Source organism: Clostridium saudiense (assembly GCF_000577815.1).
GTDB classification, from domain to species: Bacteria; Bacillota; Clostridia; order Clostridiales; family Clostridiaceae; genus Clostridium; species Clostridium saudiense.
This window is the reverse complement of the sequence record NZ_CBYM010000007.1, coordinates 57,672-115,342: the sequence shown is the minus strand read 5'-3', so window position 1 is coordinate 115,342 and position 57,671 is coordinate 57,672. Positions and strand designations below refer to the sequence as shown.

General features: G+C 28.4%; 60 protein-coding genes, 1 tRNA gene and 1 pseudogene (2 of these 62 cut by a window edge). 50 read left to right on the top strand and 12 right to left on the bottom strand.

Annotation, left to right across the window (positions count from 1 at the left end; genetic code table 11):
* Positions 1-786, top strand: the final stretch of a protein-coding gene (locus TY07_RS05660) for a cache domain-containing sensor histidine kinase (protein WP_042396502.1). The gene continues 1,005 nt to the left of window position 1, outside the view; only the last 786 of its 1,791 coding nucleotides appear in the window; its start codon lies off the left edge, out of view; it ends in the stop codon at positions 784-786.
* On the top strand, positions 780-2,327 hold the full coding sequence (locus tag TY07_RS05655) for a response regulator transcription factor (RefSeq protein WP_042396501.1): 1,548 nt from the start codon (positions 780-782) through the stop codon (positions 2,325-2,327). Before TY07_RS05660 ends, TY07_RS05655 begins: the two co-directional genes overlap by 7 nt.
* A 110-nt stretch (positions 2,328-2,437) precedes the next feature.
* Here TY07_RS05655 and TY07_RS05650 read toward each other — a convergent pair whose 3' ends face one another.
* The 5 genes from TY07_RS05650 to TY07_RS05635 all read right to left on the bottom strand — a co-directional run bounded on the left by TY07_RS05650 (position 2,438) and on the right by TY07_RS05635 (position 5,581).
* A complete protein-coding gene (locus tag TY07_RS05650) occupies positions 2,438-3,073 on the bottom strand; it encodes an ABC-2 transporter permease (protein WP_042396499.1) in 636 nt (211 codons plus the stop codon).
* Positions 3,074-3,076: 3 nt separating this feature from the next.
* Positions 3,077-3,928 carry an ABC transporter ATP-binding protein gene (locus TY07_RS05645; RefSeq protein WP_042396497.1) on the bottom strand — a complete coding sequence of 284 codons (852 nt, stop codon included), beginning with the start codon at positions 3,926-3,928 and terminating at the stop codon, positions 3,077-3,079.
* Between the two features lie 2 nt (positions 3,929-3,930).
* Entirely contained in the window at positions 3,931-4,305 is a 375-nt protein-coding gene (locus TY07_RS05640; protein WP_042396495.1) for a GntR family transcriptional regulator, read from the bottom strand.
* Between the two features lie 189 nt (positions 4,306-4,494).
* The gene (locus TY07_RS18335; RefSeq protein ID WP_172676194.1) at positions 4,495-4,659 is read right to left on the bottom strand and encodes a hypothetical protein; all 165 of its coding nucleotides are present in this window, start codon (positions 4,657-4,659) and stop codon (positions 4,495-4,497) included.
* Positions 4,660-4,705: 46 nt separating this feature from the next.
* Positions 4,706-5,581 carry a S66 family peptidase gene (locus tag TY07_RS05635; RefSeq protein WP_042396493.1) on the bottom strand — a complete coding sequence of 292 codons (876 nt, stop codon included), beginning with the start codon at positions 5,579-5,581 and terminating at the stop codon, positions 4,706-4,708.
* 231 nt (positions 5,582-5,812) lie between these two features.
* Here TY07_RS05635 and TY07_RS05630 point away from each other — a divergent pair, with 231 nt between their 5' ends.
* Positions 5,813-6,511 carry an MgtC/SapB family protein gene (locus TY07_RS05630; protein ID WP_311776481.1) on the top strand — a complete coding sequence of 233 codons (699 nt, stop codon included), beginning with the start codon at positions 5,813-5,815 and terminating at the stop codon, positions 6,509-6,511.
* A 145-nt stretch (positions 6,512-6,656) separates the two neighbouring features.
* The gene (locus TY07_RS05625) at positions 6,657-7,643 is read left to right on the top strand and encodes a Gfo/Idh/MocA family protein (RefSeq protein WP_042396491.1); all 987 of its coding nucleotides are present in this window, start codon (positions 6,657-6,659) and stop codon (positions 7,641-7,643) included.
* Positions 7,644-7,692: 49 nt separating this feature from the next.
* Here the strand turns inward: TY07_RS05625 and TY07_RS05620 are convergent, their stop codons facing one another.
* Entirely contained in the window at positions 7,693-7,953 is a 261-nt protein-coding gene (locus TY07_RS05620; RefSeq protein ID WP_042396490.1) for a hypothetical protein, read from the bottom strand.
* A gap of 117 nt (positions 7,954-8,070) precedes the next feature.
* Between TY07_RS05620 and TY07_RS05615 the strand changes: the two genes are divergently transcribed.
* Positions 8,071-8,610 carry a methylated-DNA--[protein]-cysteine S-methyltransferase gene (locus tag TY07_RS05615; protein ID WP_042396487.1) on the top strand — a complete coding sequence of 180 codons (540 nt, stop codon included), beginning with the start codon at positions 8,071-8,073 and terminating at the stop codon, positions 8,608-8,610.
* 98 nt (positions 8,611-8,708) lie between these two features.
* Here the strand turns inward: TY07_RS05615 and TY07_RS05610 are convergent.
* Positions 8,709-8,792, bottom strand: a tRNA-Leu gene (locus TY07_RS05610).
* Between the two features lie 198 nt (positions 8,793-8,990).
* On the opposite strand from TY07_RS05610, the gene TY07_RS05605 reads away from it, so the two are divergent.
* Positions 8,991-9,809 (top strand): ZIP family metal transporter, encoded by an 819-nt coding sequence (locus TY07_RS05605; RefSeq protein ID WP_042396485.1) that lies wholly within the window; start codon positions 8,991-8,993, stop codon positions 9,807-9,809.
* Between the two features lie 111 nt (positions 9,810-9,920).
* On the opposite strand, the gene eno is transcribed toward TY07_RS05605, so the two are convergent.
* Positions 9,921-11,213 (bottom strand): phosphopyruvate hydratase, encoded by a 1,293-nt coding sequence (gene eno / locus TY07_RS05600; protein ID WP_042396483.1) that lies wholly within the window; start codon positions 11,211-11,213, stop codon positions 9,921-9,923.
* A gap of 451 nt (positions 11,214-11,664) precedes the next feature.
* Here eno and TY07_RS05595 point away from each other — a divergent pair, with 451 nt between their 5' ends.
* The 3 genes from TY07_RS05595 (at position 11,665) to TY07_RS05585 (ending at position 13,889) form a co-directional block, all read left to right on the top strand.
* Positions 11,665-12,357 (top strand): iron-sulfur cluster assembly scaffold protein, encoded by a 693-nt coding sequence (locus tag TY07_RS05595; protein ID WP_042396479.1) that lies wholly within the window; start codon positions 11,665-11,667, stop codon positions 12,355-12,357.
* 21 nt (positions 12,358-12,378) lie between these two features.
* Positions 12,379-13,377 carry a GGGtGRT protein gene (locus TY07_RS05590; protein WP_042396477.1) on the top strand — a complete coding sequence of 333 codons (999 nt, stop codon included), beginning with the start codon at positions 12,379-12,381 and terminating at the stop codon, positions 13,375-13,377.
* Positions 13,378-13,541: 164 nt separating this feature from the next.
* Positions 13,542-13,889 carry an arsenate reductase family protein gene (locus TY07_RS05585; protein WP_042396475.1) on the top strand — a complete coding sequence of 116 codons (348 nt, stop codon included), beginning with the start codon at positions 13,542-13,544 and terminating at the stop codon, positions 13,887-13,889.
* Between the two features lie 146 nt (positions 13,890-14,035).
* On the opposite strand, the gene TY07_RS05580 is transcribed toward TY07_RS05585, so the two are convergent.
* Positions 14,036-15,343, bottom strand: coding sequence for an aspartate kinase (locus TY07_RS05580; RefSeq protein ID WP_042396472.1), 1,308 nt, complete (start codon positions 15,341-15,343; stop codon positions 14,036-14,038).
* A gap of 273 nt (positions 15,344-15,616) precedes the next feature.
* On the opposite strand from TY07_RS05580, the gene TY07_RS05575 reads away from it, so the two are divergent.
* From TY07_RS05575 to holA, 21 genes are all read left to right on the top strand, one after another.
* On the top strand, positions 15,617-16,570 hold the full coding sequence (locus TY07_RS05575; protein ID WP_042396470.1) for a DUF4003 family protein: 954 nt from the start codon (positions 15,617-15,619) through the stop codon (positions 16,568-16,570).
* A gap of 7 nt (positions 16,571-16,577) precedes the next feature.
* Positions 16,578-17,624, top strand: coding sequence for a DNA polymerase IV (locus TY07_RS05570; protein ID WP_042396465.1), 1,047 nt, complete (start codon positions 16,578-16,580; stop codon positions 17,622-17,624).
* 136 nt (positions 17,625-17,760) lie between these two features.
* A complete protein-coding gene (gene deoC / locus TY07_RS05565; RefSeq protein WP_042396463.1) occupies positions 17,761-18,435 on the top strand; it encodes a deoxyribose-phosphate aldolase in 675 nt (224 codons plus the stop codon).
* 179 nt (positions 18,436-18,614) lie between these two features.
* Positions 18,615-20,924, top strand: a complete 2,310-nt coding sequence (locus TY07_RS05560; RefSeq protein ID WP_042396461.1) for an AAA family ATPase — start codon at positions 18,615-18,617, stop codon at positions 20,922-20,924.
* Between the two features lie 198 nt (positions 20,925-21,122).
* Positions 21,123-21,458 (top strand): anti-sigma F factor antagonist, encoded by a 336-nt coding sequence (gene spoIIAA / locus TY07_RS05555; protein ID WP_042396521.1) that lies wholly within the window; start codon positions 21,123-21,125, stop codon positions 21,456-21,458.
* Between the two features lie 16 nt (positions 21,459-21,474).
* Positions 21,475-21,897, top strand: a complete 423-nt coding sequence (spoIIAB, locus tag TY07_RS05550) for an anti-sigma F factor (RefSeq protein ID WP_042396459.1) — start codon at positions 21,475-21,477, stop codon at positions 21,895-21,897.
* A gap of 17 nt (positions 21,898-21,914) precedes the next feature.
* Positions 21,915-22,673, top strand: coding sequence for an RNA polymerase sporulation sigma factor SigF (sigF, locus tag TY07_RS05545; protein ID WP_042396457.1), 759 nt, complete (start codon positions 21,915-21,917; stop codon positions 22,671-22,673).
* Positions 22,674-22,826: 153 nt separating this feature from the next.
* Positions 22,827-23,303: a stage V sporulation protein AC gene (gene spoVAC, locus TY07_RS05540; RefSeq protein ID WP_042396454.1), complete on the top strand. Its 477-nt coding sequence runs from the start codon at positions 22,827-22,829 to the stop codon at positions 23,301-23,303.
* Positions 23,304-23,319: 16 nt separating this feature from the next.
* Complete coding sequence (spoVAD, locus tag TY07_RS05535) at positions 23,320-24,336, top strand: stage V sporulation protein AD (protein WP_042396452.1); 1,017 nt, start codon at positions 23,320-23,322, stop codon at positions 24,334-24,336.
* Between the two features lie 23 nt (positions 24,337-24,359).
* Positions 24,360-24,716, top strand: a complete 357-nt coding sequence (spoVAE, locus tag TY07_RS05530; RefSeq protein ID WP_042396451.1) for a stage V sporulation protein AE — start codon at positions 24,360-24,362, stop codon at positions 24,714-24,716.
* A gap of 120 nt (positions 24,717-24,836) precedes the next feature.
* A complete protein-coding gene (locus TY07_RS17585) occupies positions 24,837-24,995 on the top strand; it encodes a DUF1540 domain-containing protein (protein ID WP_070098841.1) in 159 nt (52 codons plus the stop codon).
* A gap of 140 nt (positions 24,996-25,135) precedes the next feature.
* On the top strand, positions 25,136-25,552 hold the full coding sequence (locus tag TY07_RS05525) for a flavodoxin (RefSeq protein WP_042396450.1): 417 nt from the start codon (positions 25,136-25,138) through the stop codon (positions 25,550-25,552).
* Positions 25,553-25,560: 8 nt separating this feature from the next.
* Entirely contained in the window at positions 25,561-26,199 is a 639-nt protein-coding gene (locus TY07_RS18330; RefSeq protein ID WP_154820580.1) for a DUF3793 family protein, read from the top strand.
* 18 nt (positions 26,200-26,217) lie between these two features.
* Positions 26,218-26,502, top strand: coding sequence for a DUF2325 domain-containing protein (locus TY07_RS18325; protein WP_042396448.1), 285 nt, complete (start codon positions 26,218-26,220; stop codon positions 26,500-26,502).
* 196 nt (positions 26,503-26,698) lie between these two features.
* Complete coding sequence (locus TY07_RS05510) at positions 26,699-28,498, top strand: ABC transporter ATP-binding protein/permease (RefSeq protein WP_042396446.1); 1,800 nt, start codon at positions 26,699-26,701, stop codon at positions 28,496-28,498.
* A gap of 1 nt (position 28,499) precedes the next feature.
* Positions 28,500-30,170 carry an amino acid ABC transporter ATP-binding/permease protein gene (locus TY07_RS05505; protein ID WP_042396444.1) on the top strand — a complete coding sequence of 557 codons (1,671 nt, stop codon included), beginning with the start codon at positions 28,500-28,502 and terminating at the stop codon, positions 30,168-30,170.
* A 137-nt stretch (positions 30,171-30,307) separates the two neighbouring features.
* Positions 30,308-30,607: a nitrous oxide-stimulated promoter family protein gene (locus tag TY07_RS05500; RefSeq protein WP_042396442.1), complete on the top strand. Its 300-nt coding sequence runs from the start codon at positions 30,308-30,310 to the stop codon at positions 30,605-30,607.
* 62 nt (positions 30,608-30,669) lie between these two features.
* Positions 30,670-31,086 (top strand): YbaN family protein, encoded by a 417-nt coding sequence (locus TY07_RS05495; RefSeq protein ID WP_042396439.1) that lies wholly within the window; start codon positions 30,670-30,672, stop codon positions 31,084-31,086.
* 42 nt (positions 31,087-31,128) lie between these two features.
* Positions 31,129-31,449, top strand: coding sequence for a hypothetical protein (locus TY07_RS05490; protein ID WP_042396437.1), 321 nt, complete (start codon positions 31,129-31,131; stop codon positions 31,447-31,449).
* Positions 31,450-31,569: 120 nt separating this feature from the next.
* Positions 31,570-33,267, top strand: coding sequence for a ComEC/Rec2 family competence protein (locus tag TY07_RS05485; RefSeq protein WP_042396435.1), 1,698 nt, complete (start codon positions 31,570-31,572; stop codon positions 33,265-33,267).
* 19 nt (positions 33,268-33,286) lie between these two features.
* On the top strand, positions 33,287-34,318 hold the full coding sequence (gene holA / locus TY07_RS05480) for a DNA polymerase III subunit delta (RefSeq protein WP_042396433.1): 1,032 nt from the start codon (positions 33,287-33,289) through the stop codon (positions 34,316-34,318).
* Between the two features lie 70 nt (positions 34,319-34,388).
* Here the strand turns inward: holA and rpsT are convergent, their stop codons facing one another.
* Positions 34,389-34,652, bottom strand: a complete 264-nt coding sequence (gene rpsT, locus TY07_RS05475; protein ID WP_042396431.1) for a 30S ribosomal protein S20 — start codon at positions 34,650-34,652, stop codon at positions 34,389-34,391.
* Between the two features lie 175 nt (positions 34,653-34,827).
* Between rpsT and gpr the strand changes: the two genes are divergently transcribed.
* From gpr to dnaJ, 9 genes are all read left to right on the top strand, one after another.
* Complete coding sequence (gpr, locus tag TY07_RS05470) at positions 34,828-35,802, top strand: GPR endopeptidase (RefSeq protein WP_042396429.1); 975 nt, start codon at positions 34,828-34,830, stop codon at positions 35,800-35,802.
* A 168-nt stretch (positions 35,803-35,970) separates the two neighbouring features.
* The gene (locus TY07_RS05465; RefSeq protein ID WP_042396427.1) at positions 35,971-37,068 is read left to right on the top strand and encodes a stage II sporulation protein P; all 1,098 of its coding nucleotides are present in this window, start codon (positions 35,971-35,973) and stop codon (positions 37,066-37,068) included.
* A 65-nt stretch (positions 37,069-37,133) separates the two neighbouring features.
* Positions 37,134-37,583, top strand: a complete 450-nt coding sequence (locus TY07_RS05460; protein WP_042396425.1) for a hypothetical protein — start codon at positions 37,134-37,136, stop codon at positions 37,581-37,583.
* Between the two features lie 133 nt (positions 37,584-37,716).
* Positions 37,717-39,522, top strand: a complete 1,806-nt coding sequence (gene lepA / locus TY07_RS05455; protein ID WP_042396423.1) for a translation elongation factor 4 — start codon at positions 37,717-37,719, stop codon at positions 39,520-39,522.
* Between the two features lie 193 nt (positions 39,523-39,715).
* The gene (gene hemW, locus TY07_RS05450) at positions 39,716-40,846 is read left to right on the top strand and encodes a radical SAM family heme chaperone HemW (RefSeq protein WP_042396418.1); all 1,131 of its coding nucleotides are present in this window, start codon (positions 39,716-39,718) and stop codon (positions 40,844-40,846) included.
* Between the two features lie 191 nt (positions 40,847-41,037).
* On the top strand, positions 41,038-42,066 hold the full coding sequence (hrcA, locus tag TY07_RS05445; protein ID WP_042396416.1) for a heat-inducible transcriptional repressor HrcA: 1,029 nt from the start codon (positions 41,038-41,040) through the stop codon (positions 42,064-42,066).
* A 23-nt stretch (positions 42,067-42,089) separates the two neighbouring features.
* A complete protein-coding gene (gene grpE / locus TY07_RS05440) occupies positions 42,090-42,686 on the top strand; it encodes a nucleotide exchange factor GrpE (RefSeq protein ID WP_042396414.1) in 597 nt (198 codons plus the stop codon).
* Positions 42,687-42,739: 53 nt separating this feature from the next.
* The gene (gene dnaK / locus TY07_RS05435; RefSeq protein ID WP_042396412.1) at positions 42,740-44,602 is read left to right on the top strand and encodes a molecular chaperone DnaK; all 1,863 of its coding nucleotides are present in this window, start codon (positions 42,740-42,742) and stop codon (positions 44,600-44,602) included.
* A gap of 129 nt (positions 44,603-44,731) precedes the next feature.
* A complete protein-coding gene (gene dnaJ, locus TY07_RS05430; RefSeq protein WP_042396410.1) occupies positions 44,732-45,868 on the top strand; it encodes a molecular chaperone DnaJ in 1,137 nt (378 codons plus the stop codon).
* A gap of 29 nt (positions 45,869-45,897) precedes the next feature.
* On the opposite strand, the gene TY07_RS05425 is transcribed toward dnaJ, so the two are convergent.
* Positions 45,898-46,572: a hypothetical protein gene (locus TY07_RS05425; RefSeq protein ID WP_042396409.1), complete on the bottom strand. Its 675-nt coding sequence runs from the start codon at positions 46,570-46,572 to the stop codon at positions 45,898-45,900.
* A 236-nt stretch (positions 46,573-46,808) separates the two neighbouring features.
* Between TY07_RS05425 and TY07_RS05420 the strand changes: the two genes are divergently transcribed.
* The gene (locus tag TY07_RS05420; protein ID WP_042396407.1) at positions 46,809-48,359 is read left to right on the top strand and encodes a nitrite/sulfite reductase; all 1,551 of its coding nucleotides are present in this window, start codon (positions 46,809-46,811) and stop codon (positions 48,357-48,359) included.
* Between the two features lie 328 nt (positions 48,360-48,687).
* On the top strand, positions 48,688-49,344 hold the full coding sequence (gene trmB, locus TY07_RS05415) for a tRNA (guanosine(46)-N7)-methyltransferase TrmB (RefSeq protein WP_042396405.1): 657 nt from the start codon (positions 48,688-48,690) through the stop codon (positions 49,342-49,344).
* A 117-nt stretch (positions 49,345-49,461) separates the two neighbouring features.
* On the opposite strand, the gene TY07_RS05410 is transcribed toward trmB, so the two are convergent.
* Positions 49,462-50,739 carry a 4Fe-4S dicluster domain-containing protein gene (locus TY07_RS05410; RefSeq protein ID WP_042396403.1) on the bottom strand — a complete coding sequence of 426 codons (1,278 nt, stop codon included), beginning with the start codon at positions 50,737-50,739 and terminating at the stop codon, positions 49,462-49,464.
* Between the two features lie 344 nt (positions 50,740-51,083).
* Between TY07_RS05410 and TY07_RS05405 the strand changes: the two genes are divergently transcribed.
* The 9 genes and pseudogenes from TY07_RS05405 to yqfD form a co-directional block, all read left to right on the top strand.
* Positions 51,084-52,262: an O-antigen ligase family protein gene (locus tag TY07_RS05405; protein WP_042396401.1), complete on the top strand. Its 1,179-nt coding sequence runs from the start codon at positions 51,084-51,086 to the stop codon at positions 52,260-52,262.
* A 144-nt stretch (positions 52,263-52,406) separates the two neighbouring features.
* Positions 52,407-53,348 (top strand): 50S ribosomal protein L11 methyltransferase, encoded by a 942-nt coding sequence (gene prmA, locus TY07_RS05400; protein WP_042396398.1) that lies wholly within the window; start codon positions 52,407-52,409, stop codon positions 53,346-53,348.
* 21 nt (positions 53,349-53,369) lie between these two features.
* A complete protein-coding gene (locus tag TY07_RS05395) occupies positions 53,370-54,131 on the top strand; it encodes an RsmE family RNA methyltransferase (protein ID WP_042396396.1) in 762 nt (253 codons plus the stop codon).
* The gene (gene mtaB, locus TY07_RS05390) at positions 54,131-55,435 is read left to right on the top strand and encodes a tRNA (N(6)-L-threonylcarbamoyladenosine(37)-C(2))-methylthiotransferase MtaB (protein ID WP_042396395.1); all 1,305 of its coding nucleotides are present in this window, start codon (positions 54,131-54,133) and stop codon (positions 55,433-55,435) included. The genes TY07_RS05395 and mtaB overlap by 1 nt, the downstream gene beginning before the upstream one ends.
* Before the next feature lie 159 nt (positions 55,436-55,594).
* Complete coding sequence (locus TY07_RS05385) at positions 55,595-55,939, top strand: histidine triad nucleotide-binding protein (RefSeq protein ID WP_042396394.1); 345 nt, start codon at positions 55,595-55,597, stop codon at positions 55,937-55,939.
* Positions 55,940-56,062: 123 nt separating this feature from the next.
* Complete coding sequence (rpsU, locus tag TY07_RS05380) at positions 56,063-56,239, top strand: 30S ribosomal protein S21 (RefSeq protein ID WP_003441547.1); 177 nt, start codon at positions 56,063-56,065, stop codon at positions 56,237-56,239.
* Between the two features lie 82 nt (positions 56,240-56,321).
* A pseudogene (locus TY07_RS17580) lies at positions 56,322-56,755 on the top strand (GatB/YqeY domain-containing protein).
* A gap of 60 nt (positions 56,756-56,815) precedes the next feature.
* Positions 56,816-57,094 carry a sporulation protein YqfC gene (gene yqfC, locus TY07_RS05370; protein WP_042396392.1) on the top strand — a complete coding sequence of 93 codons (279 nt, stop codon included), beginning with the start codon at positions 56,816-56,818 and terminating at the stop codon, positions 57,092-57,094.
* 7 nt (positions 57,095-57,101) lie between these two features.
* On the top strand, positions 57,102-57,671 hold the 5' end (the start) of the coding sequence (gene yqfD / locus TY07_RS05365) for a sporulation protein YqfD (RefSeq protein ID WP_042396390.1). Its footprint extends 570 nt past the window's final position; only the first 570 of its 1,140 coding nucleotides appear in the window; the start codon lies at positions 57,102-57,104; its stop codon lies off the right edge, out of view.

Genomic DNA, 57,671 nt, shown 5'->3' with positions numbered 1-57,671 from the left:
ATTAAAAAGAGTATTAGTGGAAATGATGAAATTTCAGAAGTTTATGATGATTTATATTTTATGATGGAAAGTATAAATAAATTAATTGATGAGGTATACGTTAGGAAAATTCAGCAGGAAAAATTGATGGTTAAACAAAAAGAGGCTGAGTTTAAAATGCTATCAAGTCAAATTAATCCTCATTTTCTATATAATACCTTAGAAACTATTAGAATGAGAGCATTTTGTAATGGTGATAGAGAACTTGCGGGAATAGTTAAAAAACTTGGGAAAATAATGAGAAGAAATTTGGAGGTAAGCAATGAAAGTGTTTCCTTTGAATCAGAAATAGAATTAGTGAAAAATTATTTAGAAATACAAGAGTTAAGATTTAAGGGAAAGGTTGAGCATGAATTTAATATTGAAGTAGAATCGAAAAAATATAAGATATTACCACTGTTATTACAGCCAATTGTAGAAAATGCTTTTGTACATGGGTTAGAAGGAACAAAAGAAAAGGGGAAAATAACTGTAAGTGCCTTTGAGGATTTGGGTTATCTAATAGTTGAAATATCTGATAATGGATGTGGAATGACAAGAGATAGGCTAGAGTTTATCAATGAAAATCTAGGTAAAACTAACAAAAAAGAAAATGGACATCAAAGTATTGGAATGGGAAATATAAATGAAAGAATTAAAATTTTTTATGGTGAAAAATATGGTATACACGTATTTAGCGAGTTAAATATTGGGACAAAGGTTGTATTAATATTACCAGCTATTGAGGGGGAAGAGAATAAATGTTAAAAGTTTTAATTGCAGATGATGAACCATATGTAAGAGAGGGAATTAAGAATATAGTTCCATGGGAAGAAGTTGGATTTTATGTTTGTGGTGAAGGTAGTGATGGAGATGATACATATAATAAAATATGTAAGCTAGATCCAGACTTAGTTTTAATAGATATTAAAATGCCCGGAAAGATTGGATTAGATGTAATTAAAGAAAGTATAGATAATGGATTTAAAGGTAAATTTGTAATTATTAGTGGTTATTCTGATTTTGAATATGCAAAGGTTGCAATTAAGTATGGAGTAAAGTGCTATTTATTAAAGCCTATAGATGAAGATGAGCTATATGATATAGCTGTTAATTTAAGAAATGAAATAGAAGAGGAAAAAAATAAATTAAGAAATATTGAAAAACAAAAAGACTACGTTAAAGAATATTCACTATCTCAACTTATGTTAGGAAAAAAGGTAGAGGATTATGAAGAACTTACAAATTCTTTAGATTACTCAAGTTATTCTGTAGCTTTGATATTAAATTATGATGAGAAAACAAAAAATGAAAATTTAATTGAACTTGAAAGTTGTATAAAACAAAAGTTAAGTAATTTAAATGGCATTGAGGTTTGTAAGGTTAAAGATAAGGTTGCAATATTATTTTGTGATGTTAATAGTAATCATTCATTTAATATATTAAATAGTATAAATAAAGAAATTAATAAGTGTTTAAAAGGAAGAATATTTGTAACAGTAGGACAAGAGGTTAGTAGCATAGATGATATTTTATTATCTTATAATACTGCTAATGAATTAATGAAATCTAGATTTTTGTTTTTAAATGAGGAAATTTTAACTACTGAGAGAGTAAGAGAAATTAGTAAAAAAAGATTTTTACTTGAAGAGATGGATATTATAAATAAAATTTGTACTTATGTTGAAATTGGAGAATGTGGAAAGATTAAAGAATTGTTAAAAGGTTTGGCAGAACTTATTCAATCTAAGTTTTATACTGAAGATGAAATTAAAGTGTTAGTTACTAAAAATTGTTTAGAGTTTTATGATAAAATTAAAAGCGATTATGAAATAGATAAAAATTTAATTTTAGATAATGAGGTAATAATAAAGGAGATTTATAGTACTGAAAGTTTAAAAGAAATTATAGATATTTTAGAAAAAAGATTGATTAATGTTTCAAAGGTTATTTCTCTTAATTCTTCAGATAAGTCTATAAAGCGAATAGTTAAATATATTGAAAAGAATTATTATACGGATTTAAAATTAGAACTTTTGGCAGAAATATTTAATTATAATAGTGCATATTTAGGAAAGGTATTTAAAGGTCATACTGGTATGAGTTTTAATACTTATTTAGATAATATAAGAATAGAACAAGCTAAGAAATTACTTATGGAAGACAACATAAAAGTATATCAAGTTTGTGAAAAGGTTGGATATAAAAATATAGATTATTTCCATAGTAAATTTAAAAAATATGTAGGAGTAAGTCCCTTAAATTATAAGAAGCAGATTGAATTAGGAAAATTTAAAGAATTGGTTTAGAAAATAAATGGTAAGGTTTAGTTTATACCTTACCATTTATTTTTGTTTTTTTATAAAGGTTAAAATGAATTGTTAATTTTTATTTATAAGATATATTCTTTCAAGATTTATTAATGAATTTCTTTTTTTGAAAATCTATTGCATGTAATAAAATAAGAAAGAAGTAATACTGTAATTGTAATTAATATTCCTAAAATAGTTAACAGTGTAGGGTTAAAAGTTATATTAATTTCAGCTAATATTTCTAGCAAAGAAGTAGAAAATACTATTGGAGCAATAGCAATAAACATTAGAACATATCTTCCATTTTCAAAGCCTAGTAAAAGAGTAGCAGGCATTAATATTGCTGTGAAAAATATACCTATACCCATAGTAACTAAAGGAATAACATATATAGGCATAGAAGAAACTAAATCATTTGTTCCTAATATATTTACAATTACAGATAGAATTGTAGATATTATTACCGCAATAACTGTGTTTAATAAGCAGTATATATATTTGGAAAAAATATATTCATTTGTCTTAACAGGTAACGAATATATTAAATAATTCATTTTGCTTCTTTCTTCATAAAAAGTAATTGTATAGGTAGCCATCATTAAATACATGGCACCGGCAAAAACAATCATAGTTGGTTGAACAGCAGCAAAAAATATTCCAAGTGCTAATATAATAAGTAAATTTTTCTTTATAGATAGTAATGAATTAAATTGAAGTTTTACTAAATTACTAATATTATTCATAAATTACTCCCTCCTAGTGTAATATAATAAAATATCTTCAAGAGTACATTTTTCATAAATTGCCTCATCACCAAAAAGTTCATAAGCTTTTTTTCTATCAGATATTAAACCTTCAAATCCAAAGGCGTATTCTTTTAATGAAATAAATTCATTCTTAATACTATTATCAATTAAATCTTTTTTGCTTTTTACAAGTGTATGATTATCTAAAATTTCATCCTTTTCACCTTTAAGAAGTATTTTTCCATTGTATATCATAACTATATAATCAGCAGATTTATCTAAATCTGTAGTTATATGAGTAGAGTAAAATACAGTCATATTATCCATTTCCATGTGGTCTTGCATAAGGTCTAAAAATTCATTTCTTATTATAGGATCTAAACTAGAGGTTGGTTCATCCATTATTAATAGTTTTGGATGATGAGATAAAGCTATTATAAGTTCAAATTGCTTTTTTTGTCCCTTAGATAAATCTTTATATTTCTTAGATTCATCTATTTTAAATTTATTTATATATTTTTTATATAACTCTTCATCCCAGTTAGAATAAAATTTAGATATTATTTTATGAAGATTAACTAATTTGCTTTCTTCTAAGAATCCAGATTCATCACCAACATAAGCAATATTTTCTTTTGTTTTAGTATCTTTATTGATATGGGAATTTAGTATTTTTATTTCGCCAGAATCAGGCTTAATCATTCCAAGTAAAGATTTAATTGTAGTAGTTTTACCAGAGCCATTTGGACCAATAAATCCAGTAATATATCCTTCTGGTATTTCAAGGTTATCTATAGTTAAAGAAAAATTCTTATAATTTTTTTGTAAATTACGAATTTCAATAGAATTCATATTTATACCTCCTCATAAATACTTTTTAAAATTTCAATACATTCATCAAGTGTTACCCCTAGAGCTTTAGCACATATTATGACAGCCTCAAGTTTATCTTCCATTTCAGCCATGGCAGCTTCTCTTAACCTTTCAGAATTTGAACCGGAAACAAAAGTTCCTTTTCCAATAACTGTTTCAATAAAGCCTTCTTTTTCTAGTTCTTCATAAGCTCTTTTAGAGGTTATAATACTTACTTTAAGCTCTTTTGCTAATGATCTTATTGATGGAAGTGGATCTCCAGGTTTCAAATTTCCATTTAATATTTGATTTTTTATTTGAGTTTCTATTTGCTCATAAAGTGCAACTGGTGATGAATTGCTAATTAATATATCCAAGTGTTCACCTCCGTGTATAAGTGTATATATATATTATATACACATAATATCAATTTGATGATTAATAGTCAATATGCTTTTAGAAAAAGATTATAAAATTAAAAGAGATTATTTTACTAAATAATTAATAAAATAATCTCTTAACTTTAAGTACCTTAGAATATATAAATTATGAAAAGGTTATATAGTTTAGTCATCACTGCAAACGCAAATTGAGTTTTGCAGCTCTATATATTCCTCTTTACTTAATGATTTAATATATTTATCAAAATGATCATCAGAACAAAAATAACCTATTTTATTTTCTATAAAACTTTTATCTAAATTTTTTTTGCAATATAAACAGCGTTTCATTTTATTTACCTCCAATATATGTTAGTGTGAAAAATTTAATTATATATTATTTGAATTTATGATTAAATAATGAAATATTTTTTCCAATGATTATGCATTTAGAATTAGCACCATGACCAATTTCTTCTGTCTTAGCAATTGGTAAATCAGGATTATCTATTATGCTTAGTACTAATTCTTCAATAGTAGGAGTTATATTATTTTCTTGCATTTTACTAAAGGTACCTAGTATTAGCCCTTGAATTTTATCAAAAACTCCCATTTGCTTAAGTTGATTTAAAAAGGCAGACATAAGTCCAGCTTCGCCACCCATACTTTCTAAAAGTAAAACCTTATCTGTAAAGTCAGGTATATATTTAGTACCCGCTAACTTTAAAAGACAACGAATATTTCCGCCAACAACAGTTCCTTCTATTTTTGAACCTTGAATAAATTTATAAGAAAACTTAAATAAATCATCTTCATTATTAAGTAAGCTATTAGTGAAGTTAGAAATTTGATTTTCACTATCTGAAGATATAAGATTTCTTATTTGATAAAGATAAACAGGGTTATTACTTTGAGAATAAATAGCATTTAAAACCGTAGTTAAATCACTATAACCAAAGAAAGGTTTAGGATTTTTAGATATGTAATCATAATCTAAATAATCTAAAACTTCGTTTGCAAGGTCACCACCAGAGATATCAAAGATAGCTTTTATTTCATTATTTCTATATAAATCCATAAAGGCTTTTCCCTTATCTTTAGCAGCACCATTAAATGGAGATGTAGTTTCATATATGTAGTTACTACAAATAGGATTTAAGCTTAACTTTTTTAAGAGTTCTAATAAATTATCAATTTTGAATTTATTAGCTATAGGTTGACCATTTGAACAAGCAACTATAGCAATTTTGTCATTTTTATTTAATATAGACATAATTTTTCCTCCATTATAAGAATTAATTTATATTATAGTAGCACTAGAAAGTGGAAACTTCAATTAAATTAAATGATTATAAATTAGTGTATATATGAAGTGCGGAATTAATGAGCTTTGCATTAATATAGTGTGTAAAATGAATTATTGGCCAATAAATTTAAAATTAATTAAAAACTTAGTTAATAACCTGCTCTTAACTTAATAATATATAAGGGGAGGTGTTTTAATGTGATAAAAGATATAGCTTTATATTTAGAGGACTTGAACTTGGTTTCTATAATTCTTAGACTTACAATGGCTGTGATCTTTGGAGGGATAATTGGGTATGGAAGAGAGAGAGAAAGAAGACCAGCAGGACTTAGGACTCATATACTAGTATCTATTGGAGCAACTCTTGCAATGATAACTAATATTTATATGTGTAAAATATATAATGGATATACTGATCCAACTAGACTTGGAGCACAAGTAATAAGTGGAATTGGTTTTTTAGGAGCTGGTACTATTATAGTTACTGGAAAGAATAAAGTAAGAGGGTTAACAACAGCAGCAGGACTTTGGGCATGTGCATGTATGGGACTAGCTATTGGGGCAGGATTTTATTCAGGAGCAATTATAGGATGTTTATTTATTTCTGCAGTTACAGTTGCTCTTGCTAATATTGATAAAAAAATTAATAGAAATTCAAGAAATATAACATTGTATATCTTAGTGAACTCAACTACAGCAGCATCAAGATTATTACAAGATATACAAAGTAAAAATGTAAAAATTAGTGATATAGAAATAAGTAATAACAATGTATCATCTAATGATTTAATAGGGATTTTACTTGGGCTTAAGATATCAAGAGAAGTATGTCATTATGATTTTATAGAGTCCATTACAAATAAAAATGAAGTTATTTTTCTTCAAGAAATAAATTAGAAAAATAATTAAATTGATATTAAAGTAATTTAAAGATTAAATGTTAACTTGAGAAAAGAATTAAAGTAAATTTTTAATAGCTTATTTTATGTTATAATTAATTAATATTTTGTATGAGTAAAAGATATAAAGGAGAAGAGAAGATATGAAATTAGCTATTATCGGTTCAGGAATGATAGTAAAGGATTTTTTAGAGATAATGCCATATTTAAACGAAGTAGAATTAAGCGCTATTTATGGTAGAAGAGGTAGTGAGGAAAAATTAAATAAGTTAAAAAGTAAACATAATATTAAAGAAGTTTTTTATGATTATGAAGAATTACTTAAAAGTGATGTAGATACAGTGTATATAGCATTACCAAATAATCTTCATTTTGAATTTTCAAAGAAAGCTTTAGAATATAATAAAAATGTTATAGTTGAAAAACCAATAACATCAAATTATAAGGAAGCTAAAATATTAAATGATTTAGCAAGAGAAAAGAAGTTATTTCTTTTTGAAGCAATTACAACAGAATATTTACCTAATTACTTAAAGGTAAAAGAATTACTTCCCACATTAGGTGATATAAAAATAGTTCAATGTAATTACTCACAATATTCAAGTAGATATAATAGCTTTAAGGAAGGTACTATATTACCAGCTTTTGATCCTGAATTTTCTGGTGGAGCATTAATGGATTTAAATATTTATAATATTCATTATGTAGTTGGATTATTTGGTAAACCTAAAAATGTTGAGTATTATCCTAATATAGAAAGGAAAATAGATACATCAGGAATTTTAATTTTAGATTATGAGAAGTTTAAGTGTGGTTGTGTTGGAGCTAAAGATTGTAAAGCGCCAATTGCAAATAACATTCAAGGAAGTAATGGATGTATATACATGGATACTCCAGTTAATGTTTGTGGGAATTTTAAGATTATAATGAATGATGGAAATACTACTTTGATTAATGAAAATAAGTATGATAATCGTATGGTTAGTGAATTTATAGAATTTATAAATGCTATTAAAAACCATGATTTAGATATGTGCTATAAAATGTTAGAACATAGTTTGATTGTAAGTGAAGTTCAAACTACTGCAAGAAAAAAAGCAGGAATAGTATTTAAAGCGGATATTAATTAATAATATAAATACCCCTACTGTTATTAATAATAAAGTAGGGGTAAACTTATTATAAAGATGTTAAATACATAAATATTACAATAGTAATTATAGCAAGAACTAAATCTATAATAGTTAGTTTATATTCTTTTTTTATAAGTGATATAATTATGCAAATAGCACTAACTAAAAGATTAAGAGCAGCTAACATAATATTAGTGAATAATCCAGCTAAAAAAATTGATTCTAATAAGTATAATGCTGTAGTAATAAATAAAATAATTTGTGTAATTTTAATTATTGGACTTTTTTCTTTAAAGTTTTTAAACATAGTATTTCTCCTTAAGTTTTCATCTTATAGTTTTAATATATTTTATATATTCTATCAGATTTTATTTGAATAGCAAAGTAAAAGTGTAGGGAGAGAAATATAATAGGGAGGTTAAATATGTATTATTCAACACGTTATTCATCACCATTAGGAGCAATAACAATAGCTAGTGATGGAGAAAATTTAATTGGATTATGGCTAGAAGGGCAAAAGTATTTTGGTAGTACTGTATCGGAAAATCTCATTGAAAATAATGATTTAAATATATTTATAGTAACAAAGGAATGGTTAGATAGATATTTTGCAGGAGAAAAACCGAAGATTAGTGAATTACAGTTAGCTCCAAATGGAGGAGAGTTTCGCAAGTTGGTTTGGGATATTTTATGTGAGATTCCCTACGGAGAAACTATTACTTATGGTGAAATAGCAAAAAAGGTAGCATTTAAAATGAATAAAAAAAGTATGTCAAGTCAAGCAGTTGGTGGTGCTGTAGGACATAATCCAATATCTATTATTATTCCGTGTCATAGAGTCATGGGTACAAATGGGAATCTTACTGGATATGCTGGAGGTATTGATAAAAAAATAAAGTTACTTGAGCATGAGGGTGTAGACATTTCTAAACTTTTTGTACCAGCAAAGAGAAAAGGTAATTAGAATTATATTGTAGAGAATTACCTATATATTTAAAGTATAAAGTTAAAGCCTTGATATAGTAAAAATATCAAGGCTTTTAACTTTGTTAGATATATAATTGGTGCCGGCAGAGGGAATCGAACCCTCACGGTAAAACCGCATGATTTTGAGTCATGTGCGTCTGCCAGTTCCGCCATGCCGACCTAATTAATATATACATAATATTACCATGGAGAAGTGGAAATGTCAATATATTTTGATTGAAAAAAGTGGAAAACGGTTTTGACATAAGAAGATTTAATAAATGAATAATTTAATAGTATTTGGAACGTGTTGTAGTATTTTATCATATATTGCTTATATGATGATAAAAATACGAATAATGAAAGGGATACAAAGGTATGGAATGGTTTATGGGCTTAAGTCCAGTTATACAAGGTTTAGTTGCTACGATATTTACATGGGCGATAACAGCGCTTGGGGCATGTTTAGTATTTTTCTTTAAGACTGTTGATAAAAAAATATTAAATTGTATGCTTGGATTTGGGGCAGGTGTTATGGTAGCAGCAAGTTTTTGGTCATTATTAAATCCAGCGATAGAACTGTGCTCTGAACTTGGATATAGTCAGATTATATTACCATCAATTGGATTTTTTGCTGGCGGTATTTTTATAATACTTGCTGATAAAATGATGGATAAATATTCTTATGGAGTAATAACTGAAAGTGATGAAATAGCAAGAGACTCAATAGTGAAAAAGTATAAGAAGAGTATTTTATTAGTAGTTGCAGTAACTCTTCATAACATACCAGAAGGATTAGCAGTTGGAGTAGCTTTTGGTGGAGTAGCAGCAGGGATACCATCAGCAACAATAGGAGCAGCTATAAGTTTAGCTTTAGGTATAGGACTTCAAAATTTTCCCGAGGGAGCAGCAGTATCTTTACCTTTAAGAAGAGAAGGGTTATCTAGAACAAAAAGCTTCTTTTATGGACAAGCATCAGGGATAGTTGAACCAATAGCAGGGTTCTTAGGGGCTATGGCAGCTGTTGGTGTTAGAAGCATGTTGCCATTTTTCTTAGCTTTTTCAGCCGGAGCTATGGTTTCAGTTGTAGGTTCCGAATTATTGCCAGAAGCATCTATTGAAAATAAAGCGTTAACAACTATAGGTTTGATATTAGGATTTATAACTATGATGATATTAGATGTAGCATTAGGATAAGAAAAAATAAACAAATAGTAAAAGGATGACACTAAAGTGTATCATCCTAAGTACATAACGTGGATAGAAAATTTGTTTCGAGAGTTAAAATTTTATAGGAAAATTATTTAGCTACTTTATATTAAAAAAGGCTTTTCTTCCTCTATATTCAGCAACATCACCCAATTCTTCAGAAATTCTAATAAGCTGATTGTATTTTGCAACTCTTTCAGATCTTGCAGGTGCACCAGTCTTAATTTGGCCAGCATTTACAGCTACAACTAAATCTGCTATAGTAGTATCTTCAGTTTCACCTGATCTATGAGAGATAACAGCAGTATATCCAGCTCTGTTAGCCATTTCGATTGCATTTAATGTTTCAGTTAAAGTACCAATTTGGTTTAACTTAATTAATATTGAGTTACCAACCCCTCTTTGAATACCATCTTCTAATCTTGAAGTATTAGTAACAAATAGATCATCTCCAACTAATTGAACTTTATCGCCAAGTCTATCAGTAAGTAATTTCCAACCTTCCCAATCTTCTTCGGCCATACCATCTTCAATTGAGATTATAGGATATTTATTAACCCATTCTTCTAAGAAGTCAACCATTTCAGAAGCTGTTAGTGTTTTTCCTTCATGTTCTAAAACATATTTACCGTCTTTGTAGTATTCAGAAGAGGCAGCGTCTATGGCTATAAACATTTCCTTACCAGGTTCATATCCAGCTTTAGTTATAGCTTCTAATATAACTTCAATAGCTTCTTCATTAGATTTTAAGTTTGGAGCAAATCCACCTTCATCGCCAACACCTGTTGAGTAGTTTTTATCATTTAAAGTTTTCTTTAATGAATGATAAACTTCAGCACAAGCTTGGATAGCTTTATCAAAAGAATCAAAGCCTACAGGCATAACCATAAATTCTTGTAAATCAACAGAGTTGTCAGCATGAGAGCCACCATTGATTATATTCATCATTGGTACAGGTAAAACTTTTGCATTTACACCACCAACATATTGGTATAAAGGAAGTCCTAAGAAATTAGAAGCAGCTTGAGCTACAGCTAAAGAAACTCCTAAAATAGCATTAGCACCTAAATTACCTTTGTTATGTGTTCCATCTAATTCAATTAATTTTTTGTCTATTGCTGTTTGATCAAAAACATTAAATCCAATAAGTTCTTTTGCTATTACTTCATTTACATTTTTAACAGCAGTTTGAACACCTTTACCCATAAAGCAATCTTTATTACCATCTCTTAATTCAACTGCTTCATATATACCAGTAGAAGCTCCAGATGGTACGGCTGCTCTTCCTACAGTTCCATCTTCTAAAATAACTTCTACTTCTACAGTAGGGAAGCATCTTGAATCAAGAATTTGTCTTGCAACAACATTAATTATCTCTACAACATTTTTCATTCGAAAAACCTCCTTTAAATATGGAAATAAGTGTACTCATATAATGAAGTCATTTTATATAAAATTTATTTTATTTATTCATTTAACAAATAATTTAGATTAAATAGATAAATCAAGAATTTACAACAAATGAAAATCATTATCAATACCTTTGTTTTTTAGTATATCAAAATAGATAAATACATATCAATATAAATGAGAATAATTATCAATTTCATTTTTAAAAGGTTTTTAAAAGTCAATATTTTCAAAAAATAATAATAAAAATTAGTAATATGATAAAAAAATCTAATTTTAATATTGTTACAGATTGATTCATCTGTTATTATATAGAAGTAGGATAGATTTATGCCCCTGTGGGATAAATCTTGACCCAGTTAGGTACGGTCTAGATATTTACATATATTTAAGACAAGCTATAACTAATATTAATTAGGGAGGAATAAATATAATGATGTATTCAAAAGAAGTTGAAGAAATGTGCGTTGTTGCTAAAGGCGCTAATCATGCATGTGCTCCAATTCCAGTTGAAGGAAAATGGGTACAAGCTACACAAATATCAGATATTTCAGGGTTAACTCACGGAATAGGTTGGTGTGCACCTCAACAAGGAGCTTGTAAATTAACTTTAAACGTTAAAGGTGGAGTTATCCAAGAAGCATTAGTTGAAACAGTTGGATGTTCAGGAATGACTCACTCAGCTGCTATGGCTTCAGAAATATTACCAGGAAGAACTATATTAGAAGCTTTAAACACAGATTTAGTTTGTGATGCTATAAATACAGCAATGAGAGAATTATTCTTACAAATCGTATACGGAAGATCTCAAACTGCTTTCTCTGAAGGTGGATTACCAATCGGAGCTGGTTTAGAAGACTTAGGTAAGGGATTAAGATCTCAAGTAGGTACAACTTACGGAACTTTAGAAAAAGGTCCAAGATACTTAGAAATGGCTGAAGGATACATTACTAAAATCGCATTAGATGAAGATAATGAAATCATCGGTTATAAGTTCGTTCACCTAGGAAAAATGATGGAAATGATCGGTAAGGGAATGGATGCTAATGAAGCATTAGAAAAGGCTGCAGGTCAATACGGAAGAGTTGCTGACGCTGTTAAATTAATCGATCCAAGACACGAATAATTTGTAAGGAGGAATTTTGACATGGCATTATTTGAAAGTTATGAAAGAAGAATAGGACAAATCACTCCAGTTTTAGAAAAATATGGAATGAAAACATTAGAAGATGCTAAAGCTGTATGTGATGAGTATGGAATAGATCCATATAAAATCGTTAAAGAAACTCAACCAATCGCATTCGAAAATGCTGCTTGGGCATACGTTTTAGGTGCTGCAATCGCTATAAAGAAGGGTTGCACAAAGGCTGCTGACGCTGCTGAAGCTATCGGAGAAGGGTTACAAGCTTTCTGTATCCCAGGTTCAGTTGCTGACGATAGAAAAGTTGGTTTAGGACACGGAAACTTAGGGGCTATGCTTTTAAGAGAAGAAACTAAATGTTTCGCATTCTTAGCAGGACACGAATCTTTCGCTGCTGCTGAAGGTGCTATCAAAATAGCTGAAAAAGCTAACAAAGTAAGAAAAGAACCATTAAGAGTTATCTTAAACGGTCTTGGAAAAGATGCTGCTAAGATAATTTCAAGAATCAATGGATTCACTTATGTTGAAACTAAATTTGACTTCTTCACTGGTAAATTAGAAGTTGTTAATTCAAAAGCTTACTCTAACGGACCAAGAGCTAAGGTTAACTGCTACGGTTCAAACGACGTTAGAGAAGGTGTTGCTATAATGCATCACGAAGGAGTTGACGTATCAATCACTGGTAACTCAACTAACCCTACAAGATTCCAACACCCAGTTGCTGGAACATACAAGAAAGAATGTATCGAATTAGGTAAGAAGTACTTCTCAGTTGCATCAGGTGGTGGTACTGGTAGAACTCTTCACCCAGATAACATGGCAGCTGGTCCAGCTTCTTATGGTATGACTGATACAATGGGAAGAATGCACTCAGATGCTCAATTCGCTGGTTCTTCATCAGTTCCTGCTCACGTAGAAATGATGGGATTAATCGGTGCTGGTAACAACCCAATGGTTGGTATGACAGTTGCAGTTGCAGTTGCTGTTGAAGAGCACGCTAAATAAGAAATTCTTTAAATAGAATTATCTTGGTTAGTATGACTAATTTTAAATAAAATGCACACGTTGTTTAGATTTATCTAAATAGCGTGTGTTTTTTTATTATTTATAAAATAGAATAATTTTATATGATATAATATTTATTATTTTATACAAGAAAGGGTAAATAAATGAATATACAAATATTTGGAACAAAAAAATGTAATGATACTAAGAAAGCAGAAAGATTTTTTAAAGAAAGAAGAATTCCATATCAATTTATAGATTTGAAAGAAAAGGCTTTAAGTAAAGGTGAGCTTCAAAGTGTTAAAAAAGCAGTAGGACTTGAAAATTTAATAAATAAAAATTCAAAAGACTATAAAAAATTAAATATGGATAAAATAAGAGGAGCAGAAACAAGAGAGGATATGCTATTAAAAAATCCAACACTGTATGTAACTCCTATAGTTAGGAATGGTAAGGAAGCAACTGTAGGAAATGCTCCAGAAACATGGAAAGAGTGGGAAAAGGCAAAATAGTTGGTATATTAGAACAGTGATAACAAATCTACCAACTAATCATACAAAAAAAGAGTAGATAGATTTGTTTTTTACACAAATCTATCTACTTTCCCTTACACAAATCTATCTTTTCCTTTTTATAATTATTAACTCAAAATTATTAACTAATTAAATGCTTTATAAATAGCATTAATTCCTTTTTCAAAGTCCTCATTTTCAATTCCAACTAGAACATTGATTTCACTTGAGCCTTGATCTATCATTCTAATATTAACATCAGCTTCAGCAAGTGCAGTAAATATTTTAGAAGCGACTCCCTTAGTATAAGCCATGCCTGTACCAACAGTAGCTATTAATGCCATGTTAGGATAAACAACTACAGAATCGGGATTACATGCCCTTTTGATTTCTTCAACAATAATTTCAGTTTTATTCTTTAAGTTAGAATCAGAAATTACTACACTTACAGTATCTATTCCAGAAGGCATATTTTCGAAAGAAACTCCATTTTGTTCTAAGATAGTAAGGATTTTTCTGCAGAATCCTAACTCACTATTCATCATAGATTTTTCAATAGATAAAACTGTAAAGTTTTGCTTTCCAGCAACTCCAGTAATAGTGTTTTCATGCTTAGTTTCATTACTAACGATTAATGTACCTTCATTTTCAGGTTCGTTAGTATTTCTTATATTAATTGGAATACCAGAAGTTCTTACAGGAAATACAGCTTCCTCATGAAGAACAGAGGCTCCCATGTATGATAATTCTCTAAGTTCGCCATATGTAATGGTCTTAATTTTTTTAGGATTATTAACTATTCTAGGATCAGCCATTAAAAATCCAGAAACATCTGTCCAATTTTCATAAAGTTTAGCATTAATGCTAGCAGCAACTAATGCACCAGTTACATCAGATCCACCTCTTGAGAAAGTAACTATATCACCATGTTCATCTGAACCATAAAATCCAGGAATAACAGCTCTTTCATGGATTGAAAGCTTATCTTTAAGTAAAGAATAAGTTTCTTCCATATTTAATGAACCATATTTATTAAATTTGATAACATCCTTAGCATCTATAAAATCAATTCCTAAATAATTAGCAAGGATTAAACCATTTAAATACTCACCTCTACTTGCAGCATAGTCTACAGAAGCCCCATTTTCTATATCCTTTTTTATAATTTCTAGGTGAGAATTTAAATCAAAATTTAAATCTAATTCGTTGACAATTGAATGGTATCTTTCAGAAATTAATTTAAATACATCATCTAAGGATATGCCTGAATTAACATGAGCATGGCATAGATAAAGTAAATCAGTTACCTTAAAATCTTTAGAAAATCTTTTTCCAGGTGCTGAAGGAACCACATATTTTCTTTCTGAATTACCTTCAATTATGTTTTTTACCTTTTTAAAATGGATAGAATCCGCTAAGGAACTTCCACCAAATTTTGTTACTATAGTATTCATTGTTTTGCCCCCTTATATTAACAAAGTTAAAAATTAACCTTAATAATTATCTTAACAAAAAATGACAAAAAGCTCAACTAGAATAATGGGAATAAGTAAAAATATTTCCTATAAAATAACATATAAATTGTTGTTAAAATGACACAAATTCATAGTATAATAAAGAAGTAGACTTAAAATTTAGTATAAAAATTAAGAAAAGGTGTATTGAAAGATATTGCTTTTAATGCAGTAACTTAAATACATTCAAAGTTTATGGGGAGAGGGAAATAAATGGACAAGTTTCTGGTTGACAGAATTCAAATTACAGTTGATAATTACAGATTAGCTAAGGAAGAACTAAGAAATGATGGAGACATAATAAATCATTTTGCATCTTTAGTTTTTTCACATTATGAAAAAGAAATACTAGTAGAGAGAGTTAAAGAAATAAGAAAAGATATAAAATTAAATACGCCAAGAATATCACCTTTTAGAGGGGATACTTTAAATATACTTTCATTATTAATAGCTACAGTTGATAATGAAAAACAAGAACAGCTTATTCAAGATATGTATGATACAATGGAAATTTTAGAGGAAGAAGGATTCCTTTCAGGATCATACTTAGCTTTAACAGCATTTACTATTAGTAAATACGCACAGTTAAAGGATAAAAGGTATATAATATCAAAAATTAAAGAGTTATTTATTATATTAAAAGAAAAATATTCTAATATAACTAGTGAAGATGATTATTTACTTTGTACATTATGGGTTATAAATGATATTCAAGCAGATACTGTTGATGATTTCATTGAAAATATATTTAATCATATTTCAGATTCAAATATTAGATCTAAAAATGGAATACAAGGATTAGCAAATGCAATTATATTAAATGGATCATCAGGTGAGATGTATAGAAGTATGGAATTTATACTTCAGCTTCAAAAAAGAAATATTAAAATAGCAAATCAATTTTTACCATTAATAGGAGTTTTATCGAATTATAATCCAAGACGAAATGTAGATATTGTTGAAGGGGTTATAGAATATTTATGTGATGAAGAGGGAGAATATGAATATTATATAGATAAAGGATTTAGAACTATTATTGCTATAGTTATCGTATCTTTTTGTTCAATGTCAAGTAAAAGAAGATATATTGATGAACTTTTAGCTCAAGGGATACTTTCATTTATTAATAGTAAGAATAAAGGAATTTTTGAAGAAGTGCTATACTAGGAGAAAAATGGATAAAATAATTTTACATGTAGATATGGATGCCTTTTTTGCAGCTGTTGAACAAGCGGATAATCCAAAGTTAAAAGGTAAGCCAGTAATAGTTGGTGGTGTAAGTGAAAGAGGAGTTGTTTCAACTTGTTCTTACGAAGCAAGAAAATATGGAGTTAGATCAGCAATGCCAATTTTCATTGCTCAAAAGTTATGTCCTAATGGGATATACCTTAAAGTAAGATATTATAGATATAAAGAAATATCAAATAAAATATTTAATATATTTAAAGAAATTACGCCACTTGTTGAACCACTTTCAATTGATGAAGCATTTTTAGATTTAAGTGAAAGTAAATTTGATGATGGATTAGAAGCAGCAAAATATATTAAAAGAAGAGTTTTTCAAGAAGTAGGATTAACTTTATCAATAGGAATATCATATAACAAATTTTTAGCAAAGTTAGCTTCTGATTGGAATAAACCAAATGGAATAAAGATTATTACAAAAGAGATGATACCAGATATTTTAAGGCCATTACCTGTGTCTAAAATTTATGGTTTAGGAGAAAAGTCAGTAAAAAAATTAAATAATATGGGAATGTTTAAAGTAGATGATTTATACGAATTACCAAAAGAATTTTTTATTGAGTATTTTGGAAAATATGGAATTGATATATATGAAAGAATAAGAGGAATTGATAATAGAGAAGTTAAAGTAAATCGTGATAGAAAATCATATGGCAGAGAAAATACATTAAAATTTGACACAGAAGATAAAGAGGATATTTTATATTATGTAAAAGCATTTTGTTTAGAATTAAGTGAAGAATTGAAAAGAAGAAATGTATTTATTAAGACTATAACAGTTAAATATAAAACAAGTAATTTCGAAAGTCATACGAGAAGCAGAAGTCTAAATTATTATACAAATGATTTAAATACTATATATAACGTAGCACAAGAAATAGTAAATGATGAAGTTTTTGAAGATGGGATTAGATTAATTGGAGTAACAGTATCTGGAGTAAAGGAAGAAACTGTTGAACAATTAAAGTTATTTTAAAATTAATGTATACTATTTGATTAAAAAATTTTAAATAATATATACGATTTTAGAAAAAACTTTCCAATCTGTAGTACATCAATTATAATAGATAGGGGCTACTTAAGAAAAATTTCAAATAAATGGAGGTATTATAATGGATAAGGCACAAATAGCTAGAATGATTGACCACACAATATTAAAAGCGGAAGCAACTGAAAAGGAAGTTTTAAAACTTTGTAAAGAGGCAGTTGAGTATAATTTTGCTTCAGTTTGTATAAATCCATCAATGGTTCCTGTTGCAGCAACTGCTTTAGAAGGAACTGACGTTGAAGTTTGTACTGTAATAGGTTTTCCTTTAGGGGCAACTACTACAGAAGTTAAAGCCTTTGAAACAAAAGATGTTATTGAAAAAGGTGCTACAGAAGTAGATATGGTTATAAACGTAGGAAAATTAAAGGAAAGAGATTTAGAATACGTTAAAAATGATATTAAGGCAGTTGTTGAAGCTGCTAAAGGAAAGGCACTTACTAAGGTAATAATAGAAACTTGCCTTTTAACTGATGAGGAAAAGGTTATTGCTTGTCAATTATCAAAAGAAGCTGGAGCTGATTTTGTTAAGACATCTACTGGATTCTCAACAGGGGGAGCAACAGCAGCAGATATTAAGCTTATGAGAGAAACTGTTGGCCCTGATATGGGTGTTAAAGCATCAGGTGGAGTTAGAAGCAGAGAAGATGCTTTAGCAATGATTGAAAATGGTGCTACAAGAATAGGGGCATCAGCTTCAATTGCTATATGTGAAGGAACAAAATCAAATTCAAATTATTAATATAAAATTAATAAAAAGGAAGCATATATTTGCTTCCTTTTTATTATATTTAAAAATATATCAAAAAAATTAAATTTTATTGCTTAAATTAATTATATAAGAATATTAATATAATATATATCATTCTAAGGAAGGCAAAACTATTTAAATTAATAGTTTATGACCTTAGTGGGAGGGTTATGAAAAGAGAGTTAGCTCCATCAGAAATAAAATTCAATATACCATTAACAGAAAGCAAACTTGAAGAAAATACAAAAGGCATTAAAGAGTTTGATGAAGCGTATAAAAAAATAGAAAGGGCAATCACTATAGATAAAGAGGGATACAATCTTTATTTAATAGATACCTTTTCAAAAGATAAATTAAAGGATTTAACGTCTTTTATTGAAAATACGTATAAGGATTTAGAAGCACCTAGAGATATATGTTATGTTACATTAGAAGATGTAAATAAGCCAGAAGCAATATTTGTTGCAAATGGTAAAGGGAATAAATTAAAGGAAACAGTTGATGAAATTAAAAATTCTTATTTAGAAGTTGTAGATGACTTTTATGGTGATTCTAGCAATGATGAAAAGGATTATTTAGTTGAAGATATACAAAATAGAAGAAATAATTATTTAGATGAATTAACTAAAATGGCAAAGGCAGAAGGTTTTGAAGTAAAAGCAACAACTAAAGGATTTGCATTTATACCACTAAGTGGTGATGAAGCCATGAGTGAAAAGGAATATGATAATTTAGAAACAGAAAATAAAAATGTTATAGTTACTAAAGCAGGTACATTAAAAAGAAAGGCAGAGACTATTTTAGAAGAACTTAAGGATATTGAAGTAAAATCTATTAAAAAATTAAAAAAGATATATTCTAAGTTTTTATCTACTCAAATGGAAGAAGAAAAGGATGAAGCTCTTTTAGAATTTATAACTGATGATGATTCATATGAATATCTAGAAAGACTATTTACATGTATTGAAGAAGATTTAATTGATTGTTATACAATGAGTATAGAAGATGATGAAAATGAAATATATGAAATTTTGAATAAATATGATGTAAGAGTTATTGTAGATAATACTAATAACACTTCACCACCAGTTATTTATGAAGAAGACCCTAATTTAAATAATTTAATTGGATTAATAGAGTATGAAAATCATAATGGAATGTATACAACAAATATTTCATTGATTAGTGCAGGATCTATATTAAAGGCAAATGGTGGATGTCTTATTATAAGGTTAAATTCATTAGCTGTTAATAACTTAAGTTATTATTATTTAAAGAAAATACTAATTTCAAATAAGGTTTCTTTTGATACAAATAAGAGTTATTTAGATTTTATTAATATTAATGGATTAAAGCCACAATCAATTCCAGTTAAAGTAAAAGTAATTTTAATTGGTGATTATGAAACTTACGATCTTTTGTACAATTCAGATGAAGACTTTAAAAAGTTATTTCCTTTAAGAGCTGAATTTTCTCCAGTAGTTAAAGTTAATGAAGATTCAATTGCTGGAATAAAAAAAATAATAGATAAAAAGATTAGAAAGAATGAGTTGTTTAATATTAGTGATGAAGGTATGAACGAACTTTTGAAGTATCTATGTAGGAAGAGTAGTAGCAGAAAGAGAATTCTTGCAGAAGAAGATGATATTGATAAATTATTGGTTTTATCAAATAATAACGCTAGAGAAGAAAAGAGAATGGAAATATTAAAAGATGATATACTTGCAGTTGCTTATGAACAGGAATTAATCGAAGAAGAATTTATGAGTATGTATGAAGATGATAAAATTGTTATAGAAGTTAAGGGACGAAAAGTTGGTGCTATTAATGGATTAGCAGTTTTAGATAATGGATATTGTACATTTGGGAAGCCAATGAGAATTACTTGTGTTGCTTATAAAGGTATGGGAAGGATATTCGATATACAAAAAGAAAGTAATTTAAGTGGTAAGATTCATGAGAAATCAATAAGCATATTAAAAGGATTATTGACAAATCTTTTAAATCCTTATGAAAATATCCCTGTAGATTTTCATTTGAGTTTTGAACAAACTTATGGAATGGTAGAGGGAGATAGTGCATCTGTTGCAGAGATTATTTGTATATTATCAGCTTTAAGTAAAAAAGGAATCAAACAAAATATTGCTGTTACAGGATCAATTAATCAATTTGGTGATGTTCAACCTATTGGCGGAGTAAATGAAAAAATTGAAGGATTTTTTAAAGTTTGCAGTATTTTAGACACCTTTGAAGGTAAGGGGGTATTGATTCCAGAAGCTAATAAAGACGAATTAATATTAAAAGCAGAGGTAGAAGAGGCAATTATTAATGGTAAGTTCCATATTTACACTATGAATAATTTAAATGATGCAATAGAAACGCTTCTTTTATCTGATAGTGAAGGTATTGATGATTTTTATGTTAATTTACAAACAGAAATTGATAAATATAAGGATAAGGAAAAGGAAGATATCAAGTAGTGTAATAATAAAGTCGGCTTATGCCGACTTTATTATTTAGTAGGAATATTAACTTGAAGATATAACTTTTAAATAGTGATATCCATAAAAAGGTAAAAAATCATTGACTACAAAACAAATATTATGTTAAAATTATGGAAAAAGAAGGAAAAGATAGGAGGTATAAGCTCTAAATATTTATCTTTAGAGTTAATTTTTATGTTTTTGAAATTTAATAAAATTAATGATAAATTAGTAGTTACACTTGTTGGTGAATTAGATCATCATAGTGCTGAAGAAGTTAGAGTTAAGATAGATGATAGAATAGAAAGAGACAATATAAAAAAGGTTATTATGGATTTTAAAGAAGTTACCTTTATGGATAGTTCAGGAATTGGTGTTGTTATAGGAAGACTTAAGAAGGTACAAAATAGGGATGGAAAAGTATGTATAACCAATGTAAATAAAAGGGTTGATAAGGTATTTACACTTTCAGGACTTTATAAAATAATAACTGTTTATAATAATGTAGATGAAGCACTTGAGAGTATTTAATGGAGGGATTAAAAATATGGAAGAAAATAGAGTATGTATAGAATTTGAAAGTAGGTCTCAAAATGAAGGTTTTGCCAGAGTTGCTGTATCAGCTTTTGTTTCTCAATTAGATCCAACTATAGAAGAAATAGCAGATGTTAAGACTGCAGTATCAGAGGCTGTAACTAATTCTATTATTCATGGTTATGAAAATGATAAAAAGGGTATAATTAAAATAGAATCTACAATTTGTGGAAAAGAAGTAACAATTACAGTAAAAGATTATGGAAAAGGAATAGATAATATTGATCAGGCAAGGGAACCCCTTTATACTTCAAGACCAGACCTTGAAAGATCAGGAATGGGATTTACAGTAATGGAAAGTTTTATGGATACTTTAGAGGTTGAAAGTGAAAGGGGAAAAGGAACTAAAATTACAATGACAAAAAAATTTAGTTAACATGTTAGGGGAGATTTATGGAAAAGGGTGAAGTAAAAAAAGAAAGAGTAAGCTATGAGGAAAATTCACAGCTATTACCTTTGGCTAAAGCAGGTGATACAAATGCCATGAACAAGCTCATAGAAGCTAATTTGCCTTTAGTAACTTCTATAAGTAAAAAATTTATGAATAGAGGATATGAATATGAGGATATTTATCAAATTGGATGCATGGGACTTGTTAAGGCTATAAAAAACTTTGATGATAAATATAATGTTAAATTTTCAACTTATGCTGTTCCTATGATAATTGGTGAAATAAAGAGATTTATTAGAGATGATGGAATAATAAAAGTTAGTAGAAATGTAAAAAGTTTAGCTAAAAAACTTCATTTTGATAAAGAAGCTTTAACTAAAAAATTAAATAGGGATCCGACAATTGAGGAATTAGCTGAATTCTCTAAAATGAATAAGGAAGAAATACTATTTGCATTAGAATCTTCTGCAAGTATGCAATATCTTTATGAAGTAATTCATCAAGATGATGGTTCTCCGGTGCTGTTAATTGATAAGCTAAGTGAAAATGCAGTTGAAGATAAAAATATTACTGAAAAAATTGCTTTAAAAGAAGCTTTAAGAAATTTAGATACAAAATCAAGACAAATAATAGTACTTAGATATTTTAAGGATAAGACACAAATACAGGTAGCAAAAATGTTAGGTATAAGTCAGGTACAAGTTTCGAGAATTGAAAAGAAAGTACTTCAAGAAATGAGAAAACAATTAGATGAAGGATGAACAAATGAAAAAGAATAATACAAAAGTAATTAAAATATAAAATAATCTATATTAAATAAATTATTATTTAATATAGATTATTTTTTTTGTAATTTAATTTTGCTTTGGAGGAATACTATACATATTCAATAAAATATACAAGGAGATATTCTTATGAGTAAAAGAGCACAAAAAGAAGAAAAAATATTACAAGAATTTCAAACAATTTCTAAGGAGATGGCTCCTAAACCAAAGTATTTTAAAAATATTATTTTGGCATTTATTGTTGGTGGTATTATTTGTACCATAGGACAATTTATTTTAAATATGCTATTGAAATTTGGAGTAGAAGAAGAGGCTGCAAAGCAATGGCTACCAATAATAATGATATTTATAGGAGCATTGTTAACTGGATTTGGAGTATATGATAAAATTGCATCTTTTGCAGGAGCCGGAACAGTAGTGCCAATTACAGGGTTCTCAAATGCAGTAGTTTCTCCAGCAATAGAATTTAAGAAAGAAGGATTTGTTTTTGGAGTTGCAGCAAAGATGTTTACAATTGCAGGTCCAGTTCTTGTCTATGGTATAGGAACATCAGTAATTATTGGACTTGTTTATTATGTTCTTGGTTTATTAGGAATTGTTCAATAAGGAGGTATGTAAAATTATGGCTGTTAAAGATAAAAAGGTTGGAAAGCAAACAATAAAATTAGAAAATCCACCTAAAATTATTTCAACTTATTCCATAGTAGGTCCGAAAGAAGGTGATGGACCTTTAAAAGATTATTTTCATGAAATAATTAGTGATGATACATTAGGTAAAGATAGTTTTGAAAAAGCTGAATCTGAAATGATGTATACAGCAATAAAGGGTGCTATAAGCGCAGCTAATTTAACAGAAGAAAAAATAGATTATTTATTTGCAGGTGATTTGTTAAATCAAATAACATCATCAAGTTTTGCAGCTAGAGAACTTAATATTCCATTTATAGGATTATATGGAGCATGTTCTACAATGTCAGAATCATTAAGTATGGCATCTTTATTTTTAGACGGGGGATTTGGAAGTTATATTGTTGCTTCAACATCTTCACACTTTAGTGCAGCTGAAAGACAATTTAGATTTCCATTAGAATATGGTTGTCAAAGATGCCCAACATGCCAATGGACAGTTACTGGTTCTGGAGCTATGGTATTAGGAAGAAGTGGGGATTATCCTAGAGTTACTTATGTTACAACAGGACTAGTAAAAGATTATGGAATAAAGGATGCTAATAATATGGGTGCAGCTATGGCACCGGCAGCTGTAGATACTATATATAATCACTTTAAGGATACAGGTAGAACACCTAAAGACTATGATATTATTGCAACAGGAGATTTAGGAAAGGTAGGAAAGGAAATTACTACTAAGCTACTTGCAGAATATGGTTATGATGTTAAGGATAATTATATTGATTGTGGAGATATGATTTTTGATGATGAAAGACAAAAGACTGATTCAGGCGGAAGTGGATGTGGCTGTTCTGCAGTTGTTACCTGTGGATATTTATATAAAAAATTAATGAGAAGAGAAATTAAAAGTGTATTATTAGTTTCAACTGGCGCATTAATGAGTACTACATCATCTCTTCAAGGTGAGTCTATTCCGGGAATAGCGCATGCAGTTGCTATTGAATTTTAATAAGAAATTGGAGGGAATTTACAATGGACTATGTTAGTGCATTTATTGTTGGTGGATTGATATGTGTTGTTGCTCAAATATTAATGGATACAACAAAACTAACTCCTGCAAGAATATTAGTTATTTTTGTAACATTAGGAGCTATTCTTGGGGGATTTGGTATTTATGATAAGTTAATTGAAATTGGAGGTGCTGGAGCTACAATTCCATTACCGAGCTTTGGTAATTCACTAGCTGATGCCGCAATAAAGGGAGTCAAAGAAGATGGATTGCTTGGGGCATTTACAGGTGGAATTAAGGGTGCAGCTGGAGGTATTACTGCATCAATCTTTTTTGGATACTTAATGGCTCTTATATTTAATCCTAAAACAAAAAAATAAGTTAAATTATACATATTATATAATAATTTAAGCAGTAAAATTGTTGATAATTATTATCAAGAATAATATTAAATTATAAGGTAAAAATAATAGGGTAATGAAGATGAGGAGGTGAATGTTATGGCTAAGAATCCAAGTATTAAATGTAGTGTACAACAATGTAAACATCATGATTGTTCAGAAAATTATTGTACATTAAATTCAATAACTGTTGGTACTCACGAAGCAAATCCAACAGTAGTTGAATGTACAGATTGCCAATCTTTTGTACTAAAATAAGAGAAATAAAGATGATATTAATTTTAATATCATCTTTTTTTATGAAGTATTTTAGAGATATATATTGACAAAGAACTGGTAATAATATAATATAATAATTAATTGAGAATGAATATCAATATTATTTAGGGGGAGAGGAAATGAAGATAGTTTATTATTCAGGTACAGGAAACACAGAAAAAATGGCAAATTTAATTGCTAAAGGGATAGTGAGCGGAGGAAAAGATGCAGAAGTAGTTAATGTTTCTGCAGCTGGATTAGATATTTTTGATAATGAAGATGTTGTTATATTAGGATGCCCTGCTATGGGAGATGAAGTTTTAGAAGAAGGTGAATTTGAACCTTTTATTGAAGGAATATCTTCTAAGATTTCTGGTAAAAAGGTTGCTTTATTTGGATCGTATGGATGGGGTGATGGCCAATGGATGAGAGATTGGCAAGAGAGAATGGAGTCTTTAGGTTGTACATTAATTGATGATGGTTTAATTATTAATTATGAACCAGAAGATGAATCTCCTGAGTGCATAAATTTTGGTCTTAAAATAGCAAAGGTATAGTATAAGATTTGAAACAAGTAGAATTTTATAAAAGTCTTTCTAAAATGGAGGATAGAGAGTGCATTGAAAAATTTTTAATTTACAATGCCTCTCTGGTAATTTCAGGAGTAAAACCATCAGCAACTATTACTATAAAAAAAGATAATGACAACCTATATGATAAATGGATAAAGTATGGAATAAGCTTTTTAAAGAAGATTGATATTCAATATATAAATTTAAGAGAATGTGATAATGCATTAATTATATTAATATATAATGAAAAAAAATTAGAAAATTACGTATTAAAAAAAGAGAATAAAGAATTTTTATTACAGCTAGGATATTGTAATGAAGGTGATATTAATGATCATTTATTAAAATTAAAAGAAAGATACAAACAGTTTAATTGTCCACATGAATTAGGTGTATTTTTAGGATTTCCTTTGAATGATGTTAAGGACTTTATGAATTGTAAAGAAAAGAAATGTTTAACTTGCGGTTACTGGCTTGTATATAATGATTTACATGAAGCAAAGAAAACTTTTCATAAATATGACAAAGTGAAGGAACATACAGTAAGTTATATATTAAATGGGGATTCATCCTATAAGGTTGCTTACAGCATAAAGAATTTATTTAACGAGTTGGAAAGTATTAATATATAAAAGAAAAAGGAGAAAAATATGAGTGTAGTTATTGTTGGTGGTCATGATAAAATGAGCAAAGAATATATTAAGGTATGTAAGAAATATAATTGTAAAGCGAAAGTTTTTACTCAAATGGAAACTGGATTAAAAGATAAAATAGGAATGCCAGATGCTGTAATATTATTAACTGATGTTGTATCACATAAACTTGTGTTAACAGCAAAGAGAGAGGCTGATAAGAAAAATATTATGGTTATAAGAAATCATAAAAGTACAATTAATGCAGTAGAATCACTAATAAAGCAAATAGTATTAAATTAAAAGAGATAAATATGATAATTGTGTATATGAGATTCCTCTAGTTATAATTAATAGTTATATATAGAGGAATTTTTATTTTTTGTAAAAAAAGTATTGAAAATAATTATCAATTGGGTTATAGTGTTTTAAGTGATAATAGAAATCATTTGAAATAATATTTCAAATGATTTGAGTATTCAAAGGAGGAAATGATATTATGATGATTAATAAAAGGTTGATAAACCTTTGTAAAGAGTCAAAAAAGTATATAGCTTTAACTATATTAGTAAATTGGATTTCAGTTTTATGTAATATTATTACCATAATATTAATAGGGCAATTTATTAATAAGATTTATATTGGACAAAGATTAAACGTTGATGGTAATAATATTTTAGGGGCAATGATGGAATTTAATGTTTGGGGACCAATTTCATTATTAGCTGCAATTGTAATAATAGCAATTTTATTAAGTCTAAGATATTCTTGTAATATTTTATATGCTAAATTTTCAAATGCTGCATCAGCAAATGCTAGAGTAACGTTAAGAGAACTTATTTATAAAAAATTATTAAAACTAGGAACAGGTTATACTTCAGTTGAAAGTACATCGGCAGTAGTTCAAGTATCTGTTGAAGGAATTGAGCAACTTGAAATATATTTTGGAAAATACTTATCTCAATTTTTCTACGCTCTTTTAGTTCCTGTAACATTATTTGTATTTATGAGTTTTATATCATTTAAAGCAGCACTAGTATTTATACTTTGTGTACCACTTATTCCTGTATCGATTATTGCAATAATGAAAATTGCTAAGAGAATATTAAAAGATTATTGGAAATCTTATTCAGATTTAGGTGGAACATTCTTAGAAAATCTTCAAGGGTTAACTACGTTAAAAGTATTTAATATTGATGAAGAACGTCATGAAAAAATGAATGTAGAAGCAGAAAAATTTAGAAAAATAACAATGAAAGTTTTAAGTATGCAACTTAATTCTATTACAATAATGGATTTAGTAGCATTTGGTGGAGCTGCTGCAGGAACTATAGTTGCATTAATTCAATTTAAAAATGGACAAATTCCAGTAGGTAGCTTACTTATAATAATTTTACTTTCATCTGAATTCTTTATACCACTTAGATTATTGGGTTCATACTTCCATATAGCTATGAATGGTATGGCAGCAAGTGATAGAATGTTTGGTATTTTAGATGCAGAAGAAAGACAAAAAGATGTTGAAACAAATGAAAATATTAAATTAGATGAAGTTAGAGTTAGTCTAAAAAATGTTGATTTTAGTTATGATGGTGAAAGAGAAGTATTAAAAAATATTAATATGGATATTACACCAGGTGGATTAGTTGCAATAGTAGGTGAAAGTGGTTCTGGTAAGAGTACAATTGCTTCACTTATTTTAAATAATCATAAAGTAACTAAGGGAGAAATTGATATTAATGATACAAATATAGAAAAAATATCATTAGATAATATTTATGGAAATATAGCATTAGTTTCTACTAACAGTTACATTTTTAATGGAACTATTTTAGACAATTTATTAATGGCTAAAAAGGATGCCTCTGAAGAGGAAATTAATAATGCATTAAAGACTGCAAGATTATATGATTTTGTAAAAGGATTAAAAGATGGATTATTAACTGATGTAGGTCAAGCTGGTAGTGCATTATCTGGCGGACAAAAGCAAAGATTAGCACTAGCAAGGGTTATTTTAGCTGATAGACCAATGATTATATTTGATGAAGCAACTTCTAATATAGATGTTGAAAGTGAAGAAAGTATTTGGGAAGCAATTTATGAGCTTTCTAAGGATAAAACTATATTAGTAATTTCGCATAGGTTAGCTAACGTAACAGAAGCTAAAAATATTTATGTTATGAATAAAGGGATTTTAGTTGAAAATGGAACTCATGATGAGTTAATGAAAAATGAATCATGCTACTATGAGATGGTTAATAAACAAAATGAATTAGAAATGATAAGGGAGGTTTGCTAATATGAAAAGAAGATCAGGCTTCCAAATAATGAAGAGATTAATTGTTGAATTAAAACCATTAGCTCCAATTATGGCAATAACTATAAGTATGGGGGTTGTTGGTTTCTTAGCTGCAATAGCAATAGCAAGCTTTGGTGCACTAGCTATAGGGGCTTTTATAGGTGATATTACATTTATAAGCTTTACAGGAGCCATGGTAGTTATGGCTGTAAGTGCAGTTTTAAGAGGATTTTTAAGGTATGGTGAACAGTTATCAGGACATTATATTGCATTTAAAATACTTTATATATTAAGAGATAAAATATTTGCTAAGCTTAGAAAATTAGCACCTGCAAAGTTAGAAGGTCAGGAAAAAGGAAATCTTATATCATTAATTACTTCTGATATAGAGCTTTTAGAAGTTTTCTATGCTCATACTATAGCTCCAATATCAATTGCAATAATAACAAACAGTATCATTTCAATAATACTATATGTTATAAATCCATGGTTTGGAATATTATCAGTTATATTCTTCTTAACTGTTGGATTTGTAATACCATATGCTTCTTCAAGCTTAGGTAAAGAAGCTGGAGTTAGATATAGAAATATGTTTGGTGAATGTAATAATTATATACTTGATTCTTTAAGAGGATTAAAGGAAGTTTTACTATTTAAATCTGGTGATGAAAGATTAAATGAAATTAATTCAAAATCACATAGAATAAATGAAAGCCTTGATAAAATTAAAGAACATGAAGGTATAATAAGAGCCATTACAGATTTAACTATAATGATTGCAATATTAACTTTTGTTGGTGTTGGATTTGCACAATATTCAGTTGGAAATATATCATTTACATGGATGCTTGTTGGAATAGTAATAATAGCATCATCATTTGGTCCGGTAGTTGCATTAAGTAACCTTTCAAATACATTACTTCAAACTTTTGCTTGTGCAGAAAGATTATTTGATTTAATTGATGAGGAACCACATGTAGAAGAAGTAGCAGATGGACATGAAATAAAAGGTGAATCAATAGCGTATGATAATGTAACATTCTCTTATCCTAATAGAAAAGAAAAGATTTTTGATACTGCATCAGTTGATATTAAAAAAGGTGATAAAATTGCACTTATTGGTGAAAGTGGAATAGGTAAGAGTACATTTGTTAAACTTATGATGAGATTCTGGGATGTTAATGACGGAAAAATTAATCTTGATAATAAGAACATTAAAGAGGTTAATACAACATCACTTAGAAATAGTCAAACTTTAGTAAGTCAAGAAACATATTTATTTAATGAATCTATATTAGACAATATAAAGATAGGAAATCCAAAAGCTTCAAAGGAAGAAGTTATAAAGGCAGCTAAAATGGCTTCTATACATGACTTTATTGAAACTTTACCTAAGGGATATGATACAAAAGTTGGGGAACTTGGAGGAAATCTTTCTTCAGGGGAAAAACAAAGAATTGGATTAGCAAGAGCATTTTTAAGTAATGGAGATGTTTTAATACTAGATGAACCTACAAGTAATTTAGATACATTAAATGAAGGTGAAATATTAAAGTCAATAAAAGAAAACTGTGAAGATAAGACAATAGTACTTATTTCACATAGAAAATCAACAACTGCTGTTTGTAATAAGACTTATAAGCTTGAAAATAGCAAGTTAGTAGTAAGCTAATTTAAATGGAAGGCTGTATTGCTATGTAATATGAACATACTTAAGAAATTGGGCAAAGGTTCATTTTAACAAATACAGCCTTTTATTAGAAAGCTATATGATAATGATTATCATTAATAGATTGGGAGAAAATTTATATGGGAAAAATTGATAGGGAAAAAAAGACAATAAAGCTAATGATAGATATATATTGTCAAAAGAAGCATGGGAATAAAAAAGGTGAGCTTTGTGAGGAATGTGCAGAGTTATTAGAGTATGCCCATAAAAGATTAAGTTTTTGTAAGTTTGGAGAAAACAAATCAACTTGCTCAAGATGTCCTATTCATTGCTATAAAAAGGACATGAAGGAAAAAGTTAAAGAAGTAATGAAGTTTTCGGGACCAAGACTTATTATTTATAATCCTCTAGAACTTATTAGACATGCATTAAATAAGTAATGGGTATTATCAAAGTATAAAGATTAGGAAATATAAAATTAATAATTTAAAGGGGAGTAAACATGAATAAGGCAAAGAAGTATTTTTATATAACTTTAGGATTTTTAGCACTTGGAATAGGTCTTATAGGTGTAATATTGCCTATATTACCAACAACACCATTTTTATTAGTAACATCATTTTGTTTTGCAAGGGGATCTGAGAGATTTCATACTTGGTTTACAAATTCTAATATTTATAAGAAGCATCTAGAGAGTTTCGTTAAAGAAAGGGCTATGACACTAAAGCAAAAGGTTGTATTATTAAGCTTTGTCAATTTTATGTTAGCTTTTCCTTTAATTTTAGTGGATGTATTACCTATGAGAATAACTATTATTGTATTAATAATAATTAAATTATATTATTTTACATTTAAGGTTAGGACAATTTCTCCAGAAGAAAAGAAAGATATGGAAGCTTCAAAAGGGGAAATGGCTTAGTAGAATATAAACTTATAAAAGAGAAAGTAGGAAGTTGTAACAATGGAAAGAATATCATCTATGTTTTTTTGCTTATCATTATTAATTTATTATATATTAAAATTATTTAAGGTAAAAAAGAGTATATGCGTAAAAACACATATAGTTTTAGGAAGTATATCAGTTTTGGCTATGATAGCTGAATTTATTTTAAGAATTGGACAAGAAGGATTTATAAAGTATATTGGTTTTGCAGTTATTATGATTGTAATTGGAATAACTGGAGTTATGATGAAAAATAACTATAAATTATATAAGAAAATCCATATTATATTTACTATAGGGTTCTTTGTATATTTACCTATAGCTATTAAATTTCTGTAATTAATAAAAAATAATATTATAAATTATTATAGGCTTTACAAGTAAGTAAAGTCTTTTTTTTGTGTTTGTGATTTATATAATGGAAATTTGGTAATGCTTATTTAATGAGGTGTTGCTCAAATGAATATCAATAAATATAAGGATTTAAGCAATCCGTTAGTATATATTTTTATTACATTTATATTATCGTCTATTTCATATGAAGCATATAGCAAGAATAAGTTGATGGGAGTTTTTTATGTATGTAGTTTTTTTGCCTTTATATTATATTTTAAGGGTATAAAGATAACCATATTAATCTTTCTATTTTTTGTTGTAGCTTTAAATAATAACATATGGTTTTATTCTTATATTCCTAAGGATATAGAGGCTATTAGGATAACTAATATTAGTAATTATTATTATGCTAAAGGAGAAATTAACGGGCGTATAGTAAATTTATATAATATTAATCAAGAAATTAATGTTGGTGATAAATTAATTGCAAGAGGGGAGTTTAGCAAGGATATAAATATTGTAAAAGGAATAGTAGGAGATTATAAAATAGAAGAATATTACATAGAGAAAGATGATATTATTTCTAAGTTTTATAAAAGAAGAGAAGAATTATTTAATAAAATAAGTGAAAAGCTAGGTAGAAGAAAAGCAGCGTTGATTACTTCAGTATCATTTGGATATAAAAGTGAATTAGATGAGGATCATAAGAGTTTAATGAAAAATTTAGGTATATCTCATGCTATTTCAATATCAGGATTACATTTAGCATTAGTATATAGTATTTTAAAAAGAATATTTGGAGTTAAATTAAGTTTGGTTATAGCATTTGCTTATGTGCTATTTACAGGGGCACCAGCTTCGGCTGTAAGAGCTTATATAATGATATTGATATTAAACCTTGGAATGGTTGTTAAACGTAATTATAGCCCTCTAGCAGCCTTGTCGCTTGCAGGTATAATAATTATACTTATAAAGCCATATGATATTTATAATTTAGGATTTATATTATCTTTTTTAGCAACACTAGGAATAATATTATTTAGTAAAAAATTAAATAAAAAGCTTTATAGGCTACCTAATTTATTCAGAAGTACAATTGCAATTTCAATTAGTGCTCAAATACTAACCTTTCCTATAATTTTATTGTATTTTAATGAAATATCCTTAAATTTTATAATTGGTAATATCATAGTTGTTCCATTTATTAATATATTAGTTGTCTTTGGAAATTGTCTTGTATTCTTTGAGTATATTCCTATTTTATTTAATTTTAGTTTGTATATTTGTCATTATATAATTAAATACATAGATGTTATTATGTATAAACTTGATAGTTTTTCTTTTGGCTTAGTTTATTTACATTATACTATTGCTTATTTTTATGTAGGGATACTAGTAACATATTATTTTTATAGAAAAGGATTTAAAGTGTTTTTATATTATCCTTTAATTATAGGAATATATACATTTTTATTAATATATAGTCCTTTTCTTAAAATAAAATATTATAATGATGGAGCACTTTTAATAAGTTATAGAGGGGAGCGGGTTTTGATTCAAACCAAGGAAAAGGTTGATGAAGAAAAATTAAAAGCTGTATGTCTTACAAATAGTATATTAAATGACTTAAATAAGATTAAAATAGATAATAAAATAACTTTAACTAAAAAAGGTGAAAATTACATTTTAACTACAGATAAAAATGAATATTTGCTATTTGTGAATTATGAAAAAAATAATAATGATTATGATATAATAGATTTTAGAAAAGGTGATATAAATGAAATAACGTTATTTAATGATGAGGTTATTAACAATTAGTGAGGAGTGGCATTAAACATTGATTAATATAGATGTTCTAGAAGGAGAACTTAAAAAAAATAATATTGAAAATGGATATATATTTTGTGGGTTAGATGAGGAATTAATTAAATCAAGTATTGATCCAATAATTAAGAAGGTTGTTGATAAAGATTTTTTAGATTTAAATTTTATAAAATTAGATGGTTTAACAACTACTTTTGATGAAATAGAAAATGCTTGTGAGACATTGCCTTTCTTTGGAGAAAAAAAGGTTGTATTAGTATATAGAGCTAATTTTCTAAAGGATAAACCGGATAAAGATGGAGCAAAAACATATACAGAACTTTTAAAATACATAAAGGACTTACCAAAGCATACAGTACTAATTATGTATTATTTATTTAATGATAAGAGAGATACTCCTAAAAAAAATAAAAAGCTATCTACTTTAGATAAATATGTTAAAGTTGTTCATTGTGATAAACTAAAAAAAGATAAATATTATAAAAAAGTTGAAGATTTATTTAAAGAAAAGGGAAGAAGCATAGGTAAAATTCAATTAAGATATTTTGCTGATAAGGTTCAAAATAATTTTGATATTATTAAAAGGGAAGTAGATAAATTAGATTGTTATGCAATTGGGAGAGAAATAACTAAGGAAGATATAGATAAATTAATACAAAATAAAAGTGAAGATGATATTTTTGATTTAGTTGAATATATTTCTATAAGAAGAGTTGAAAAGGCAATAGATTTATTAGATGAACTACTATTTAAAGCAGATCAGCATATGCTAATTATTTCATCTATAGGGAATCATTTTAAAAGATTATATGAAATAAAAGTATATTTAGGAAGAGGTAAAAGGTTAGATTTCTTTATGTCTAAATATAGATTACCTCAATTTGTATGTGAAAAATTAATGAATCAAGCATCTAAGTTTAGTATAAAACAGTTAAGTGAACTCATTAAAGTATGTGTTAATACTGAAACAAAATTAAAATCATCAACAACAGATAAGCAAATGGAAATGGAACTTATGTTATTTAAAACATTTATGGTCAAATAAAATTTTAAATTTTCATAATAAAAAAAGTGTAAAATAATAGCCGGTGATAACTCACCGGCTTCTTATTTTATTACGCCATAGCGTTTAACTTTGCAGCTAATCTTGATTTCTTTCTAGCAGCCATGTTCTTATGAACAGTACCTTTTTGAGCAGCCATGTCTAAAGACTTAGCAGCTTTAACGAATAAAGCTTTAGCTTCTTCAACGTTATTAGCAGCAACAGCAGCTTCAAACTTCTTTATAGCAGTTTTTAATGCTGATTTAATCATTCTGTTTTGTAAAGTTTTCTTTTCAGTAACTTTAATTCTTTTCTTTGCTGATTTAATGTTTGCCATTCAATTCACCCCCTTGATATTTTATAGGGCCTCTGCAGTTTTTTGGGGAAATCTGCGTACGAGTTCATTTTCAACAAATCATATTATAACACCTAAAGTTTTTAAGTTCAAGTATGAAATTAAAACTTATTTGGGAAAATAAATTTGATGACTAAGAAATTTTAGGAGGAACGTTATGATAAATGTAAGAACAGACCTTGCAATTGAAGCAAAACAGGCATATACAGAAGAAAATAAAAGAGAGCTTGATGGAGTAAAAGTAGATGAAGAAATGGAAGGGGAGGTTAAAATTACTACAGTAACCATAGAAAGTGATGAAGCAGGAAAGGAACTTGGTAAGCCAAAAGGACATTATATTACAATAGATTTCCCAGAATTCACACCATATGATGGCGAATCAATGGATGAATTATCATTAATTGTAGGAAGGGTAATGAAAAAGCTTGTAGATATTTCTGAAGATAAGTTAGCATTAGTGGTTGGACTAGGAAACTGGAATGTTACTCCGGATGCATTAGGACCAAAAGTTGCAGAAAAAATAATGGTAACACGACATTTAAAACAAGTAATGCCAGATGCTATTGATGATTCAGTAAGACCAGTATGCGCTATTGCTCCAGGTGTGCTTGGAATAACAGGAATTGAAACCGGAGAAATAATTAAATCATTAGTAGAAAGAATAAAGCCAGATTTAGTTATATGTGTAGATGCATTAGGTTCAAGAAAACTTGAAAGAGTGAATAGAACAATACAAATAGGAGATACAGGAATATCACCAGGAGCTGGTGTAGGAAATCATAGAATGCAAATTAATGAGCAAAGTTTAGGAGTGAAAGTTTTAGCTGTAGGTGTGCCTACAGTAGTTGATGCTGCAACAATAGCAAATGATACTATGGATTTATTATTAGATGACTTAATAAATAAATCACAAAAAGGAAAAGAGTTTTATAATATGCTAAAAAGTGTAGATAGAAATGAGAAAAATATGCTTATAAGAGAAATATTAAATCCATCATTTGGGGATTTAATGGTTACTCCAAAGGAGGTTGATACAGTAATAGAGTCATTAGCTAAAATAATAGCTAATGGAATAAATATCGCAATTCAACCCAATATGGATATGGAAGAGATAAATAAATTCATGAACTAATGAAAAAAGTGAAAAATACTTTTTTAGTTAGAAGTTATAAGTTGGTAGTTTGTATCTAAACTACTAACTTATAACTATTAACTCTTAACTAATAAAACCAATTTGTTTATAAAATTATTAATAATTATGTAAATCCCACCATATATATAGGGTGAGGAGGGATTTACAATGCAGTGGGTTAATGGTAATAAAAAGGCTAAAAAGAAAAAGCATATTAGTATAGGATATATAATATTGTTAGTTCTTATGATTATATTTGCAATAAGAGCAGTAAAGGTTGTAAATAGTTATAGTGAGCGTGGTGGACTAGCATATGTGCAGTTACTTAATTATTCAATGCCAGTTGTTGAAACACAAATATATGATAGTACAGCATATAGGGAAAATAAAGTAAGTTTAAAAAGAGTTATAGTAGAAGCGTTAGGTCTTAATAATATATCTACATATGGAATAGTTGGAAGTGAAGTTTCATTTTTTAAAGAAATATCTAACCATACTGGTGATTCGGGGGCCAAGGCTAAATCTACTTTTAGTTTCTTTGAACCATATGTGATGAAAGAAGAAAGTATAGCTAGAGTTACTGAAGAGGAGAAAGCTGAATTAGAAAAAACAAGTGAGGCATATAATCCTTCTCTAAAAAAGACATTAGATGCATCAAATGTAGAAATATTAATTTATCATACCCATACGCATGAGGGATATGCTGAAGCAGGATCAGATACAGAACAAGAAGATTTTAGTGTTGTAGGAGTAGGTGATGTATTAGCACAAGAGTTGCAGGAGGGATATGGTATTTCAGTTATTCATGATAAGACTATACATGATACTAGTCCATATGATCAGTCATATTATAGATCAGAACCTACAGTTCAAAGTTATATAAATCAATTTCCTAATTTAAAGTTAATTATAGATTTGCATAGAAATAGTGGACCTAGTAAAGAAGCAACAACAACAGTAATAAATGATCAAAGTTTAGCAAGATTATTATTTGTTACATCAAAAAATTCACCTAATTATTCACAAATGATGGAAGCAGTAAATGGAATGATTTCTATTTCTGAAGAACTTTTCCCAGGATTAATGGGAGATGGAAAAGATGGTACGGGATTATATGAATATAATCATGGCTCTAACACATTTAATCAAAAATTGAGTCCGGCATGTATATTAACAGAATTTGGAACTGATCTTAATACTGCACAAGAAGCTAAATTGAGTGCAAAATATCTAGCTAGAGTTATTGCAGAGTATTTAAATAAATAGTAAATAGTTGAATAAAAAAAATAAAATTGAGCATCCTTATAGCTAAGTACTAGGGGGTGCTTTTTATGTTTAAATTGATAAAAAAATATTTTGTACCATTAGTAGCGGTTATTTTATTGATAATAGGATTTGTTAAAATAAATATTGTAAATACTGAATCATTATCACCATTAGGAACTACTGATGATAACTTTAAAGTTGTTAGTACGGAATTTGGTGAAGACTTTCAAGAGTTTATAATGGATAAGAGTCCTGTGAAAATTTATGTTGGTGAAAAAAATGATGGCCTTGCTACAGTTAAGGTGTATGATAAGTCAATTAATTTAACTAATAATAATTTTCTTATTAATTCAATAAAGACTTTAGGAAGTTATATTAGTAATACTTGTTCAAGTTTAAAGGATAAAATAATTAAAATTACAAAAACTAAAAATGAAAATATAAAAAATGAAGATAATAATAAGAGCGAATTTGATAAAAGTGTAGATGAATTTATAAAAAATAATAGTAATTAGTGTGTAGTAATGAAGGATAATATCATTTCAATGCTATTATCCTTGACACTTACTCTATACTCTATGTTATAATTTAGCTTGATTTAACAATATGGGGGTGAAGAAGCTGCTAATTTTATAGCAGTTAAGATATATGCAAAGTAATAGACAATCAAAGATTAGAAACTTTTCAATAGTAGCACATATAGACCACGGTAAGTCAACCCTAGCGGATAGATTATTAGAAATTACAGGGACTCTTACTCAAAGAGAAATGGAAGAACAAGTTCTTGATAATATGGAAATCGAAAAGGAAAGGGGTATTACAATTAAGTCTCAAGCAGCAAGACTTATTTATAGACGTGCTGATGGCGAAGAATATATATTAAACTTAATTGATACACCAGGACACGTAGACTTTACATATGAGGTTTCAAGAAGTTTAGCTGCTTGTGAAGGTGCAGTGTTAGTAGTAGATGCAACACAAGGAATTCAAGCACAAACATTAGCAAACTGCTATTTAGCATTAGATAATGATTTAGAAATTGCACCAGTAATAAATAAGGTTGACTTAGCATCAGCTAGACCTGATGAAGTTAAGCAAGAAATTGAAGATGTTATAGGGATAGAAGCAGAAGATGCACCTATGATATCAGCAAAAACTGGATTAAATGTTGAGCAAGTTTTAGAAACAATAGTAGAAAAGGTACCAGCACCTTCAGGAGATGAAGAAGCTCCATTAAAAGCATTAATATTTGACTCTTATTATGATAGCTATAAAGGTGTAGTTTGTTATGTAAGAATTAAAGATGGTGTTGTAAAACCAGGAACAAAAATAAAGCTTATGGCAACTAATAAGATTTATGATGTAACTGAAGTAGGAGTATTTACTCCAAAGTTCTTACCAATTAGTGAACTTAGAGCTGGAGATGTTGGATATATAACAGCATCTATTAAAAATGTTGCTGATGCTAGAGTTGGTGATACTATAACTGAGGCAGATAGACCTACAGCAGAGCCATTGCCAGGATATAAAAAGGCTATACCTATGGTTTATTCAGGTATTTATCCAGTTGATGGTGCTAAATATGATGAGTTAAAAGAAGCATTAGAAAAATTACAAATTAATGATGCAGCTTTAGATTTTGAACCAGAAACATCTATAGCTTTAGGATTTGGTTTTAGATGTGGATTCTTAGGATTACTTCATATGGAAATAATTCAAGAAAGAATTGAAAGAGAGTTTAATTTAGATATTATAACAACAGCTCCTTCCGTTGTTTATAAGGTAACTAAAACAGATGGAGAAGTTTTAGACTTAACTAATCCAACAAACTTACCAGAACCAACAGAAATTGATTATATGGAAGAGCCAGTTGTTAAAGCATCTATTATTTCACCAACTGATTACGTTGGAGCAATAATGGATTTATGTCAAGAGAGAAGAGGAACGTTCATAGATATGGAATATCTAGAAACTACAAGAGTTTGTATTAACTATGATATGCCATTAAATGAAATAGTATATGATTTCTTTGATACATTAAAATCAAGAACAAGAGGTTATGCTTCATTTGACTACGAATTCAAAGGATATACAAAAACAGAGCTTGTTAAGCTTGATATATTATTAAATGGAGATATAGTTGATGCTTTATCAATGATAGTTCCAAAAGAAAGAGCTTATCATAAAGGAAGAGGAATTGCAGAAAAACTTAAGGAAATTATTCCAAGACAAATGTTTGAGGTTCCAATTCAAGCAGCAGTAGGATCTAAAGTAATAGCTAGAGAAACAGTTAAAGCTATGAGAAAAGACGTACTTGCTAAATGTTATGGTGGAGATATTTCAAGAAAGAAGAAGCTTCTTGAAAAGCAAAAAGAAGGTAAGAAGAGAATGAGACAAGTGGGATCTGTAGAAGTACCACAAGAAGCATTCATGGCTGTTCTTAAAGTAGATTAATAAAGGAAAAGACATTGCAGTTGCAATGTCTTTTTTGTTAAATAATAAGTATGAGTTAATAATCAGGAAGTAAGAATTTTTGAAAAAATAAGATTAGTATAAAATAATAAATATATTTTAGAAACTTTATAATGAGTTTTAAATATAACTTGCTACTTGTCACTTGAAATTAAATAACTTGGAGGATGAAATAATGAAAGAAATTAGTTTATATGTACATATACCATTTTGTAAGCAAAGGTGTTTTTATTGTGATTTCCCTACATTTGCAGGAAAAGAACAATATAGAGAGGAGTATGTAAATGCATTAATTAAGGAAATAGATGAAAAATGCTCGGATTATGTAATTAAAACTATTTTTATTGGCGGAGGAACACCATCTCATTTAGAAACTGAAGAATTAAAGAAATTATTAAAAGCTATAAATAAATTAAAATTTAAGGATAATATTGAGTATTCAATGGAATGCAATCCAGGAACATTATCAAAAGAAAAATTGTTGGTAATGAAAGAAAACGGAGTAAATAGAATAAGTTTTGGATTACAATCATGTAATGATAAATTACTTAAACAAATTGGTCGTATTCATACATTTAGTGAATTTTTAGAAAACTATAATCTTGCTAGAGAAATTGGATTTAATAATATTAATGTGGATTTAATGTATGGATTGCCAAATTTAACGATAGAATTATGGAAAGATACATTAAATCAAATATGTAAGTTAAAGCCAGAACATATTTCAGCGTATAGTTTAATAATAGAAGAGGGAACAGCTTTTTATAAAATGTATGAAAATAATAAGTTGAATCTTCCAGCAGAAGATGAAGAAAGAATTATGGATAAATTAACTAAGAATATATTAAAAGAAAATGGATACCATCAATATGAAATTTCTAATTATGCATTAAATGGAATGGAATGTGAACATAATAAGGTTTATTGGTCTTTAGAAGATTATATTGGAGTTGGATGTGCAAGTAGTTCATATATAAATGGAATAAGAAAAGTAAATGAAAGTAGTATTAGTAAGTATATAAAAAAAATAAAGCAAAATGAGAATGTTGTTGTAGAAGAACATATTAATTCTATAGAAGATGAAATTGAGGAATTTATTTTCATGGGATTAAGAATGTTAAAAGGTATAGATTTAGTAAAGTTTAAGAAAAAATTTGGTGCAAATATTGGGAGTATATATAGCAAAGCCATTGAGAAGAATATAAAAGATGGTTTATTAATTTTAAATAATAATAATATGTTTTTAACTACAAAAGGAATAGAAGTATCTAATTATGTAATGTCTGACTTTATATTAGATAAGTAAAAAATAAAACACTAAGAAAAGAGGAGTATTATAGAGATGGAAAGAGATATTCAAGAAAAAACTAAATTATATAAAAAAATAGTTGAAAATTTGAAGAAATATGAAATTGACAAAAAAAACAAATAAGAATATATTGATAATGTAGTCATTAGCACTCGAGTTAAATGAGTGCTAACAATAGGGGTGATGAAATGGCTATTGATGAAAGAAAAATTAAAATACTTCAAGCCATTATTAATGACTATATAGTAACAGGAGAACCTGTTGGATCAAGAACAATAGCTAAGAAGTATGATTTAGGTGTAGGATCTGCAACCATCAGAAATGAAATGGCGGATTTAGAAGAAATGGGTTATTTAGAGCAACCTCATACATCAGCAGGAAGAATACCTTCTAGTAAGGGATATAGGTTATATGTTGATAAGTTAATGGAAACACCAAAGCTTAGTAAAGATGAAGAGCTTAGAATTAAAGAATATTTAATTAATTCAGCTATGCATGAAGTTGATACAATATTAAAAGAAGCTTGTGTTTTATTATCAGAGTTAACAAATTTAACTTGTATAGTTCAAACACCTTCTATGAAGAGAAGTTATATAAGATCACTACAATTAATAAGAATAGATGATTCTAATTTAATTGCTGTAATAGTAACTGATAGTGGTGTTATTAAAAATCATAGAATTAAAGTAAATAATGTACCAAGTAATGAAGAACTTATTAGAATAAATGAGGTATTAAATTCAAAGCTTAAGAATTTGACAATAGAAGCTATAAATTTAGAAGTCATTAATGAACTTAAGAATGAACTAGTAGGATTCGATGATTTATTTAATGCAATGCTTCCAGCTTTATATGATAGTTTAAATAATAATTCAAAGTCAGATTTGGTAGTTGAGGGAACAACCAACCTTTTCAATTATCCAGAGTATAATGATATTGAAAAGGCAAAGGAAGTACTTCAATTAATAAGTAATAAGGATTGTGTTATAGAACTATTAGAGAATAGTGGAGATATATCAATAAAAATTGGTGATGAAAATTATATTCCGGAAGCTAAGGAGTGTTCAGTAATTACAGCAGAATATTCTTTAGGAGGAAGACCTATTGGAAGTATTGGGCTGATTGGTCCACAAAGAATAAATTATTCAAAGGTAGTTACTATAATGGCTCAAGTTATAAAAGAGTTAAACAAAAGTCTTAAAGACCAAGAGTATTGATTAAAATGAGAAGAGGTGTAAAGATGGAAGAAAATAAAGATATAAAAGATGAAGATATAATCGTTGAAAATGAACCAGTTATAGAAGATACAGATAATGTAGATAAAGCTGAAGCTGCAGAAGCTGAGGAAATCGTAGAAGAATATAGTGAAAATGATGATTTATCTTTAATAAGAAAAATGAAAGATGAAAATAAAAAACTTTCTAATGAAGTAGAAGCTTTAAAAGAAAGATTACTTAGATTAACTGCTGAGTATGACAATTATAGAAAAAGAACGGCTAAGGAAAAGGAAGGAATATATACAGATGCTTGTACAGATGTATTAAAGGAAATGCTTCCTGTAGCTGATAATTTAGAAAGAGCTTTAGCAGTAGATGGAAATGTAGAAGATCTTAAAAAAGGCGTTGAGATGACAATAAAAGGATTCTTAAACTCTTTAGAAAAATTAGGTGTTGAAGAAATTGATACAACTAATGGTTTTGATCCAAATTTACATCAAGCAATTTCAGTTGTTGAAGATGCAAATTTATCAAGTAATGATGTAGCTCAAGTATATCAAAAAGGATATAAGAGAGGCGATAAAGTAATCAGATATTCAATGGTTACTGTAGCAAAATAGTAATTAAGTAAATTTACAATATAGATATGTAAAATTCAAGGAGGAAATATATTATGGGAAAAATAATAGGTATTGATTTAGGTACAACAAATTCATGTGTAGCTGTTATGGAAGGTGGAGAACCAGTAGTTATCACTAACTCAGAAGGTGCTAGAACTACTCCATCAGTAGTTTCATTCCAAGCTAATGGTGAAAGATTAGTAGGACAAATTGCTAAAAGACAAGCAATTACAAACCCAGAACACACAATAATTTCAATAAAGAGAGAAATGGGAACAGATCATAAAACTAAAATTGATGATAAAACTTACTCACCACAAGAAATATCAGCAATGATACTTCAAAAGATTAAAGCTGATGCAGAAGCATACTTAGGTGAAACTGTATCTCAAGCTGTTATCACAGTTCCAGCTTACTTTAATGATGCTGAAAGACAAGCGACTAAAGATGCTGGTAGAATAGCAGGATTAGAAGTATTAAGAATAATAAACGAACCAACAGCTGCTTCATTAGCTTACGGATTAGATAAGACTGATCACAGCGAAAAGATATTTGTTTATGACTTAGGTGGAGGTACATTCGACGTATCTATCCTTGAATTAGGTGATGGGGTATTCGAAGTATTATCTACAAATGGAGATACTCACCTAGGTGGAGATGACTTTGACCAAAAGATTATTGATTATATAGCAAATGATTTTAAATCACAATATGGAATTGACTTAAGAAATGATAAGAGTGCAGTTCAAAGATTAAAAGAAGCTGCAGAAAAGGCTAAGATTGAATTATCTTCATCAATGCAAACAAATATCAACTTACCATTCATTACTGCTGATGCTACAGGTCCAAAGCATATTGATATGAACTTAACTAGAGCTAAATTCAATGAATTAACTCATGATTTAGTTCAAAGATCAATTGAACCAATGAAGAAAGCATTATCAGATGCAGGTTTAACAATTGGTCAAATTGATAAAGTAATCTTAGTTGGTGGATCAACAAGAATACCAGCTGTTCAAGAAGCTGTTAAGAACTTTACAGGAAAAGAACCTTCAAAGGGAGTTAACCCAGATGAATGTGTAGCTATGGGTGCTGCAATTCAAGCAGGTGTATTAACTGGTGAAGTTAAAGATGTATTATTATTAGATGTTACTCCATTAACATTAGGTATTGAAACTTTAGGAGGAGTTGCAACTCCATTAATTGAAAGAAATACAACTATACCAGCTAAGAAGAGTCAAATATTCTCAACAGCTGCAGATGGTCAAACATCAGTTGAAATTCACGTTGTTCAAGGTGAAAGACAAATGGCAACTGACAACAAGACTTTAGGAAGATTTACTTTATCAGGAATAGCTCCAGCTCCAAGAGGAATTCCTCAAATCGAAGTTACATTTGATATAGATGCTAATGGTATTGTTAAAGTATCTGCTATGGATAAGGGAACTGGTAAGGAAGCAAATATTACAATTACTGCATCAACTAACCTTTCAGATGAAGAAGTAGAAAAGGCAGTAAAAGAAGCAGAAAGATTTGCTGAAGAAGATAAGAAGAGAAAAGAATCAATCGAAACTAAGAACAATGCAGACCAATTAGTTTATCAAACTGAAAAGCAATTAGAAGAACTTGGTGACAAGATTTCTGCTGATGATAAGGCTAAAATTACAGCTAAATTAGATGCATTAAAAGCTGTTAAAGATGGAGAAGATTTAGAAGCTATTAAGAAAGCTACTGAAGAATTAACTCAAGAGTTCTATGCTATATCATCTAAGATGTATGCAGATGCACAAGGTGCAGCAGGAGCTCAAGGTGCAGGATTTGATCCAAACAACATGGGTGGAGCAAATGCTAACCAAGGTCCAGCTCATGATGACAATGTTGTAGATGCTGATTTCGAAGTTAAAGATGAAAAATAATAAATAATAAATAATTAGATAGGGAAGACAATAGTCGTCTTCCCTTTTTAAAAGTTAAAGTGTTTACGAAAAAAGTTTTAAGTGATAATATAGACTAATGTAAATATAAATAAGGTGGTGACGTTATAGATGGCAAATAAAGACTATTATGCTGTGCTTGGACTTGAAAAAGGTGCAAGTGATGATGAGATAAAAAAAGCCTTTAGAAAGCTAGCTATTAAATATCATCCTGATAAGAATCAAGGGAATAAGGAAGCAGAAGAAAAATTTAAAGATATAAATGAAGCATATCAAGTGCTTTCTGATCCAGAAAAGAAAGCAAGATATGATCAATATGGTACTGCAGACTTTGATGGAAGTGGATTTGGTTCAGGTGGTTTTGGTGGATTTGACTTCTCTGATATGGGAGGTTTTGGAGATATATTTGAAAGTTTCTTTGGTGGAGGCGGTGGCTCTTCAAGAAGAAGAAATGGACCTATGAAAGGTTCTGATATAGAATATACTTTAAATCTAACATTTGAAGAAGCTATCTTTGGAGTTGAAAAAGAAATTACAATTAACAGAAATGAAAATTGTGAATCTTGTAGAGGAACAGGTGCTCAACCTGGAACTTCGCCAAAGACATGTCCAACTTGTAATGGAAGCGGTCAAGTAAGGATGCAAAGACAAAGTCCTCTTGGAAGCTTTGTAACAACTTCTACATGTGATAGATGTGGTGGTAAAGGAACAATTGTTGAAACACCATGTTCAAGCTGTAGCGGAAGAGGAAAAGTTAGAAAGACTAGAAAAATAAAGATTAATGTTCCTGCAGGTGTAGATACTGGTAATGTTATGCCACTTAGAGGACAAGGGGAACATGGTTCTAATGATGGGCCTCCAGGAGATTTATATATTAGAATAAATGTGGCTAAATCGAAACAATTTGATAGAAGAGGAAATGACATATATATTGAAACTCATATATCAATGGGTAGAGCTACATTAGGTGCAGAAATTACTGTTCCTACGGTTGATGGAGAAGTTAAATATACTATTCCAGCAGGTACTCAATCAGGAACAATGTTTAGATTAAAAGGAAAAGGAGTTCCTAAGGTTCATTCATCAGTAAGAGGAGATCAATATGTTAAAGTAGTTGTTGATATTCCTAAGAACTTAAATTCAAAGCAAAAAGAAGCTTTAGAAGCATTCATGGAAGCTTGTGGAGAAAGTATAGATGGAGAAATAGTGCATAAAAAAGGCCTAAAGGATCTATTTAATAAGAAATAAAAAAGATGTTGCAATGTGCAACATCTTTTTTATTTTACAAATTCATTTAATATTTTAATAGCTTCTTCCGTTCTTTCAGAGCTAATAGCAACTGTTAATATAGTATTCTCTGGAAAGCTGATATTATCTAAAAGATTAAGCTTGTCTACTTTTAATCCATAAATATGCTCATTGCCATCAGAATCTTTAGATCTAACTAAATCATCTTTACTAAAGCTTAGTGAGTTAAATCCATCTAAAGTAGTTAAATCTGCTAGCATATTGTTAGAAGTAAAGTAATTGAAATAGTTTTCATTTAAGAAAAGTAAATCAATTTCATTTGCAGCTAGTTTAACAGCAAATGCTTGTGTAGTGGTAGGGTCATCGCCATAATTAGAATTTGGGTCTATAGTCATTGAATCAATAAAAATAGAGGTTTTTTTATTATCATCTAAAAGCTTTTCATTTAATGTATCTTTTAATTCTGTTAATTGAGATGTATCCATATTAGAACTAAGATAAGTTAAATTGCAATAAGTATCTTGTTTTGTATACATTGAATATCCTATGTAACATACGATTATTATTGCGGCTATAGTACCGAAGATAGGAAGTTTGTAATAATCAAATATAAATTCTAGTTTTTTCTTTCCTTTTAATGTATTGTATTTTTCTTTTGTAGATATTTCTGAATCTAATCTAGGTTTGATTTTTTTATCATTCATTGTTATTCTCCTTTTATATACCATATTATATTTATTTTAAGAAAAAAATACAAAAAAAGCAATTGATATAAATCTTAAAAATTGGTAAACATTAAGAAAGATAATGCTAATCATTAAATAATAAAATAGTTAAATAATAGAAATGTATTGTAATTAATAATATAATTAAATTGTTAATATTAATTCATCAAATAAGGAATATTAAAAAAGAGTAGTAATAATTATGAGGTGATAAGATGAAAGATATAAAAAAAGTGCTTTTACCGGAAATTGAAGAGTTTAGAAAAGTCGGTCATAAGTTTGTAAATGGAGAAATATCTGTAATGGATTTTAAAGGTCAATCAGGCGGTATGGGTGTATATGCTCATCGTGGTGGAAAAGAATTTATGATTAGACTTAGAATACCATCAGGGATAATTACTATGCCTCAATTTAAATTAATATGTGATTGGGCAGATAAATATAAATTAGGAGGATTACATTTTACTACGCGTCAAGCTATTCAATATCATGGTATTTCAATTGATGATGTATGTAATTTAATGAATGATGCATTAGAAAATGATATATATACAAGAGGTGCAGGTGGGAATTTCCCAAGAAATGTTGCGTTATCTCCATTGTCTGGAGTAGATAAGGATGAAGCATTTGATCCTACTCCATATGCTTTAGCAACTGGTGAATATTTTATGGAAAGAATAACTACTTACAAATTACCTAGAAAGCTTAAAGTATCTTTTTCAAATGGTTCAAGTGATACAGCACATTGTACAATACAAGATTTAGGTTTCTTAGCTGTTAGGAAAGATGGAAAAGATTATTTTAGAGTGTATTTAGGAGGCGGTCTTGGAAGAAATCCTAAGGTTGCATTATTATATCCTGAATTAATTGAACCATCTGAAGTTTTAAATTATGTAGAAGCAATGGTTAGATTATTTAAAGCTGAAGGAAATTATGAAAATAAAGCTAAAGCTCGTATAAGATATATTGTTGACAAATTAGGGGAAGAAGGTTTTATTTCTGAATATAAAAAATATGTAGATGAAGTAAAATCAGAGTGTAATTATAAGGTTGATTGTAAGGCTACAGAATATAATAAAGCTGGAATAAAAACTAATATCTCAAATAGTAGATTAGTAGAACAAAAGCAATGTGGTTTATACAGTGTATATGTACATCCAGTAGGCGGACAAATTAAAGTAAATGACTTAAAGGCGATATATGAAACTTTAAGTAAATTTGATAATCCAGAAATAAGACTATCAATGACTGAAGGTGTGTATTTTAGAAATTTAAATGGAAAAGAAGCAGAAGAGTTATTAGAGTTAACTAAACATATTGGAGGTTCAAATGATTTTGAATATAGTGTTTCATGTATAGGGGTACCTACATGTCAAATAGGTATAGCTGAAAGCCAAGCTGCTTTAAGTGAAGTACTATCTTATGTTAAAGAAAAAATTTCTAATACGGATTTATTACCTAAACTACATTTTTCAGGATGTGGAAACTCTTGTGGGGTTCACCAAATTAGTGAAATAGGATTCACTGGTAAAAAGAAAAGAATCAATGATGTTGTACAAGAAGCTTATGAAATTTATGTAAATGGAAACTGTGTAGAAGGAGAAACAAGACTTGGTAAAGCTTATGGTGATATAGCTAGAAAAGATATACCAATGTTCATTTGTGAGCTAGGTAATAAATTAAATGAAGCTAATATAGCATTTGGTGATTATATAAATAGCAATGAAGATGAATTTAAAGCTTTAGTAGAAAAATATAATTGCTAATCAATATTTTAAGTATAAATTTATAAATTGAATTATAATATTGAGATGAGTGCTTAGCTTTATATCAAGGTTATAATTCATTGTCTAGAGGCTAGTATATTCTTAACTTTAACATAAATATATATAAATTAATTAATAATGTTTGGCCATTAGATAAGATATTATGTTTAAAATCTACAATATATCTATTAATAATAGATATATTGTGGATTTTTATTTTAAATAATATAATGTCATAAAGTTGTGATAAGTAATTTAGTTGAAATAAAAGAAATTATCTGTATAATTAATCTATGAACTTAATGAATGATTTGGAGTGAACATAATTATGAGAATGAGAAGAAAGCCTTGGGCAAGACCAGAATTAGAAGGATGTAATTTTTTTATACAAAAGCCAAGTGAATATAAAGGAAGATGGAAAGAGTTTTTTAAAAATGATAACCCAATTTATATGGAGTTAGGTTGTGGAAAAGGAACATTTATGGCAGTTCATGGTTCACAAAATCCAGATATTAATTATATAACAGTTGATATAAAGGATGAAGTTTTAGTTTTAGCTAAAAGAAATATTGAAGCAGCTTATGAAAAGGTAGGACATGAAATTAATAATGTGGCCTTAATGTCTCAGGAAATATTATTAATAGATGAAATGTTAGATGAAAAAGATATAATAGAAAGAATATACATAAACTTCTGTAATCCATGGCCAAAGGATAGACATAAGAAAAGAAGATTAACACATACAAGACAGCTAGAAAAGTATAAGAAGTTTTTAAAACATGGAGCAGAAATTTGGTTTAAAACAGATGATGATGAATTATTTGAAGAATCACTTGAATACTTTAAAGAATCAAATTTAGAAATTAAATATATTACATATGATTTACATTCTAGTGGATTTGAAGGAAATGTTACTACTGAACATGAAGAAATGTTTACAGCTCAAGGTATAAAAACTAAGTTTTTAATAGCAGAATACAAATAAAAAATACTCAAAGGTTTTAGTGCTGTGAAATACTAAAATCTTTGAGTATTTTTGTTAAAGAAAATTAAATAGTTTAATCAGAAAGTTTTAATTATTAAAAGAGGTGAAGGTGTTTTTTTATTTATATTTCTTACTAATCAATTTATCTAAGTAGATAGACTTAAATTGTTTACTTGCAAGGGCTTGCTTTATTGGATTAGCATTTAAAATAGTTGATAAAACAGAGGCCATAAATCTATGACTGGCAAAAGCTTGATTATCAAAAATTAAATTTTGAAGATTTCCTTTTTCAATAGCTTGAATAATAACTCGGTGAGTAGTGTTTGCGGGAGTTAATATTCTTTGTGATCTAGTCTTTAGTTTTATTGCTTTAGTAGGACAATTTCGAACACATACACCGCAACCTAAACAGATACTTTCATCAATACTTGCTTTTTTGTTTTTTAATGATATTACTTCAATTGGACATATTTTAGTACATTTGCCACAACCAATACAAGCATCATTGTTAACGTATGGAAGGAAGTTAGTAGTTGCTATTGGGTGTAAAGCACCATATTTTTTTACAGCCTTTAAACCTTCGCAACAACAGCAACAACAATTACACAAAAAGCAAATTTCATTTCTAACATTTTCTCCACATTGAACTAAATTATTTTCATAACACATATTTAAAATATCTATACATTCTGATGAATCAATTTTCCTTCCATAACCATTTTTTATTAATGAATAAGCTGTTGAATCAAATGTTAAACAAGTGTCCATAGGCTTACTACAATCTTTACCTAAGTGATGCATTTTATGCCTACAATAACACATGCTTAAAGAAATATGTTTTGCATTTTTTATTAAATAGGTGGCACGTTCGTAATCTAAAATATATAGTGAGTTTTCAGGAGTTGGTGTTGAAGCTATGGTTTCTGGTAAAATATCTTCTGATATAAGAACTCGACCAAATCTAGTTTCTGTTCCTAGAAATAAATCTTTAATAAAATCTTCTTCTACATTGAGATATTGATAAAAGAGTTTAGACAGTAATTTTTGATCAATATCACCACGGACTCTCATAAGTGCAAATTCGAAAAAACCTGCCATTGGAGGTGGAATTACAAATTTTCTTTCACCATTATATTCCGTATCTAAAATTAAAGCCTTACTAGCCAAAGATTCAAGCATAAATTCAGCCTCTGAAAGGGATACATTCCAAATTTTACTTGCCATGGAAATATTGAAAGGTCTAATTGGAAGTTTAGCTACTAGTGCAGCTTCTTCTTCAGTATATAAAACACTTAAGATTTTATAAAGTGTTTCAGAGGGTGGAACACCTTGAGGGAATTTGTTTAATCTATCTTCTAAAGATTTAAAGGCTTCTTTAGCAACTATATGTGACAAATTAATAACCTCCTAACTTAATAATTATTATAAAATTTTACCATAATATAAATAAAACTGTAACTATTAGGTATATAAAAAGATTAAATTGAAAAATATATATAAGTAATAAAAAATTAAATGTATTTAATTTATAACAACTTTATTATCAGTTAAGTATATGTAAACGAAAGTATTTTTTTATAAATAAAATAATTAAATGGAGATACTAATTATATATTAATATTTATTAGAAAAATTTATTGAAAAGATATCTAGGGGTTTTGAATTAAATATTTATTATGTGTATACTTATGCAGTTATATGTTTTTTTTTTTGTAAATAATAAGAGTTGGTGGTAAATTATGATATATTATATTATTATGATAGTTTTTTCACCTTTTACAGCTATTATACCAGCTGTATTTGCTGTGAATTTATTGATTAAAGGAAAGATAAAAGTAGAAATGAATTATTGGAATATAGGGTTGTTCTGTTTGTTTATATATTCTATGGTTAGTGGAATAGTAAATAAAAGTATTTTATCTTTTATAGCATCATTTGGTTTCTTATTGTATTTTGCATTATGTATATTTGCTCAGAATTATTTTGTTAAAGTAAGTAGAATTAATACAGTATTAAAAACAACGGTATATTTGAGCACTATTGCTGCTATAGGAGGCATTATAGAAAAAATAGCATTTACATTAGTTGGAATGCCAGAACATAGGATTTTTAGTTCCTTTGGAAATCCTAATATGACAGGTGCATGGTTTGGTAATATAATTTTAATAATATTTTATCTTAAAGGTACAAAAAAGGATAAAAGTGAAGGGGTAACTTATAATATTATAATTGTTTTAATAGTGATAGCATTGATGTTAACGGAATCATCAGGTGCTTTTATAGCATTAGTAGGTGGAATATTTATATATTACTTGATGAAGGAAAAAAAAGATTTTAAAGGATTAATTGCTATTTCTATAACAGTAAGTATATTGGCAATTTTATTTATGACAGTTCAGAATAAAGTTGCAAAAACAACGCCTATAGGAGAAATTGTAACATCATTTAATTCAAGGGTTGGAATATGGAAAGGTGCAATTCAGATGTTTTTAGTAAAACCAATTTTAGGGTGGGGTTTGCTTGGAACATTTGAACATGGATCAAATTTTATTTTTAAAGATGATCCTACTTTACAAAATAAAATTATTTCATTTTTAATTCATCCACATAATTTATGGCTTGCTTTTTTAGTTGGTGTAGGTGTAGTAGGATTAGGAATTTATTTATATGTGAAACTAAATTTATATAGAGATATGATAAAATTATATAAGCAGCATAATAAGTTGTTACCGTTAATTGCATCTATAAATGCTATGGTAATTATTCAAGGAATTGTTGATTGTACATTATATGCACCACAGTTAGGGATAATATTTGTATGTACAGGAGCAATTACGTATAATATGGCTAATGATAAAATGATAAGAAAAGCTAGGTTCATAAAAAGTAAGAAAAGTAATAAAGATATTGTTGCTTGAAAAGGATAAATAGTGGATAACTATAAATAAATAAATAATTCATAGTTATCCTTTTTCTATATAAAATTCTATAGACTTTATGTAAACATATGTGTAAAATATAGTATTAGTCAAAGAGAAAAGATTTGAAAGGATGATTCATAGATGGATGGAACATGGATAGAGGTTAGAGTAATAACTAAGAGTGAGGCATTAGAACCAATATCAGGAATATTTTATAGCTTAGATTGCAAAGGGGTTGCAATAGAAGATCCAGAGGATATTTTAGGAAGAGAACAAGGACCATTAACTTGGGATTTTGCAGATATAAATGTTTTAGAACATAAAGGAAAGGTTGCAGTTGTAAAAGCTTATTTTGCAGAAGAAGATAATATTGAAGATGTTTTAGAGTATGTTAATGAAAGATTAACAGAGCTTAAAGAAATGGGTCTTGACTTAGGTGAAGCTAAGGTTGAGCATGAAAAAATGCATGAAGAAGATTGGGCAAATACATGGAAACAATATTATAAGCCTACAAAGGTTGGAGAAAAAATAGTAGTTAAACCTATTTGGGAAGAATATGAAGCTAAAGATGGTGAATTAGTAGTTGATTTAGATCCAGGAATGGCTTTTGGTACAGGTACACATGAAACTACTAGAATGTGTATTCAATCATTAGAAAAGTATGTTAAAGAAGATAGTACTGTATTTGATGTTGGATGTGGTTCTGGAATATTAGCGATTGCAGCTGCAAAATTAGGAGCTAAATTAGCTGTAGGAGTAGATTTGGATCCTGTAGCAGTAGAGTCTTCTATTGAGAATGTAGGATATAATAAGTTAAAAAATATAGAAATACTTCATGGAAATTTAGTTGAAGTTATAGATGGAAAAGCAGATATAGTTGTTGCAAATATTTTAGCTGAAATAATTTGTATATTAACTGATGATGTTAAAAGAGTACTTAAAGATGGTGGTGTATTTATTACATCAGGTATAATACATGATAGAGTTGATATGGTTTGTGAGAAGCTTGAAGCAACTGGATTTGAAGTTATGGAAAAAAATAGAGATGGTGAATGGAACTGTATAGTTGCCAAGTTAAAATAGTTTTTAGGAGAGAATAAAATAATGCATAAATTTTTTACTCCAAAAGAATTAATTAATGGAGATGTAGCTAAAATCATAGGTGATGATGTAAAGCATATATATAAAGTGCTTAGAATTTCAGAAGGTGAAAAAGTAGTATTAAATAACTGTGAGGGAGCAGAATATTTAGCGAAAGTTACAAATGTAAGTAAACAAGAGGTGTTACTTGAAATAATAGAAAAGCTTGACTTAAATAATGAAAGTGATATTAAAATTTATTTATTTCAAGGGCTTCCAAAGTCTCAAAAGATGGATTTGATAGTTCAAAAAGGTACAGAATTAGGGATAACAGAGTTTATACCAACAATTACTCATAGAGTAGATGTTAAATTAAAAGGTGAGTTTAAAAAATTAGATAGATTAAATAGAATTGCACTTGAGGCTGCAAAGCAAAGTAAAAGAAGTATTGTTCCAAGAGTAATTGAGCCTTTGGAATTTGAAGATGTATTAGGAAAAATAAATGACTTAGATTTATTTATAGTTCCTTACGAAAATGCAGAAAATTTTGGTGTTAAGACTTTAATAAACAAAATCAGAAGTGAAGAAAAGGCTAGCGATATAAAAAGTGTTGGAATATTTGTAGGGCCAGAAGGCGGAATTGAAGAAGAAGAAATAGAAAAGCTAAAAGAAAAAGGTGCTCATATAGTAACCCTTGGAAAAAGAATATTAAGGACTGAAACGGCTGGGTTTGTTGCAACAGCGTTAATACAATATGAGCTAAGTGATTTAGGAGGAAATGATTAATGAAAGTTGCATTTGCTACATTAGGTTGTAGAGTTAATGTGTATGAGTCAGAAGCTATGGCTGAAAAATTCATTAGAGAAGGATATGAAGTTGTAGATTTTAATGAATTTTCAGATGTGTATGTAATAAATACTTGTACAGTTACTAATATGGGAGATAAAAAATCTAGACAGATAATAAGTAGAGCTAGAAGAACAAATCCAGATGCAATAATTGCAGCAGTTGGATGTTACTCTCAAATGGCACCAAAAGAAGTTTCTGAAATACCTGGAGTAGATGTAGTTTTAGGTACGAGAAATAAGGGCGATGTAGTATATTACGTTAATAAAGCTAAAGATGAAGGGCAACCACAGGTTCACGTACAACCAGTACTTCAAAATAAAAAGTTCGAAGATTTAAAAATCGAAGATTATCAAGATAAAACAAGAGCATTTTTAAAAATTCAAGATGGATGTAATAGATTTTGCACATACTGCACAATACCTTATGCAAGAGGTTCTGTTTGCTCAAAGGATCCTGATAAGGTGTTATCAGAGGTTAGAGAACTTGCAGCTCATGGATTTAAGGAAATAATACTTTCAGGAATACATACAGCTTCTTATGGATTAGACTTAGAGGGTAATATAAATTTAATTAACATAATAGAAGAAATAGAAAAGATTGATGGAATAGAAAGAATAAGAATAGGATCTATTGAACCTGCATTCTTTACTGATGAAGTAGTTGAAAAGATTAAAGGATTTAAAAAATTATGTCCACACTTCCATTTATCTCTTCAAAGTGGATGTGATGCAACACTAAAGAGAATGAATAGAAGATATACTGCTGAAGAATATGAAGCATCAGTTAATATGTTAAGAAAAACATTACCTGATGTATCTATTTCAACAGATGTAATTGTTGGATTCCCAGGAGAAACAGAAGAGGAATTTAATGAAACATATGAATATTTAAAGAGAATTCATTTAACTAAAACTCATGTATTTAAATATAGCCCAAGAAAGGGAACAAAGGCAGCTGATATGCCAAACCAATTAGATGGAACTGTTAAAGAAATGAGAAGTAAGGCATTAATAGAATTAAATGACATTAATGAACATGCATTTACAGAAAAGTTCATTGGAAGAGTAATGGACGTATTAATAGAAAAAGAAGTTAAAGATAAGCCAGATTTCTACGAAGGATATACAAGGAACTATATTAAAGTTATAGTACATTGCATGTCAGCTAATATTACTGGTAAAATAGTAGATGTTAAGATAGAAGAAGCTGTAAAAGATTATGCTATAGCAAGCATGGTTTAGGATAGTTAAGAGTTAGGAGTGTATAGTTAATAGTTCATTTTAACTATTAACTATTAGCTATTAACTGGTTAAAAGGGAAACTCCTTCTCTTGAAATCGAAGGAGTAACTTCAATTAGACAAATTGAAAATTTGGAGTTTCAGTTAAAGGAGGTGAGTTTATGGGAGATTGTTTATTTTGTAAAATAGTAGCAGGTGAAATACCATCAAAAAAAATATATGAAGATGATAAGGTCTTAGCTTTTTATGATATAAGTCCAGCTGCTCCTGTTCATTTTTTAGTTATACCTAAAGAGCATATAAGTAGTGCTAATGAATTGGATGAAAAAAATTCCAATATAGTTTCACACATATTCATGGTTATCAATAAAATAGTAAGGGAACTAAATATTGCTGATTCAGGCTACAGAATTGTCAATAATTGTGGAGCAGATGGCGGTCAAACAGTAAATCACTTACATTTTCATGTTTTAGGTGCACGTGAATTGAAATGGCCACCGGGTTAATAGAAAAATAGTATAAATAATATTGACATTTTCGTAATAATTATTGTATAATACAATATGTGTTATTAAGCCCGTAGCTGAGTTAAAGATACTAATTTGAGCTAGCGGAGGGAGGGATAATAGATGTCAGAAATCAAAGTTGGAGAAAACGAAACACTAGAAAGTGCATTAAGAAGATTTAAGAGAAAATGCGCAAGAGCTGGGGTTCTTTCAGAAGTTAGAAAGAGAGAACATTATGAAAAACCAAGTGTTAAGAGAAAGAAAAAATCAGAAGCTGCAAGAAAGAGAAAATTCAAGTAGTTTTTAATTTTTAAAAACGGTATTTAAGTATGCCAACAATAAGAGAAGGCTGCAAGAAAACCGAAAAATATTAAATTTTAAAGTGATTTTAGAATTAATTTTAGAGGTATATATTCTGCATATTGCTAGTAAAAAGACCTGCGGTGTTACGCTTGAGGACGATAAGGTTATAGAGATATTAGCAAAAGAAGTCAAGCAATGTAATTTAATGCTTGAATTTGAAAAGGGAAATAGACAGGATTCTATAAAAGAGGATAAATCTTAATTTGGAATCTTGCTAGGTTACCTTCCTCAGCAATTAAGTGAAGAAGATATTTTACGAATTGTAAAAGAACAGCTACAGAATTGGGTGCATATAGCATGTAAGACATGGGTAAACTTATGTCAGCAGTTAGACCAAAGGTTGTAGATAGAGCAGATGAGAATCTTGTAAGTCAAATTGTTAAAGAGTATTTAAATAGTAAATATAAAAAAAGAACTCAATGTAAATTGAGTTCTTTTTTTTTATTTTTGTGATTTTCTTTAAAATTAAATCATAAGGTACAATGAGAGAGTATTTGAAAAAGGGGAGAAGTTATGGAAAAGAAGTTTAATAGAGGAAAAGAGATGTTAGTAGAAAAACTAGATCTTCCTAAAGATGTGATTTTAGATGTACCAAAGATTATTGTTATAGGAAGAAATGAAATAACTATAGAAAATCACAAAGGAATAATGGTATTTGAAAAAGATAGGATAAAGATTAATACTAATATGTCACCTATAGAAATAAAGGGCAATAGTTTTGAAATATTGTATATAGCATCAGCTACAATAACTATTAAAGGTTATTTTGATTCAATTGAATATGTGAGGTGAATGATAAATGGCTTTTGATAAGATAAAAAAGGGAAAAATATTAGTTGAAATTAAAATCGTAAATACCGAAAGATTATTAAATGTATTTTGGAGTAAAAATATAAGAGTATATAAAATAAAAAGAAAAGATGCAGCAACACTAGTATTAGAAATAGATTATTTGGATTATGCTAAAGTTAGGGAGATTGTTGTAAATTTAGGTGGCAGAATAAATATTATAAAAAGTAATGGGTTTGTATTTTTTTTAGGTGGTATCAAAAAAAGAATGTCATTAGCAATTGGATCTGTACTTTTTTTAGGAATAATATTTTATTTATCTACTTACATATGGTCTATAGAAGTAGAAGTTCAAAAAAATATTCCTCCATTTGAAATTAGAAAAGAATTAAGTGAAATAGGAATAAAGCCTGGGATATCTAAAGATTCTATTGATGTAAAAGAGATAGAAAAGAAATTAGAAAATATGAGCAATGAAATATTGTGGCTTAGAGTAAGGATTGAAGGTTCTACATTAAAAGTTACAGTTGAGGAAAAGATTAATCCTCCACAAGCTGAAAATTATGAATATGGGAATCTT

What these genes read in the sequence shown, in the direction of transcription:
- TY07_RS05655 (WP_042396501.1), top strand. Translation starts at nt 780, where the DNA reads ATGTTAAAAGTTTTAATTGCAGATGATGAACCATATGTAAGAGAGGGA.
- TY07_RS05650 (WP_042396499.1), bottom strand. Translation starts at nt 3,073, where the DNA reads ATGAATAATATTAGTAATTTAGTAAAACTTCAATTTAATTCATTACTA.
- TY07_RS05645 (WP_042396497.1), bottom strand. Translation starts at nt 3,928, where the DNA reads ATGAATTCTATTGAAATTCGTAATTTACAAAAAAATTATAAGAATTTT.
- TY07_RS18335 (WP_172676194.1), bottom strand. Translation starts at nt 4,659, where the DNA reads ATGAAACGCTGTTTATATTGCAAAAAAAATTTAGATAAAAGTTTTATA.
- TY07_RS05635 (WP_042396493.1), bottom strand. Translation starts at nt 5,581, where the DNA reads ATGTCTATATTAAATAAAAATGACAAAATTGCTATAGTTGCTTGTTCA.
- TY07_RS05625 (WP_042396491.1), top strand. Translation starts at nt 6,657, where the DNA reads ATGAAATTAGCTATTATCGGTTCAGGAATGATAGTAAAGGATTTTTTA.
- TY07_RS05620 (WP_042396490.1), bottom strand. Translation starts at nt 7,953, where the DNA reads ATGTTTAAAAACTTTAAAGAAAAAAGTCCAATAATTAAAATTACACAA.
- TY07_RS05615 (WP_042396487.1), top strand. Translation starts at nt 8,071, where the DNA reads ATGTATTATTCAACACGTTATTCATCACCATTAGGAGCAATAACAATA.
- TY07_RS05605 (WP_042396485.1), top strand. Translation starts at nt 8,991, where the DNA reads ATGGAATGGTTTATGGGCTTAAGTCCAGTTATACAAGGTTTAGTTGCT.
- eno (WP_042396483.1), bottom strand. Translation starts at nt 11,213, where the DNA reads ATGAAAAATGTTGTAGAGATAATTAATGTTGTTGCAAGACAAATTCTT.
- TY07_RS05595 (WP_042396479.1), top strand. Translation starts at nt 11,665, where the DNA reads ATGATGTATTCAAAAGAAGTTGAAGAAATGTGCGTTGTTGCTAAAGGC.
- TY07_RS05590 (WP_042396477.1), top strand. Translation starts at nt 12,379, where the DNA reads ATGGCATTATTTGAAAGTTATGAAAGAAGAATAGGACAAATCACTCCA.
- TY07_RS05585 (WP_042396475.1), top strand. Translation starts at nt 13,542, where the DNA reads ATGAATATACAAATATTTGGAACAAAAAAATGTAATGATACTAAGAAA.
- TY07_RS05580 (WP_042396472.1), bottom strand. Translation starts at nt 15,343, where the DNA reads ATGAATACTATAGTAACAAAATTTGGTGGAAGTTCCTTAGCGGATTCT.
- TY07_RS05575 (WP_042396470.1), top strand. Translation starts at nt 15,617, where the DNA reads ATGGACAAGTTTCTGGTTGACAGAATTCAAATTACAGTTGATAATTAC.
- TY07_RS05570 (WP_042396465.1), top strand. Translation starts at nt 16,578, where the DNA reads ATGGATAAAATAATTTTACATGTAGATATGGATGCCTTTTTTGCAGCT.
- deoC (WP_042396463.1), top strand. Translation starts at nt 17,761, where the DNA reads ATGGATAAGGCACAAATAGCTAGAATGATTGACCACACAATATTAAAA.
- TY07_RS05560 (WP_042396461.1), top strand. Translation starts at nt 18,615, where the DNA reads ATGAAAAGAGAGTTAGCTCCATCAGAAATAAAATTCAATATACCATTA.
- spoIIAA (WP_042396521.1), top strand. Translation starts at nt 21,123, where the DNA reads ATGTTTTTGAAATTTAATAAAATTAATGATAAATTAGTAGTTACACTT.
- spoIIAB (WP_042396459.1), top strand. Translation starts at nt 21,475, where the DNA reads ATGGAAGAAAATAGAGTATGTATAGAATTTGAAAGTAGGTCTCAAAAT.
- sigF (WP_042396457.1), top strand. Translation starts at nt 21,915, where the DNA reads ATGGAAAAGGGTGAAGTAAAAAAAGAAAGAGTAAGCTATGAGGAAAAT.
- spoVAC (WP_042396454.1), top strand. Translation starts at nt 22,827, where the DNA reads ATGAGTAAAAGAGCACAAAAAGAAGAAAAAATATTACAAGAATTTCAA.
- spoVAD (WP_042396452.1), top strand. Translation starts at nt 23,320, where the DNA reads ATGGCTGTTAAAGATAAAAAGGTTGGAAAGCAAACAATAAAATTAGAA.
- spoVAE (WP_042396451.1), top strand. Translation starts at nt 24,360, where the DNA reads ATGGACTATGTTAGTGCATTTATTGTTGGTGGATTGATATGTGTTGTT.
- TY07_RS17585 (WP_070098841.1), top strand. Translation starts at nt 24,837, where the DNA reads ATGGCTAAGAATCCAAGTATTAAATGTAGTGTACAACAATGTAAACAT.
- TY07_RS05525 (WP_042396450.1), top strand. Translation starts at nt 25,136, where the DNA reads ATGAAGATAGTTTATTATTCAGGTACAGGAAACACAGAAAAAATGGCA.
- TY07_RS18325 (WP_042396448.1), top strand. Translation starts at nt 26,218, where the DNA reads ATGAGTGTAGTTATTGTTGGTGGTCATGATAAAATGAGCAAAGAATAT.
- TY07_RS05510 (WP_042396446.1), top strand. Translation starts at nt 26,699, where the DNA reads ATGATGATTAATAAAAGGTTGATAAACCTTTGTAAAGAGTCAAAAAAG.
- TY07_RS05505 (WP_042396444.1), top strand. Translation starts at nt 28,500, where the DNA reads ATGAAAAGAAGATCAGGCTTCCAAATAATGAAGAGATTAATTGTTGAA.
- TY07_RS05500 (WP_042396442.1), top strand. Translation starts at nt 30,308, where the DNA reads ATGGGAAAAATTGATAGGGAAAAAAAGACAATAAAGCTAATGATAGAT.
- TY07_RS05495 (WP_042396439.1), top strand. Translation starts at nt 30,670, where the DNA reads ATGAATAAGGCAAAGAAGTATTTTTATATAACTTTAGGATTTTTAGCA.
- TY07_RS05490 (WP_042396437.1), top strand. Translation starts at nt 31,129, where the DNA reads ATGGAAAGAATATCATCTATGTTTTTTTGCTTATCATTATTAATTTAT.
- TY07_RS05485 (WP_042396435.1), top strand. Translation starts at nt 31,570, where the DNA reads ATGAATATCAATAAATATAAGGATTTAAGCAATCCGTTAGTATATATT.
- rpsT (WP_042396431.1), bottom strand. Translation starts at nt 34,652, where the DNA reads ATGGCAAACATTAAATCAGCAAAGAAAAGAATTAAAGTTACTGAAAAG.
- gpr (WP_042396429.1), top strand. Translation starts at nt 34,828, where the DNA reads ATGATAAATGTAAGAACAGACCTTGCAATTGAAGCAAAACAGGCATAT.
- TY07_RS05465 (WP_042396427.1), top strand. Translation starts at nt 35,971, where the DNA reads ATGCAGTGGGTTAATGGTAATAAAAAGGCTAAAAAGAAAAAGCATATT.
- TY07_RS05460 (WP_042396425.1), top strand. Translation starts at nt 37,134, where the DNA reads ATGTTTAAATTGATAAAAAAATATTTTGTACCATTAGTAGCGGTTATT.
- lepA (WP_042396423.1), top strand. Translation starts at nt 37,717, where the DNA reads ATGCAAAGTAATAGACAATCAAAGATTAGAAACTTTTCAATAGTAGCA.
- hemW (WP_042396418.1), top strand. Translation starts at nt 39,716, where the DNA reads ATGAAAGAAATTAGTTTATATGTACATATACCATTTTGTAAGCAAAGG.
- hrcA (WP_042396416.1), top strand. Translation starts at nt 41,038, where the DNA reads ATGGCTATTGATGAAAGAAAAATTAAAATACTTCAAGCCATTATTAAT.
- grpE (WP_042396414.1), top strand. Translation starts at nt 42,090, where the DNA reads ATGGAAGAAAATAAAGATATAAAAGATGAAGATATAATCGTTGAAAAT.
- dnaK (WP_042396412.1), top strand. Translation starts at nt 42,740, where the DNA reads ATGGGAAAAATAATAGGTATTGATTTAGGTACAACAAATTCATGTGTA.
- dnaJ (WP_042396410.1), top strand. Translation starts at nt 44,732, where the DNA reads ATGGCAAATAAAGACTATTATGCTGTGCTTGGACTTGAAAAAGGTGCA.
- TY07_RS05425 (WP_042396409.1), bottom strand. Translation starts at nt 46,572, where the DNA reads ATGAATGATAAAAAAATCAAACCTAGATTAGATTCAGAAATATCTACA.
- TY07_RS05420 (WP_042396407.1), top strand. Translation starts at nt 46,809, where the DNA reads ATGAAAGATATAAAAAAAGTGCTTTTACCGGAAATTGAAGAGTTTAGA.
- trmB (WP_042396405.1), top strand. Translation starts at nt 48,688, where the DNA reads ATGAGAATGAGAAGAAAGCCTTGGGCAAGACCAGAATTAGAAGGATGT.
- TY07_RS05405 (WP_042396401.1), top strand. Translation starts at nt 51,084, where the DNA reads ATGATATATTATATTATTATGATAGTTTTTTCACCTTTTACAGCTATT.
- prmA (WP_042396398.1), top strand. Translation starts at nt 52,407, where the DNA reads ATGGATGGAACATGGATAGAGGTTAGAGTAATAACTAAGAGTGAGGCA.
- TY07_RS05395 (WP_042396396.1), top strand. Translation starts at nt 53,370, where the DNA reads ATGCATAAATTTTTTACTCCAAAAGAATTAATTAATGGAGATGTAGCT.
- mtaB (WP_042396395.1), top strand. Translation starts at nt 54,131, where the DNA reads ATGAAAGTTGCATTTGCTACATTAGGTTGTAGAGTTAATGTGTATGAG.
- TY07_RS05385 (WP_042396394.1), top strand. Translation starts at nt 55,595, where the DNA reads ATGGGAGATTGTTTATTTTGTAAAATAGTAGCAGGTGAAATACCATCA.
- rpsU (WP_003441547.1), top strand. Translation starts at nt 56,063, where the DNA reads ATGTCAGAAATCAAAGTTGGAGAAAACGAAACACTAGAAAGTGCATTA.
- yqfC (WP_042396392.1), top strand. Translation starts at nt 56,816, where the DNA reads ATGGAAAAGAAGTTTAATAGAGGAAAAGAGATGTTAGTAGAAAAACTA.